Origin of the sequence: Serratia sp. 2880STDY5682894 (assembly GCF_001537385.1) — a bacterium.
Taxonomy (GTDB): Bacteria; Pseudomonadota; Gammaproteobacteria; order Enterobacterales; family Enterobacteriaceae; genus Serratia; species Serratia nevei.
Map to the genome: position 1 here is coordinate 820,378 of NZ_FCJA01000001.1, position 56,871 is coordinate 877,248.

Here is a 56,871-nt window from a genome sequence, read left to right on the forward strand (position 1 = left end):
GCGGCCGTGGACGATCACCGCCGGAATATGGCGGATCAGCGGCACGTTGCGCAGCAGCTGGTCGTCGCTCTCCAGGAAACCCAGATGGGTGAAATAGTGGTTTTCAATGCGGGCGAACGCCAGCGCGAAATCATCCTCGCCGAACGAAGCGGATTCGCGGCTCGGCAACAGCGTCACCGTCTCCCCTTCCCACACGCTCCACAGCTTGGCCGCTTCGAGCTGCACCTGCGGATCGGCCGAAGTCAGCCGCTGCCGGTAGGCGGCGATCACGTCTTTACGCTCGTCATCCGACAGAATGGACAGCACGCGCGCCCATTTGTCCGGGAAGAAGCGTGACGCGCCGTCCTGGTAATACCAATGCAGTTCCTGCTTGCGCAGGGTGAAGATGCCGCGCAACACCATTTCACTGACGCGCTCCGGGTGAGTCTGCGCATAGGCGAGCGCCAGCGTCGATCCCCAGGAACCGCCGAACACCAGCCATTGGTCGACGCCGGCCATGTCGCGCAGCCGCTCGATATCGGCCACCAAATGCCAGGTGGTGTTGTTGTCCAGGCTGGCGTGCGGACGGGAGCGGCCACAACCGCGCTGATCGAACAGCAGCACCTTGTAGCGTTCCGGATCGAACAGCTGACGATGATGCGGGGAGATGCCGCCACCCGGCCCGCCGTGAATGAAGACCGCCGGTTTACCGTTCGGGTTGCCGCTCAGCTCCCAGTAGATCCGGTGGCCATCCCCAGTGTCCAGCCAACCGCTGTCGTATGCTGCTAACGGCGGGTACAAACCTCGTAATTGTTCCATGGCGCTTTCCGTCTCTCTGTGAGTCATGCTTTCATCAAAGCGGAAGCCGCCCGGCAGGTCAACGGTAAAACCCGAAAACTCGAACGCGCACCGAGAACTCGGCGCGCGTTTGCTCAAAATCACAACGACCTGCCTGCAAAATGCCCACAGGTCCGATCGGTTGAGGGGCGAGATCGCCCCCCGGTGGGATTCAATTAGCCACCTTTGCGCATATGCGGCTCACGCATCTCCTGTGCGGTTTTCGCCTCGATGCTCAGCTCCGCCGTCGGGCGCAGCAGCAGACGCGCCAGCCCGATAGGTTCGCCGGTTTCCCGGCAGTAGCCGTACTCGCCGTTCTGCAATCGCGCCAGCGCCGCATCGATTTTCGGCAGCAGGCGGCTTTCGCGATCCAACTGGCGGAACAGCAGGCGCAGATCCTCTTCGCGCGCCGCCTTGTCGGCTTCATCGCCCGTCGCTTCGCCGCCGTCGATCTCTTTTTTCAGCTCATCGATGTGCAGCAGCAGCTTTTGCCGCTCGTCCTGCAACCGTTGGCGGAAAAACGCCCGTTGAACCGAGTTCATATAATCAGAATCCGGCATGGCCAGCAGTTGCTGCGCATCCGGTAACGTCATGACTGTCATTGCGCTCTCCCAACACCAAAAGTGTAACATTATAACATAATATTTATTTTTAGCACCCGGTCATCCAAAAACAAAATTTCATGCACAAACAGCCGGTTAACCTAAACCTGCACTTTGCCGCTTGCATCCTCTTGGCTTTAGGCGGTTAATAGCTGAGCAAGCCACCCAATCATAGGTAACGAGAGGCCATCATGAGTAAGGGAATGGATAGCAAAAAGAATGCGAAGAAGAAGCCGTTGAAAACCCCAGCTGAGAAACGTGCGGAGAAACGCGCCAAAAAAGCGCATCCGTCTGGTGAGTAAGCGTCCTTCCATCCGTCATTAAACCCGCCAAGGCGGGTTTTTTATTGCCTCACTGGAGAGATGGCCGATGTCCTGCATCACCCTTGCCGCCGCCCAATACCCCGCTGCGGCGGCCAATATCGCCTGCAACCTTGAACGTCACCTTGAATTTGTTGCGCAGGCAGCCGATCGGCAGGTGCAGCTGCTGGTTTTTCCCGAGCTGTCGCTGAGCGGCTATGAGCTCGCCTACGCCCCCGAGTTGGCGCTGACTCTGGACGATCCTCGCCTGCTGCCGCTCAGTGCAGTGGCTCAATCACGGCAGATGACGATCATCGTCGGCGCGCCTTTGCGCAGTGGCCCGGCATTGCATATCGCCGCCTTGATCTTTCACCCCAACGGCGCATTGACTACCTATACCAAACAGCATCTGCACGGCGCGGAACAGCAATACTTCTCGCCCGGTGAGGGCGGCTCGTTGCTGGAACTCCATCACCACAACATCGCGCTAGCTATCTGTGCCGATACTTCGGAGCCCGGCCACGCGAGCGCCGCCGCACGGGCGGGTGCGCACATTTATGCCGCCGGCGTCCTGGTATCTGAAGCCGGTTACGCGAAAGACAGCGCCGCGCTGGCAGACTATGCTCGGCGTTACGGTATGGTCACGTTGATGGCCAACCATGCGGCACCGACCGGTGGCTGGATCCCGGCAGGCCGCAGCGCCATCTGGGATAACATGGGAGAGCTCCTGGTTGCCGCGCCGGATGACGCCTCAAGTCTGATCATCGCCGACAAGACTTCCGACGGTTGGCACGGCCGCCTGTGCCGGTTAAGCTGAGGGCTGACGGCAACGTGGAGGAAAACATGACGTTACGCGTAATAGATACCGAGACCTGCGGGCTGGACGGCGGCGTGGTGGAAGTGGCCTCCCTCGATCTGCTCGACGGTCAATTGACCAACCCGATGAGCGATCTGGTCAGCCCGGATCGCCCCATCAGTCTCGACGCGATGGCGATTCATCACATCACCGAGCAAATGGTGGAAGGCAAACCGCGCATCGCGGTGGCGATCGGCCGCTATCAGGGCAGCCCCTACTACGTGGCGCACAACGCCGCTTTCGATCGCGGCGTGCTGCCGGAGATGAACGGCGCCTGGATCTGTACCCTCAAGCTGGCGCGCACGCTGTATCCGGACATCAAGTACGGCAATCAGTATCTGCGCTATGCGCTGAACCTGGACGTGCAGCTACCGGCAGACGCCACGCTGTACCCGCACCGCGCGCTGTATGACTGCTACGTCACCGCCGCGCTGCTGCAACGCATCATCAAGGATTCGGGCTGGACGCCGGAGCAAATGGTGCAGATCACCGAACAACCGGTGCTGCTGAAGAAGTTCAAATTCGGCAAGTATCGCGGGCAGGAGATCGATCGCATCGCCCAGGAAGATCCCGGCTATCTGCGCTGGATGCTGAAATCCATCGACGATCTGAGCCCGGACATGAAGCACACGCTGAAATACTATCTGATTGGCTAACACGGCGGGCGGCGCAGGCCGCCCGCCGAATACCGTTACTCCGCCAGCGCCAGAATAAAGGCGTACTCCAGCGCAATATCCTCATAGGCCTTGAAGCGCCCGGACTTGCCGCCGTGGCCGGCATCCATGTCGGTATACAGCAGCAGCTGCCGATCGTCGGTTTTCAGCTCGCGCAGCTTGGCCACCCACTTGGCCGGCTCCCAATACTGCACCTGCGAATCGTGCAGGCCGGTGGTCACCAGCAGATGCGGGTATGCCTGCGCCTTCACCTGATCGTACGGGCTGTACTGCTTGATGTAGTCGTAATAGGCCTGCTCGTTCGGGTTGCCCCACTCGTCGTATTCGCCGGTGGTCAGCGGGATCGACTCGTCCAACATGGTGGTCACCACGTCGACGAACGGCACCTGCGCCACCACGCCGTGGAACAGCTGCGGCGCCTGGTTGATCACCGCCCCCATCAGCAGGCCGCCGGCGCTGCCGCCCATGGCGAACACCCGCTTGCCGTCGCCGTACCCCTGGGCGACCAGCGTTTCAGTCACGTCGATAAAATCGTTGAAGGTGTTCTGCTTGTTGAACAGCTTGCCGTCTTCATACCACAGCTGCCCCAGCTCGCCGCCGCCGCGAATGTGCGCCAGCACGAACACGAAGCCGCGATCGAGCAGGCTCAGGCGGCTGGCGCTGAACGCCGGATCCATGCTGCTGCCGTAGGAGCCGTAGCCGTACACCATCAGCGGGTTGGCGCCGCGCTGGAAGCGGTCCTGGCGATACACCAGCGAGACCGGCACCTCGACGCCGTCGCGCGCCTTCACCCACACTCGCTCGCTGCGGTAGTTTTCCGGCGTGAAGTTCTTCACTTCCTGCTGTTTGAGCATCGTCCGCTCGCCGCTGTCCATGTTCAGCTCGTACAGCGTGGTCGGGGTGGTCATCGACGAATAGCCGTAGCGCAGCAGCGCGGTCTCCGGATCCGGGTTATACGCCAGCCAGGTGGTGTAGGTCGGATCGTCGAAGGCGATGCGCTTCTCTTCGCCAGTCTGCCAGTGGATCTGGCGCAGCAGCGTCAGGCCGGCGCTGCGCTCCTCCACCACCAGCCAGTCGCGGAACAGGCTGAAGCCCTCCAGCATCACGTCGGCGCGCGGGGCGATCAGCGTCTGCCACTGCGCTTCGTCCGCCTGTTCGCTTTGGTACAGGCCGAAGTTCTTGCCGTCCTTGTTGGAGCGAATGTAGAAATGCTGGTGATAGTGATCGATGGCGTACTCATGATCCTTGCGGCGCGGCACGAACAGCTGCGGCTTGGCGTCCGCACGATCGGCGTCCAGCAGCAGGATCTCCGAGGTGGTGGTGCTGCTCAGGTGGATCAGGATAAAGCGCTCAGAGGTGGTCTTCTCCAGCCCGACGTAGAAAGTATCGTCCCGCTCTTCGTAAATCAGCTCGTCCTGCTGCGGATCGCTGCCCACCACGTGGCGATAGACCTGATACGGCAACAGCGTCTTGGCGTGCTTGCGCACGTAGTACACCGTCGAGGAGTCGTTGGCCCACTCGAAGCTGCCGGAGGTGTTCTCCAGCACTTCGTCCGCCCAGCTGCCGTCGGCCAGGTTCTTGAAGCGAATGTCATACTGGCGGCGCGACAGGAAATCCTCCGCCACCCCCAGCCGCTGGTTGTCGGGGCTGACGTCCAGCCCGCCCAGGGTGTAAAACTCGTGGTTCTCGGCGCGCTGATTGCCGTCGATAAGCACCTCCCAGTGCTCGCTCTCGGCCTGCGGCTGGCGCACGGAAATCGCGTATTCGTTGCCCGGCTCATAGCGCGTCTGATAGCGATAGCCGTGGCGCACGTAAGGCACCGAATGTTCCTGCTGCGGAATGCGCGCCACCATCTCTTCGTACAGAGTTTCGCGCAGCGCCTGCTGCGGTTTCAGCATCGCATCGGTGTAGGCGTTCTCCGCCTGCAGGTAGTCCAGCACCTGGCGGTCTGCGCGCTCGTCGTCGCGCAGCCAGTAATAGTCATCCACGCGCGTGTCGCCGTGGATGGTGATGGGATAAGGGCGTTTTTCCGCTTTCGGTGGGGTCATCATTGCTAAATCATCCGCTTACATAGATTGCGGCAAGAGTGACACGATTCCCCCCGGCTTGCCAAGCGGCGCTATGCCAGCTCGCGTTTTTTCTCGTTGACGTCGCTCTCGATGCCCTGCTTGACGTCCGCCGGGATCTTCAGCGCCTGCGCCAGCGCATCGAGGTAGCCGCGCTCCATAAAGTGGTCGACGTCGATCACCAGGCAGCTCAGATAGTAAACCTCCAGCGCCTCGTCTTCGTTTTGCACGCTGCGGGCGATCAATTCCGGGTTGAGCGGCTGATCGAGCGCTTCCTGCACCCAGCTCTGCGCCTCCTCCCCCACCTGCAGCTGCGCCAGGCTGTGATCGATGGCGCGCTGCTCGTCGGCATCGATATGGCCGTCGCTCTTGGCGGCGAACACCAGCGCCTGCACCAGGCGTTTGGCGCGCAGATCCACCGGGGTGGTTTGCAAACCGAACTGCGGTTCGCCCTGATGGGTCTCCTTCACCCGCTGCTTGTACTTGTTCCACAACACCGCGCCCACCGCCGCGCTGCCGCCGACAATCAGCGCATTCTTGCCGAACTTGCCCACCAGCTTGCGCGAGGATTTGTTGGCCAACAGCACGCCGACCAGGCCGCCCAGCGCCGTGGGCGCCAGCAGCTTGCCGATGCTTTCTGCTCCGCCCATCGCGCCGGCCTTCTGCCCGATCAACGTTTGAATCTGCTGCATCCAGTTACTTTTCATCATCTACCCCTTGCGTGAAAAAGCGCGGCGCGCAGGCGCGGCCGAACCGACGGTAAACCGCCAGATTAGGGGATCTTTTGTCAATTTACGTCTGGGGGATGCAAACCTGTGTTTAGCGGATCGGCGGGCCGGGCGGCCCGCCGGGATGAGCTGCAGCGTTACGCTTCTTCGTCGCCCGCTTCGTCGTCCTGCTCGTACTCCGCCAGTTCGTCGCGCATCGCCTGGATGGCGTCGCGGGTCATCAGCGCCAGCGTGCGGTAGAAAGCGGTGGTGGCGTGCGCTTCCACTTTGCCGAGGAAGCGGCCGCACCATGGCAGCAGGAACTCGTCGAACAGGGCGATCTGCGCCTGCGCTTCATCTTCCTGCGACTGATCTTCCAGCCAGGACGCTGCCAGCAGCAGCTGGCCGAAATGGTCGGCCGGCGCCTCCGCCAGCGGCATGCCGCGCTGCTGCAGGAAGGTGCGTACTTCCGCTTCGCTGGCGCCTTCGACGTAGTCGGAGCGGAACGGCGACACGCTGCATTCGCTGCCGACGAACATCGCGTTGAAGTCGGTCGCCAGCTGGTTGACGTCGCAGCCCTGCTGCAGGCGCTTCAACAGGTCATCCTGCTCCAGCGGCCAATGTTGCTGCAGCTTGCCCTCTTTGATCAGCGCGAACAGCGGCACCAGCAGCGGATCCTGCGGCTGACGGTAGAACAGCGTACCCAGCACGCGGCAGACAATGGAAAACTCATTCATGATAATGCCTTATACAATACGGAAAATTTTGCCGGGACGATGTCACAAATCGGCCAATTCCGCAATCGCCGGCTTGCCGCGCCGCTCGAGAAAGTCCAGCAACCGGCGCGGGCTGACGTTGAGAATGCGCTCCTGCGGGAAGCCCACCTCTTCGATAATGCGCTCGCAGTGCTCAAAGTTACCCAGCGAAAAGGCGACGTGCGAATCCGAGCCCAGCGCCAGCCAGCCGCCGGCATCGCGCACCGCGGCGGCGATCGCCCGGCAGTTGGCCTCGCTGCCCTTACGGGAGTGGGTGAACGACGAGTTATTCAGCTCCAGCGCCACCTCGTATTTAGCCGCCGCCGCCGCGACGGCGGGAATGTCGATCGGGTAGCGCGGGTTGCCGGGGTGGCTGATGATATGCACGTCCCCCTGCGCCATTGCGGCGATCATCGCTTCAGTATTGGACGCTTTATCCTGCGGCGCAAACACCGGCTCATGGAAACCGGCGATGATTACGTCGGTAGCGGTCAACATCGGGCCGGTGCAGTCGATGTCGCCCTGCAGGTTTTTGATGTTGGCTTCGATGCCGCGCAAGATGCCCACGCCGTTCACCAGGCGCGGCCACACGTGCATGTTCATAAAGTGCCAGTAGTGAGGCGCATCGGCCATGTCCGGGCCGTGATCGGTGATGGCGAACAGCTTGATGCCCTTCTGCTGGGCTTCGGCGATGTAATCGTGCAGCGTGCTGTAGGCGTGGGTGCTGGCGACGGTGTGCATATGCAAATCAACGGGGTACATTGTTTCTCCTTCCAGAGGGCCCGCCCGCAAAGGTACGGACAGGCGCGATGACGATAACAGCTTATCAGTTACCGAACGGCGGCTGAAGGATCAGTAACCCCGCTGCCTGTCTACCACGCCGGCCGGGGCATGCCCCGCCTCCAGCGCGCGAATGTTGGCGGCGATCTGATCCATCGCCTGCTGCGGCAACGTGATGGCAGCAATATGCGGGGTAATGGTGACACGCGGATGACGCCAGAACGGGTGATCCTGCGGCAGCGGCTCGCGGGCGAACACGTCCAGCGTGGCGGCGGCCAGTTGCCCCTGCTCCAGCGCTGCCAGCAGATCGGCCTCCACCAGATGCGCGCCGCGCGCGATGTTGATGAGATAGGCGCCCGTGCTCAACTGCGCGAACAGCTCGCGGTTGAGGATGCCGACGGTCTCTGGCGTATTGGGCAGCAGGTTGATCACCAATTTGACGCCGTCGAGGAAGGCCGCGCGCTGCGCCTCCCCGGCGAAGCTTTGCACGCCATCGATCTGTTTGGCGCTGCGGCTCCAGCAGCGCACGCTAAAGCCAAACTCGGTCAGTTTGCGCGCCACGCTCTGCCCCAGCACGCCGGCGCCGAGAATGCCGATGGTGAAATCATCCAGCGAGTGCGGATCGAGCGGCTGCCACTCCTGCCGCTGCTGCAGCGCCTGATACTCGTCGAAACGACGGAAATAGCGCAGCACATAGCTCAACGCATATTCCTGCATCTGCTGCGCCATGCCGGTATCCTCCAGCCGCAGCAGCGGCACGCCGGCGGGCAGCGTGCCGGGGTGTTTGCGCTCCTGATCGAGGATCGCGTCAACGCCGGCGCCGAGGGCGAACACCGCTTTCAGATCGCGGCGGTTGGCCAGCATTTCGTGCGGCGGGCGCCACACCAGCGCGTAATCGGCCGGCCGCTCGTCGCCGCGCTGCCACTCGCGGATCTCGGCCTGCGGCAGGCGCTGCTTGATGCCGGCCAGCCATTCCTGGGCGTTAAACAAGGGGTGGTAATAAATGATGTTCATACTGCGGGCTCCCGTTTGTTTTTATTGGTTTTCCTCCAGCCTTTCGCGATTCGCCGCCGGATGCAAGCGTTAAAGCCCAAAATAAAAACAGCCCCGACCAGTGGGGCTGTTGTGCATGTTAGCGAATCAGGCGGCGGACGGGCCGTCGCGCCGGATAAGGCGCCGCAGCAGCGGAATTAAAATCAGCATCGCTACGCCGACGCCCGTCGCTCCCCAGCCCAGCGCGCTGAAGATTTCGCTGTAGCCGGGGTTGGTTTGCAGCGGCGTGCTGCCGCTGTTTTCCGGCATCAGGCCGGAGACGTAGCCCGCCAGCACCGAGGCGACGCCGGTCACCATCATCCAGCAGCCCATCATCACGCCCTGATAGCGCGGCGGCGCCAGCTTGCCGATCATCGCGTAGCCGATCGGCGAGATCATCAATTCACCGACGCTTTGCAGCACATAGCTGATAACGATCCATTTAAACGCCACCAGCCCGTCGCCGCCCGCCATGCTGATACCCAGCGGCAGCACCAGCATGCCCAAGCCGATGCAGAACAGCGATCCGGAGAACTGCAGCGGAATGTCGATGTTGCAACCGCGAGCGCGCAGGCGGTTGAACCACCAGGCCAGCAGCGGGCCGCCCACCACGATCACCAGCGTGTTGATGTTCTGGATCCACTGCGGCGCCACCTGAATGCCGTAAACGTTCAGGTTGATGTTGTGCTCGGAGAACAGCATCAGCCCCATCGGCGCCAGCTGGTACAGCGCCCAAAACACCAGCGAGCCCAGCGCCAGGATCAGATAGGCCGCCATTCTGCGGCGCTCATCGCGCGGATGGTGGCGCAGGGTCACCACGCACAGCATCAGGAAGATCAGCGCGCCGAGCACGATCACGAAGTGGCCGCTGAACTCGGCATGGGTCAGCATCACGCGGATAATCGGCACCAGCGCCACCAGCACCGCCAGCCCGACCAGCATGCGCCAACGGTATTGGCTGCGGGTGGCGTCGTGCAGCGGGGTATTGAGATCCGCCAGAATGCGCCAGCGGCAGACGGCGACGATGATCGCCGCCGCGTTGCCCAGCGTGGCGAACAGGAACAGCGCGCGGTAGTTTTCCGTCAGTTGGAAATACCCGGCGACGGTAAAGCCGACGAAGAACCCGAGGTTCATACCGGCGTAGTTCCACAGGAACGCCGATTCGCGCCGATCATCGTCCGGCTTGAAACGCTGGGTGAGCATCATATTGATGCAGGTAACGTTGAGGCCGCTGCCGGTCAGGAACATCGCCAGCCCCCAGTACAGCCCCCACACGCCCGCGACGGCAATCAGCGCGCAGCCGATCACCTGCAGCACCATGCCGAGCACGAACAGGTTGCGGTTGCTGAGGAATCGGCCGCCGAGGTAACCGCCGAACATGTGCAGGCCATAGTTGAAGGCGCCGAATACGCCCATCATGGCGTTGGCGCTGCTTTCGTTAAAGCCCAGCCGCTTGGTGGCGTACAGCACCAGCGTAGAGTAAAGCACGGCGAAGCCGAGCGTGGCGAAGATCTGGATGAAGAACAGTGCCCCCGCACCGGGGGGAATGGCATGGCGCGCTTGCGGCGCCGGCATGGCATCTGAAGGAGTCAAAACGAACCTCTACTGCATTATTATGTAATGAGTCTGTCCCTGTCTGCGATATCGCCGGCCTGTCACCCGGCAATCTGCGCGGCGTCGTGATGTTCCTTGCCAAAAACGCCGCGCCGACATGATTCCATTTAGCGACACATCTGACTAATAATCCAGTATTAATGCATATAACAGCAAACAACCCAATCTCATTGGCGACATATTGAGCTAACTGTATAGAAAAAGGTCAAACAATCGTCTTTCATGGATTCCAACCGCTGCCTGCCCTGCCCGCCGGTGGCCGCGAGTGGGAATATCGTTCGGTAAATCAGCAAATTGCTGCAAGTTTGGCTAAACAGTCATGAGAATGAAATAAGAGGGTTGACGCTGAGATCAGATTCTCCTACATTAGCGCCCGTCGACAGCGCAACGCGTTTTCGACAACAAAACGGTGAGGTGTCTGAGTGGCTGAAGGAGCACGCCTGGAAAGTGTGTATACGCGAAAGTGTATCGAGGGTTCGAACCCCTCTCTCACCGCCAAATTTAAAAAGAAAGCCTGGATTCGCGTCCAGGCTTTTTTTTTTGCATGGTGCACCGCCGAGAGGGGCGAGAAGCCTCGACAGGGTTCGACAAAACGCCTGCGTTTTGGACCGCCAACGGCGGCCCGCAGGGTGAGCGCAGCGAATCAAGCCCTCTCTCACCGCCAAATTTAAAAAGAAAGCCTGGATTCGCGTCCAGGCTTTTTTTTGCATGGTGCACCGCCGAGAGGGGCGAGAAGCCTCGACAGGGTTCGACAAAACGCCTGCGTTTTGGACCGCCAACGGCGGCCCGCAGGGTGAGCGCAGCGAATCAAGCCCTCTCTCACCGCCAAATTCAAAGAGAAAGCCTGGATTCACGTCCAGGCTTTTTTTTTGCATGGTGCACCGCCGAGAGGGGCGAGCATCTTTCCCCCTCTGCGACAGTGATCCCCATTTCCGCCGGTTATCCACGAACCTTACCGCTAATTTTCTCGCCCATTCATGACATCTGCCCTGCCGTTCGCCGCAGTTTTCAGCAAAGTGCGCACGGCTTGAGCGGACGAACAAAAACACAGAAATTATTCTTGACCGGATCGGCCCCACTCCCTATAGTAGCGCCCCGTTGCAGCGATGATTTCGCAACAAAAAAATATGGTGAGGTGTCCGAGTGGCTGAAGGAGCACGCCTGGAAAGTGTGTATACGCGAAAGTGTATCGAGGGTTCGAATCCCTCCCTCACCGCCATATTCTAACGAGAAAGCCTGAGCGAAAGTTCGGGCTTTTTTGTTTGCATAGCGCACCGACCGGGAGGGTGAGAACCCTCGACAGGGTTCGACAAAACGCCCGCGTTTTGGACCGCCAACGGCGGCCCGCAGGGTGAGCGCAGCGAATCTATCCCTCCCTCACCGCCATATTCTAACGAGAACGCCTGAGCGAAAGTTCGGGCTTTTTTGTATGCATGGCGCACCGACCGGGAGGGTGAGAACCCTCGACAGGGTTCGACAGAACGCTTGCGTTTTGGACCGCCAACGGCGGCCCGCAGGGTGAGCGCAGCGAATCTATCCCTCCCTCACCGCCATATTCTAACGAGAAAGCCTGAGCGAAAGTTCGGGCTTTTTTGTTTGCATAGCGCACCGACCGGGAGGGTGAGAACCCTCGACAGGGTTCGACAAAACGCCCGCGTTTTGGACCGCCAACGGCGGCCCGCAGGGTGAGCGCAGCGAATCTATCCCTCCCTCACCGCCATATTCTAACGAGAAAGCCTGAGCGAAAGTTCAGGCTTTTTTGTTTGCATAACGCACCGACCGGGAGGGAGCCCCTCGACAGCGGCATAAGCTGTCGACCATAATGCCCTCATAAAGATAGGCCAATGCGTAATGCAAGGGAGAAACGTGGCGCGTAAGAAGAAAGGCAATGCCCCGCGGCCAAAGACAGGCCCCGTTAAAGAAAAATCGAATAACCGTTTGGCGAAAATATCGGCATTTTTGGTAGGATCGGGGATTCTCGTGGCGATATTGGGCGCCGCCTATCAGTACTTCGCCGGCAGCGTTTCATTAGCTTTCGTTCAATCCGTCGGAAGAGCCTATGAGTTCCAACTGACAAACGACACGCCTTCGGATCGTACCGTAAAATCCTTCCGCATCATTCCCCCCGACGTCCAGCAAGTGATCTACAAAGTCACCGAGGATGTGTATGCCACCCGCGATGAAAAAGGGCAGATTACCTTGCCGGGCGGCAACCAGAGCTATGTTCCCGCCGCAGAATTTAAAGAGCTTGATGGCCAACGCCTATCCGCGAACTCCTCATTCAAGTTTCGCGTGCCGCCGCTTTCCAATCGCACCTGGATGGCGCCGGAGGCGGCCATCGTCGATATTCGTTATGAAATCGACTCGTCAAACCCTGTACTTGCCGCTATTGAAGGCATATTTAACGTCCTGGGCCTCCACTCCCGCCAGCATACCGTTCGCTACCTGGTCATTGAAAACTACTGGACGCCTTCTCGTTCAAACTCCCTCAACGAGGCGATTCGCATATTCTGCCGCGACAGCGACACGGTGGCGAAGTCAGGCAGTTGCGACAACTTTTGAATCCCCACGGGTAAAGACAAAAAAGCCCGAACGCAAATTCAGGCTTTTTTATCCTCACTGCCCAACCGCTCAGTGGTGCGTGCGCCCCATGGACGCCGGCTGTGCCAACGCGCGGCGCCAGTCGCCCGGCGTTTGGCCAAACTGGCGTTTGAAGCTGCGGTTGAACGACTGCTGTGAGTCGAAGCCGAGCGAAATCGCCACGCTGACGATAGGCTCGCCGCTGTTGGCCAAGCGCTCCGCCGACACTTTCAGTTTTTGCATGCGGATATACTCCCCCAGCGCGTAGCCGGTCTGGCGTTTGAACATGCGCTGCAGATGCCATTTGGAATAGCCCGCTCGGTCCGCCACGGTGTTGATATCCAGTTTCTCTTCCAGATTGTTGTCGATCCACGCCTTCAAATCGGTAATAAAGCCCGTAGTGTTCATGCTGATGCTCCCATCATTCGGCAGGGTCACCCTCTGCCCGATGCACATACGTTGCAACAGTTTCGCTTTAAATGCAATTTTTATTATTGCATTTACCAGAAAGCCGCCACTATACTCCACCCAATTAATGTAACCGATATTGATACATTAATGTGACACCAATGTGTTTCAAAACCTAACGCTGCGCCGCTGTACGACGCAGCCGCCCCCTCGCCGCACGCCGGCGCAGGGGCGAATCCCGGAGAACAGGGCCGGGTATGGGGCCTGACCGCGCTTACTTATCGGAATAAAAATAATGGCAAATCAACCAAACTCATCGTTCAACGCCGGCGGCCGCACGCGCGCCGTCGCTCTGGGCCAGCGGCTCTCCGGGGTGGCGCTGCTGGCCACCCTGCTCGCCGGGTGCGACAACAGCGTCGCGCACAACGCCCCGCCACCGCCGCCGGTGGTCAGCGCCGCCAGCGTGGTGGTCAAGCCCATCAGCCAATGGGATGCCTTCAACGGCCGGGTCGAAGCGGTGCAAAGCGTGCAGCTGCGCCCACGGGTCTCCGGCTACATCGAGCGGGTCAACTACACCGAAGGCGACGAGGTGAAGAAAGGCCAGGTGCTGTTCACCATCGACGATCGTACCTACCGCGCCGCACGCGAACAGGCGCAGGCGGAGCTGGTGCGGGCTCGCAACCAGGCCGCCCTGGCGCGCAGCGAATCCTCGCGCACCGAGAAACTGATCGGCACTCAGGCCATCTCTCAGGAAGTGTGGGAGCAGCGCCGGTCGTCCGCCGCGCAGGCGCAAAGCAACGTGCTAGCAGCGCAGGCCCAGCTCGACATGGCGCAGCTGAATCTCGACTTTACCCGCGTTACCGCGCCGATTGACGGGCGCGCCAGCCGCGCAATGATCACCGCCGGCAACCTGGTCACCGCCGGCGACAGCGCCAGCGTGCTGACGACGCTGGTGTCGCTCGACAAGGTCTACGTCTATTTCGACGTGGATGAAGCCACCTTCCTGCGCTATCAGCAGCAGGGCCGGCACGACGCGCGCCTGCCGGTGAAAGTCGGCCTGGTGGGCGAAGACGGCACCCCGCATCAGGGGCTGGTGGATTTCACCGATAACCAGCTGAACGCCGGGACCGGCACCATCCGCATGCGCGCCCTGCTCGACAACCGCGAGCGCCGCTTCACGCCGGGGCTATTCGCCCGGGTACAGATGCCCGGCAGCGCCGAGTTCAACGCCATGCTGATCGACGATAAAGCGGTGATGACCGACCAGAACCGCAAGTTCGTTTACATCGTCGATAAAGACGGCAAGGCGCAGCGCCGCGACATCGACGTGGGCCGCATGGCCGAAGGGTTACGCATCGTGCAGAAAGGGTTGGCAAACGGCGATCGGGTGATCGTCGACGGCATGCAGAAAGTGTTTATGCCGGGCATGCCGGTCGACGCGAAAACCGTCGCCATGAACCCTATCGCCTCCGCACTTAACTAAGCTCCCAGCAGAGACTTCTGACCCATGGACTTTTCCCGTTTTTTCATCGACCGGCCGATCTTTGCCGCGGTGCTGTCGATCCTGATTTTTGTCGCCGGGGCGATCGCCATCCCACTGCTGCCGATCAGCGAGTACCCGGACGTGGTGCCGCCCAGCGTGCAGGTGCGCGCCGAATACCCGGGCGCCAACCCGAAAGAGATCGCTGAAACGGTGGCCACGCCGCTGGAAGAAGCGATCAACGGCGTCGAAAACATGATGTACATGAAATCGGTCGCCGGTTCCGACGGCGTGCTGGTGACCACCGTCACCTTCCGCCCCGGCACCGATCCCGATCAGGCGCAGGTACAGGTGCAAAACCGCGTGGCGCAGGCCGAAGCGCGCCTGCCGGAAGACGTGCGCCGCCAGGGCATCACCACTCAGAAGCAGTCCCCGGCGCTGACGCTGGTGGTGCATCTGGTCTCGCCTTCCGGCAAGTACGATTCACTGTACCTGCGTAACTACGCCACCCTGAAGGTCAAGGATGAGCTCGCCCGTCTGCCGGGCGTCGGCCAGGTGCAGATCTTCGGCGCCGGTGAGTACGCGATGCGCATTTGGCTCGATCCGAACAAGGTCGCCGCGCGTGGCCTGACCGCCTCCGACGTGGTGAGCGCCATGCAGGAACAAAACGTGCAGGTCTCCGCCGGCCAGCTCGGCGCGGAGCCGATGCCGACGCGCAGCGACTATCTGCTGTCGATCAACGCCCAGGGCCGCCTGCAAACCGAAGAAGAGTTCGGCAACATCATCCTCAAGAGCGGCGACAACGGCGAGATCGTACGGCTGCGCGACGTGGCGCGCATCGAAATGGGCTCCGGCAGCTACGCGCTGCGCGCCCAGCTCAATAACAAGGATGCGGTCGGTATCGGTATCTTCCAGTCGCCGGGCGCCAACGCCATCGAGCTGTCGGACGCAGTGCGCGGCAAGATGGCCGAGCTGGCGACCCGCTTCCCGGACGGCATGAGCTGGAAATCGCCTTACGATCCGACGGTGTTCGTGCGCGATTCGATCCGCGCGGTGGTGGATACCCTGCTGGAAGCGGTGATCCTGGTGGTGCTGGTGGTCATTCTGTTCCTGCAGACCTGGCGCGCCTCGATCATTCCGCTGCTGGCGGTCCCGATCTCCGTGGTCGGCACCTTTGCCGCGCTGTATATGCTGGGCTTCTCGCTCAATACCCTCAGCCTGTTCGGGCTGGTGCTGGCGATCGGCATCGTGGTGGATGACGCTATCGTGGTGGTGGAAAACGTCGAGCGTAATATCGAAGAGGGGCTGTCGCCGCTGGCGGCGGCGCACCAGGCGATGCGCGAGGTCTCCGGCCCGATCATCGCCATCGCCGTGGTGCTGTGTGCGGTGTTCGTGCCGATGGCGTTCCTCTCCGGCGTTACCGGCCAGTTCTACAAGCAGTTCGCCGTCACCATCGCCATCTCGACAGTGATCTCCGCCATCAACTCGCTGACCCTGTCGCCGGCGCTGGCGGCGCGCTTGCTTAAACCGCACGGCGCGCCGAAAGATCTGCCGTCACGCCTGATTGACCGGCTGTTCGGCTGGCTGTTCCGGCCGTTCAACCGCTTCTTCGCCAGCGGCTCGCAACGCTATCAGCGCGGCGTCTCCCGCGTGCTGGGCCGGCGCGGCGCGGTGTTCGTCGTCTACCTGCTGCTGCTGGCCGCCGCCGGCGTGATGTTCAAGACCGTACCCGGCGGCTTTATCCCGACGCAGGACAAGCTGTACCTGATCGGCGGCGTTAAGATGCCGGAAGGCGCCTCGCTGGAGCGCACCGATGCGGTGATCCGCAAGATGAGCGCCATCGGCCTGAGCGTGGACGGCGTCACCGATGCGGTGGCCTTCCCCGGCCTGAATGCGCTGCAGTTCACCAATACGCCGAATACCGGCACGGTGTTCTTCGCGCTGGAGTCGTTGAGCACCCGTACCCGCACCGCGGCGCAGATCAACGCCGAGATCAACGCGCGCATTTCACAGATTCAGGAAGGCTTCGCCTTCTCAATCATGCCGCCGCCGATCCTCGGCATTGGCCAGGGCTCCGGCTATTCGCTGTACGTGCAGGATCGTGCCGGGCTGGGCTACGGCGCGTTGCAAACGGCGATCAACACCATGTCCGGTGCCATTATGCAAACGCCGGGAATGGGGTTCCCGATCTCCTCGTATCAGGCCAACGTGCCGCAGCTGGACGCCAAAATCGATCGCGACAAGGCCAAGGCGCAAGGGGTACCGCTTAATGCGCTGTTCAGCACGCTGCAGACCTACCTCGGTTCGTCTTACATCAACGACTTCAACCGCTACGGCCGCACCTGGAAGGTGATGGCGCAGGCCGACGGCCAGTTCCGCGACAGCGTGGAGGACATCGCCAACCTGCGCACCCGCAACGACAAGGGCGAAATGGTGCCGATCGGCAGCATGGTCAGCATCGGCACCACCTACGGTCCGGATCCGGTGATCCGTTATAACGGCTTCCCGGCGGCAGACCTGATCGGCGACGCCGATCCGCGCGTGCTCTCTTCAACCCAGGCGATGGGCGCGCTGACGCAGATGGCCGGCAAGCTGCTGCCGAACGGCATGAATATCCAGTGGACCGATCTGAGCTACCAACAATCGACCCAGGGCAACGCCGCGCTGGTGGTGTTCCCGGTAGCGGTGCTGCTGGCGTTCCTCGCGCTGGCGGCGCTGTATGAGAGCTGGACGCTGCCGCTGGCGGTGATCCTGATCGTGCCGATGACCATGCTGTCGGCGCTGTTCGGGGTGTGGCTGACCGGCGGCGACAACAACGTGTTCGTGCAGGTCGGGTTGGTCGTTCTGATGGGGCTGGCCTGCAAGAACGCCATTCTGATCGTCGAGTTCGCCCGCGAGCTGGAAATGCAGGGCAAAGGCATCGTCGAGGCGGCGCTGGAGGCCTGTCGCCTGCGGTTGCGGCCGATCGTGATGACCTCCATCGCCTTCATCGCCGGCACCATCCCGCTGATCCTCGGTCACGGCGCCGGCGCCGAGGTGCGTGGCGTCACCGGCATCACGGTGTTCTCCGGCATGTTAGGGGTCACCCTGTTCGGGCTGTTCCTGACGCCGGTGTTCTACGTCACCCTCCGGCGCCTGGTGGCACGCAAAGCGCAGCCGCAGACGGCGTAATCACCGTCTTAACATGCAAAAAGGTCGGGCATTATTGCCCGACCTTTTTTATGCATGCGAACCGCGATTATTTATCGGCGGCTTCGGCCTCTTGCTCGGCGGCGTATTCCGCGCAGACGCGCTTGTCGCCCCGCTCCAGTTCGGCCAGCGAATCGGCCACGGTGTGGCGGGCCAGCACCGCAAGCGAGGCCTGCTCGGCCTCGTTCACCACCGATTTGAAATACCAACAGGCGTTGGCGCTCACCAGGCAGCGGGCCGGCACTTCAGGGCGGGAAGCCCAGATGCGCTTGTCGTCGATCACCGCCAGATAGATGTCCCGCAGGGTGATCTCTTCCGCCGGGCGGCCAAGGTGGATAGAGCCGTTTCGGCCCAGGGTGGATAGAGCCGTTTCGGCCCAGGGTGGAAACGATGATGCCATCTTTGGTCAGCGGGACCATCAGTTTGCGGATAAAACTGGGGTTGGCTTCCAGAGCGGCGGCGAGGGTGGCGCTCGTCGAACGCATGCCCTGCTTCTCAGCTACGGCGACGCTAAGGACCATTTGCAACGCTGTCGGAAAGCGAAAATCTAACATGTCGTTATCTCTGCGAGACGAAATACTCGGGTTTTACCGGTGCGGCGATTGGCGCCGAACACACCGCTTAATTGCACAATAATATAACAAACGCGGGGGCTTTTTTGAAGTTTTGCCCAGTGATATCGCACGCAGACATTAGAACGATCGCAAATTTTTGGGCAGGCAGAAAACAGAAACCCGCGTCAATGTTAACGCCGCTCGCTTAACCGGGTTAAACGATCAGAACTAACACTGCCCGCGGGCTTAATTCGAATGTGGCGATCAGGCTCTGTTCAGCACCAGCTGGCCGTTTTTATCCAACGGGATTTGCGTGCCCGGATCGTGATCCATGCGGATCTTGCCCTGCTGATTACCGATCTTGTAGGTCACGTCATAACCCAGCATTTTCTGAGACTTGTCGTAGACCGTTTTGCAACGCTGCTGAACGCTGGTGCTGACGTCATTGTTTTGCATCGCCCCTTGCACCTGGTTGCCGGCATAGCCGCCGCCCAGCGCGCCGACCACGGTCGCCACGTCGCGCCCGCGACCGCCGCCGAACTGGTGGCCGATCACGCCGCCCGCCACTGCGCCCAGCACAGAACCGGCGATGCGGTTTTCATCCTGCACCGGCGCACGGTGCGTAACGGTGACGTTGCGGCATTCCTGACGCGGCGTTTTGATGGTTTCTTTAATCGGCGTTGCGGCGAGCACCTGCGCGTACTGCGGACCGGCAGAAAAGACGTCCAGGCTGGCTACCGCGGCAATCCCCAGAGCGGCAGCGATACCAATCCCAACACCGGCTAACATTGACTTGTTCACAGGAAACCTCCTGAAAGTGTTACCACGCATTTTGTCCGGGGTCTGTGACCGGCTGCACCGCGCTTATTATTTTGCGCATGGGCGGCTTGCGGTATCCCGGTTTACGGCGTGCGCGACGCGCCGTCTGTAAACGAGGTAAAGTCTGCACAATGATTTGAGGGCCCGCAATAAGACAAGGGGACCAAAAATGCGGGAAAACGGCCGTTTCGCCGCTGTTTAGGAGGAATCTTAAGAATTTTACCCATGCCGACGACAGCTTATGCTGAAGAATCAAACAACCGCCGCCGTTCGCCTCGCGCCGCCATAAAAAAACCCGCGCGGGCGAACCGGCGCGGGTTGGTCGACGAAGGCAGGATCAGTGCATTTTCAGACGCGGGCGGATCACCCGGTTGATGCCGCCTACCAGCATCATCAGGCCGGTTTTGATGTAGCCGTGCAGCGCCACCTGGTGCATGCGGTACAGCGAGATGTAAACGAAGCGCGCGATGCGCCCTTCCACCATCATCGAACCGCGCATCAGGTTGCCCATCAGGCTGCCGACGGTGCTGAAGCGCGACAGCGACACCAGCGAGCCGTGGTCTTTATACACGTATGGCTTCAGCGTCTGGCCGTTCATCAGCGCCAGGATATTGGTGGCGCAGCGCGAGGCCATCTGGTGCGCCGACTGGGCGCGCGGCGGCACGAAACCGCCGCCCTCTTTCGGGCAGGAGGCGCAGTCGCCGATGGCGAAGATGTTCGGATCGCGCGTGGTCTGCAGCGTCGGCTCCACCACCAGCTGGTTGATGCGGTTGGTTTCCAGGCCGCCGATGTCTTTCATGAAGTCCGGCGCCTTGATGCCGGCCGCCCATACCATCAGATCGGCGTCGATGAACTCGCCACCTTTGGTGTTCAGGCCTTTGGCATCGGCGCTGGTCACCATGGTGTTGGTCAGCACGCGCACGCCCAGTTTGATCAGCTCCTGGTGCGCCGCAGCGGAAATGCGCGGCGGCAGCGCCGGCAGAATGCGCTCGCCGGCTTCCACCAGCGTCACGTTCAATGCGCTGTTGTCCAGGCCTTCGAAACCGTAGCTGTGCAGCTGCTTCACCGCGTTGTGCAGTTCGGCGGACAGCTCAACGCCGGTGGCGCCGCCGCCGACGATGGCGATGTTGACCCGCTCTTTTTGCCCCGGCTGCGCCGAGAACTTCAGGAACAGGTTGAGCATTTCGTTGTGGAAGCGGCGCGCCTGATGCGGGTTATCCAGGAAGATGCAGTGCTCTTTCACGCCCGGCGTACCGAAATCGTTCGAGGTGCTGCCCAGCGCCATCACCAGGATGTCGTACGGCAGTTCGCGCGCCGGCACCAGCTCGCCGCCCTGCTCGTCGCAGATCTGCGCCAGCTGCAGCGTTTGCGTCTCGCGGTTGATGTTGGTCAACGACCCCAGTTGGAAGCTGAAATGGTGGTTGCGCGCGTGCGCCAGGTAGCTGAGCGCATCCACGCCGTCATCGAGGGAACCGGTCGCCACTTCGTGCAGCAGCGGTTTCCACAAATGGCTGTGGTTGCGATCCACCAGCGTGATCTCCGCTTTGTTCTTGCGGCCAAGTTTATGGCCCAGGCTGGTCGCCAGCTCCAAGCCACCGGCGCCGCCGCCAACAATAACGATTTTCTTCTTTGGCGTTGTCAAAATAACCCCCTAAATGTGAACCATTTGTTATTCCAGGGTAAATAAATAATATCCTTAGAATACATAGGGTTCGCTTAAAATAAATCGGCTCTCTAAGGCCAGAATAACATGTGAGGTTATTTGGTCATACCAAAATTGACGTACATCAAATTTTTTTGGTTAAAGGCTGGACGCGGGGATTTTTTGGGGATTGTGATTCAAATAGTTAGCGCTGAGTCACAGTTTTAAATTTTGCCGATTGCCACGAAAAACTTTACCTTGGCGTACAAAAAAGCCGCACTTTCCGTCGGTACAAAACGGTGGGCGCGGCTCGCGGCGGCGTTATGAAACTGTTAACCCAGCGCCTTGAACGCCTTGATCCGCTGCAGATGGGGTGAGATGTTTTTGAACTTGTGCGTCTGCTGTTCATCCCAGACGATTTCGTAGTAGTGATGCAGCAATTCGGCGCTGCGCCGGTTATCCAGCACCTCGTCGTGCCGCGACAGCACCACCAGACAGCGATCGCGATTTTTCTCGCGGAAATCCTCCACGCACTTGGTGGCGATATCGCGATACTCTTCCGGCCGGTCTATCTTGCCGTGCATGTGCTCTTCCGGGTACAGATTGGGGTTGAACATCGCCTGGCGAATGCCGCACAGGAAGCCGATGCGCTCCGCCCAGAAGCCGCCGAGGCCGACCCCGCAGATCAACGGGTGCGCGTCGCCGCCCTGCTGCACCGCCTTGTCCACCTCTTTCAACAGATGCTGCATGTCGTGACGCGGATGCAGCGTGCTGTAGCTGATGAAGCGCACGTCCGGATCGATAAACTGCAGCTGTAACACCTTTTCATGATTGCCGGGACTGGTGGAATCGAAGCCGTGCAAATAGATAATCATGTGGATCCTCGCAACAAGCCAAGGGCCGCGGGCGCGGCCCTCATCATTTCCGCTCTGCGCCGCGATGCGGCGCCTGGATTCACCCTTGCGAACGCTGCTTGTGCTCCTCCCAGCGTTCGCTCAGCGCGCTGAGCGCCTTGTGCGCCTGCTGCCAGCGCTCGGAGTCGCGCAGTTCCTGACGGGTGAACTGACCGCGATGATATAACCGCTTCACCTTCTCTGCTTTGACCGGGGACAGGTTATCCAGCACGCTGACCGCACCTTCGCGGTGGTTGCACACCAGGATCATGTCGCAACCGGCATCGAGCGCCGCCTGACCGCGCTCGGCGTAGCTGCCCATAATGGCGGCGCCTTCCATCGACAGATCGTCGGAGAAAATTACGCCGTCGAAGCCCAGCTCCTGACGCAGGATCTGCTGCAGCCAGTAAGGCGAGCCGCTGGCCGGACGCGGGTCCGCTTCAGTATAGATGACGTGGGCCGGCATGACGGCGTCCAACAGCTGGCGGTTGATCAGCTCGCGGAAGATCGCCATGTCGTGCTCGCGGATCTGCGCCAGCGGCCGCGGATCGCGCGGGGTTTCCTTGTGCGAATCGGCGCTGACGGCGCCGTGCCCCGGGAAGTGTTTGCCGGTGGTTTTCATGCCGGCGCTGTGCATGCCGAGGATAAAGCGTTCCGCCATCGCCAGCGCCTGCTGCGGATCGCTGTGGAACGAACGCTCGCCGATCGCCGCGCTGCCGTGGCCGATGTCCAGCACCGGCGCAAAACTGATGTCGATATCCTGTGCGATCATTTCCGCCGCCATCAGCCAGCCGGCCTCCTGCGCCAGCCGGCCGCCTTCCTGCGCATCGTGCAACGCGGCGAACGACTGCGCCGCCGGCAGGCGGGTGAAGCCCTCGCGGAAGCGCTGTACGCGCCCGCCCTCCTGATCCACCGCCACCACCAGCCGATCGTGCGAGGCGGCGCGGATCTGGCGCACCAGCTCACGCAGCTGCTCCGCATCGTGGAAGTTGCGGGTAAACAGGATCAATCCGCCAACCAGCGGGTGTTTCAAAATTTCGCGTTCTTCTGCATCCAGCTCGTAGCCGGCGACATCTAGCATTACTGGGCCCACGGGCACCTCACTTCATTATTGTTCGTTCAGAATTCGGATGGTGATAAACAAAGCCGCCGGCGCACCGCCGCGCCCCAGCGCAAAAATTCGGCGTCGCCGCTCTGCTGCCAGCGCACTTCGAACCACAGCAGCATCAGATAATCGACCCACGGCAGCCAGCGGTGCACCTGCGCCTGCAGCCGGGCGACGTCGTGATAGCCCTGGCGCGCGTAGTACTGCAAAAAGCGCTGCTGCTGGCCGGCCGACCAACCGTTGCCGCGAAACAGCGCGGCGATATCCAGCGCCACGTCGCCGTCGGCGGCATATTCCCAGTCGATCAGCCGCAGCCCTTCGCCGGTGGCGAGCAGATTGCCCGGATGGATGTCCATGTGCAGCGGCGCCAGGCGCAGCGGCCGTGGCGAGGCGCTGCGTAAAAAATGACGCTGCAGGCGCAGCCAGTCAGGGGTTAAACGCCGCCTATCCAGCTGCTGCCAGTAGCGGCGGAACTGCCGTCGCAGATCCAGTCGGTAACCGCTGAGCGGCCGCCGGTGCAGTTCCGCCGCCATCGCCGCCAGCTCGCCACGCTGATTCAGCGCCGCAAACTCGGCATCTGTGACGACGTCACCTTCGAGCCATTCAAGGATAAGCCACTGATTATTCTGTGCGAAAACCCGTGGCCCCAGCCCCGGCGCGCAGCGGCGCAAGACCCGCGCTTCCCGCCGGCGGCTCACGCCCAGCGCGCGTTTTTCCACACTGTGCTGCCGCGCCAACAGCGTGATGCCCGCGCCGTCGATGCGCCAGCTCTCGCCGGTCAGCCCCTGCACCGGGCTGAAATGACAACCGGCGGTATTCACCGCCGGCAGTCTGGTTTCCATCAATCGTCGCAGCGCGGCCTCAGCGTTTAACGGCGCCATTGCCCGACCAGACGATCTCGCCGGTTTGCACCAGCATCAGCTGCATATCCAACGCCGGCGACTTCACGTCGCCGCTGACGTCGCTGTACAGCACGTACTGCGCGCCGACGATGCGCGCCAGGCCAATCGCCTTGCTGCGCGAACCGAAGCTGTCATCCGCCGACAGGCCCAGCGTTTGTCGGGCGCTGGTCAGCTTCGCTTCCGGCACCACGCTGAAGGTGGAATTCGACGCCAGCGCCTTGTACAGCGCCGCGGTGGCTTTGCCCATCTGCAGCGAACCGTTGGTATTGTTCTTGACGCTGTCCAGCAGCAGCACGCTGCCGGCCGTGACGCCATCGGCCTTCAGCATCTGCCCCACCAGCGGCTGAACGCTGCCCAGCCAGTCAAGCTGCTGGATTTTCGGCGGCTGCGGCACCGGCTCGGTGGTTGGCGGCTGTGGCTGCTCGACCGGCGGCTTCGGTTGATCCGGCTCAACGGTGACCGGCGGCAGCGGCTGATCCGGCTCAGGCGGACGCGACAGACAGCCGCTCAGGGTTAATGCGGCCAGCGCCACTAAGACGTACTTTTTCATGCTTTTTCTCCAAACCTGGCAAGCGCTTACAGGTACAGATACAGACGCGCGCTTTTGGCGTCCAGGTTGCCGTTAATCGAGTAGATTTTGGCGTCCGAGTCGGGCGCCACGACGATCTCGCGCGGTTTCTCGAAGGGGCGAATATCCAGCCCCTGCGCGTCGTACCAATAGAAACGATAATGCACGGTGACCGGCGTCGATTGGCTGTTGTTGAGCACCGAGGTCGCCATCACCCGCCCGGAGGCGTTCGAAATCGAGGGCGTATCGGCCAAAATGCCGGCGGTCAGCACCGAAGGATCCATCACCACCGTTTGGCGTTGATTGACCGCGATGCCGGACGGCGAGCTGCACCCCATCAGCAACGCGGCGGGCAACGCCAACGCCACCAGACCACGCAGAGTTTTTTTACCGCGCATGATTTCCTCGCTTAACGTGACAACAGCGGCCCCAGCGAGCGGCCACCGACCAGGTGCATATGAATATGATAGACCTCCTGACCGGCGTGGCGGTTGCAGTTGACGATCAGACGATAGCCGTCTTCGGCGATGCCTTCCTGTTCGGCGATCTTCGCCGCGGCGGTGATCATGCGGCCCAGCGCGGCTTCGTGCTCCACGGTCACGTCGTTGACGGTTGGGATCAGCACGTTGGGAACGATCAGCACATGGGTGGGTGCCTGAGGGGAGATGTCACGGAAAGCGGTGACCAGTTCATCCTGATAAACCACATCAGCAGGGATTTCGCGTCGGATAATTTTACTGAAAATCGTTTCTTCGGCCATCTGGCGTTCCTTTTTACACAATTAGCTGTACGCAGTATGAGTGACAAATTCTACTGCTTTCAACCTGATTGCGCACTTTCCGCGTCGAGTGCTGCAGATTCGCGCAGGCCGGCGCCCCGCTTGTGCATCTTTTCACTTTGGTTATTCACTATTGTTGCTTTACTTGCCCCGTGCCGCCGCCAATAGTAACCCCATGATTAGCAAAGAGTAGAGGGTGTTATGCCACTGAGGATTTCGGCGCTGTGCGCGCTGTTGCTGAGCGCCGCCGTTCAGGCGGCCACGGCGGGCGGTATCGATCTGCAGGCTAACCGAGAGCCGATACGCGCAGAGCCGAACCCGGCCGCTATCGCACTGATTCCGGCGAGTTTTCACTTTGCGGTGCCCGGCAAGCTGACGGTGGCGGTCGCGTTCGAGAACTCCCCGCCGCTGGCGCTGTTCGCCGAAGACAATAAAACGCTGATCGGCAGCGATCCGGACATCGCCCGCCTGGTGGCCGACAGCCTCGGGCTGGCGCTGAATCTGGTGCCCACCTCCTGGGAAGATTGGCCGCTGGGCATCAGCGCCGGCAAATACGATGCGGCGATCTTCAACATCGCCGTCACCAAACAGCGCAAGACCAAATTCGATTTCGCCACCTATCGGGTGGACACGCTGGGCTTTTACGTCAAATCCACCAGCCACATCACCTCGATCAACCGGCCGCAGGACGTCGCCGGGCTGCGGATCATCGTCGGATCCGGCACCAATCAGGAAAACATTCTGCTGGGATGGGATAAACAGAACCGCGCCGCCGGGCTGCCGCCGGTGCAGCCGATCTATGTGACCGACGACGCCGCCACCAACCTGAGCATTCAGTCCGGGCGCGCCGACGCGTTCTTCGGCCCCCACTCCACCGGCGCCTACAAGGCGGCGCTGACCGGCAAGACCAAAATGGTCGGCATCGGCCCCAGCGTGGCCTACGTGGCGGTTACCAGCAAGAAAGGCAACGGGTTGGTGAACGCCATCAACGCCGCCATCAACGGCGTCATCGTCAGCGGCGAATACGCGCAGGTGCTGGAGCGCTGGGGCGAAGGCGACGAAAAGGTCGAGCGCTCCGCCATCAACCCGCCGGGCATCGGCGACTAGCCGCCGATCAGCTGCGGCGCGTGCCGACGCATCCACTCGGCCAACGAGTCCAACGTCGGCCGCAGCGACTTACCGAGCGCGGTGACCTGATACTCCACCCGCGGCGGCACTTCGGGAAACACCTGCCGCGTCACCAGGCCGCGCTGCTCAAACAGCCGCAGCTGGCGCGTCAGCTCTTTTTGCGCAATGGGCGCCACCGCCCGCTGCAGTTCGCTGAATCGTACCGGGCTGTCGATCACGATCAGCCGGTACAGGATCGGTATCGCCCACTTGCCCGATACCAGATTGACGAAGTCCACCATCGGGCAAGGTTCGCCCGCCGTCGGCAACGCCGCCAAATTATTTTCCGCCGCTAATGGCGCTTGCGCCGTCATTTCATCCCACCTCGCCCTTTAGTATCCAAAAGGTGCCTACTATGCAAAAGGAACTATAGCGCAAATAATGCCGCAACTGACGCTAAAGAGGAATCGGTTATGTCACGACTGCAAGGCAAATACGCATTGATTACCGGCGGCACCAGCGGCATCGGGCTGGAAACCGCCCGCCAGTTCATCGCCGAGGGCGCGACGGTGGCGATCACCGGGCGCAGCCAAAGCGCCCTGGACGCGGCGGGCCAGGCATTGGCGGGCAAGGCGCTGTTGCTGCTGAGCGACGCCGGCGATATCCCGCAGCAGCGCGACCTGGCGCAGCGGCTGGGGCAACGGTGGCCGCGGCTGGACGTGCTGTACATCAACGCCGGCGACGTTACGCATCGCCCGCTGCAGGAGTGGGATGAGCAGAGCTATCAGCGGCTGATGGACATCAACCTGAAGGGGCCGTTTTTTCTGATCCAGGCGTTGCTGCCGCTGCTGGCCAACCCGTCTTCGGTGATCCTGTGCGGTTCGGTCAGCGCCCATATCGGCCTGCCGCAGAGCAGCGCCTATGCCGCCAGCAAAGCCGGCTTGCTGTCGCTGGCCAGAACGCTGTCCGGCGAGCTGCACGCGCGCGGCATTCGCGTCAACGGCCTCAGCCCCGGCCCGACCGAAACCCCGGCGTTGGGTAAGCTGGGGTTGGCGGAAGCGGATGAGCAGGCATTGCGCGACGATATCCGCGCGCTGGTGCCGATCGGCCGCATGGGCAGCGCACTGGAGCTGGCCAAAGCGGCGGTGTTTCTGGCGGCGGACGAGTCGGCATTTATGGTCGGCGCCGAGCTGCAGATGGACGGTGGCGTGGGGAATTTATAATTTAATTTAGCGACGCGGCCGCACCCCGCGCGGCCCATAAGATCACCCCAGCCCAGGGATCTCGACGCCGAAGGTCTGCAACAGCAGCACCACGTTGAGCAGCACGATCACCACCGTGCCGACCACCGCCGCCAGGCTGGTCCAGCGGCCGTTGGCGAACTCGCCCATGATGTCGCGGCGGCGGGTAAACATCACCAGCGCGATCATCGGGGCCGGCAGCGCCAGGCTCAGCACCACCTGGCTGTAGACCAGCGCGTCGGTGGCGTTGACGCCCATCGCCACCACGATAAACGCCGGCACCATGGTGACCAGGCGGCGCACCCACACCGGAATGCGGAAGCCAACGAAGCCCTGCATGATCATTTGCCCGGCCATGGTGCCCACCACCGAGCTGGAAATGCCGGAGGCGATCAGCGAAGCGAGGAAGATGCCGGCGGCCGCCGCACCGAACAGCGGCGTCAGCGTATGATAGGCGGTGCCAATTTCGGCCACGTCGCTGTTACCGGCGTGGAAGGCACTCGAGGCCATGATGACCATCGCGATATTCACCAACCCGGCGAGCGCCAGCGCGATCACCACCTCAATATTGGAGAAACGCAGCAGCTTGCGCCGTTCGCCGTTATCGCTGGCCGGGCTGCGGTGCTGGGTCAGCCCCGAATGCAGAAAAATGGCGTGCGGCATCACGGTGGCACCGATAATGCCAACGGCGATGGTCAACGCCTGCGCGTCCGGCAGCTGCGGCGTCACCATGCCGATCCCGGCCGCCTGCCAGTCCACCGGTACGATGAACATCTCGACCAGGTAACACAGCGCGATGATCCCCACCAGGCCGCCGATCATCAGCTCGACCGGGCGGAAACCTTTTTTTTCCACCATCAACAGCGCATAGGTGATCACCGCCGTCACCCCCATTCCCGCCAGCAGCGGCATATGGAACAGCAGCGCCAGCGCGATCGCCCCGCCGAGAAACTCCGCCAGATCGGTGGCCATCGCCGCCACTTCGCTGAGCAGCCACATGCCGATCACTACCGGCCGTGAAAACTGGTCGCGGCACATCTCCGCCAGATTGCGGTTGGTGACGATGCCCAGCTTGGCCGACAGCGCCTGGAACAGCATGGCGATCAGGTTGGCCATCACCACCACCCACAGCAGGCTGTAGCCGTATTTCGCCCCGGCCTGAATGTTGGTGGCGAAGTTGCCGGGATCCATATAGGCAATAGAGGCAATCACCGCCGGGCCGGCGAACAGCAACGGCGTAAAGGCGCCGCGCTTGCGTCCGGCAAGGGCGGCGCCAATCGCAATGTTGGTCCGTTCGGTTAACGATGGAGTGGTTGCCGCATCACGCATGAAGTACCCTCAATCTTTCACTGGTTATTTTTCCACCTATCATGCTGACAATGTAGCATCGGCTACACTTTATGCAACAGGCGAAATTCATTGGCTTTGTGTAGAGATATTTCTAACTACCACAATGCGTGGCATCGAATTGATAATGTGTGCTATTTGGACTAACTTAGGGCAACCCTCCCCGTATTGCCGGGAGATGCCATTTTTATGCTTACAGGACGCCCCACGCTATGGTTACCCGCGCGCCAGATAACGCCGACCGCCACGCCCAGACCGACATGCCGGACGAGGCCGAGCACGCCCTGCGTTTTAGCCGCGCCCGCGAAGCGCAGTCCAATGCGCTGATCGAAGATTACGTTGAGCTGATCGCCGATTTGCTGCAAAGCACCCGCGAAGCCAGAACCACCGACATCGCGCGCCGCTTCGGCGTGTCTCACCCGACGGCGATCAAAAATATCGCGCGGCTGAAAAGCGCCGGGCTGGTGGAATCGCGCCCTTATCGCGGGGTGTTTTTAACGGAAGAAGGCGAGCAGCTGGCGCAGAAGGTGCGCCGCCGTCACCGCATCGTGGTCGATCTGCTGATGTGCGTCGGGGTGCCGAGCGAAACCGCCGAGCTGGACAGCGAAGGGATTGAACACCATATCTCGGACGAAACGCTGGCGGTGTTCGAGCATTACCTGCAAAAGCACGCCAAACCCTGACTCCCGGAGCGCCGATGAGCTACGCCGTGCGGCAAATCCATGATCGGCGCCTGGTGGTTTTCGCCGAAGCCGGGCCGCCGTTGAAAGACGAAAACGACGTCAGCCTGTTTATCGCGCCCGCCTTTGAACACGATGCCGGGATGATTGCCCTCCCCGTCAACCGCCTCGACGCCACCTTCTTCCAGCTCAGAAGCGGCATGGCCGGCGCCATATTGCAGAAATTCATCAACTACCGCCTGCGCGTGGCGCTGCTGGGCGATATCACCCCCTGGCTGGCGCAAAGCAACGCGCTGCAAGATTTTGTGCGCGAAGCCAATCGCGGCGAACAGGTCTGGTTCCTCCCTTCTCTCGTCGAACTCGAACAGCGGCTTGGTGCCTGACGGCAGGCAATAAAAAAAGGGAGGCTTTCGCCGCCATTTAGAGGGTAAGGGAAACAAGCAGTTACAGGATTATCATGGATTTAGATACCTGTAACTGCGTGCTTAAAATGGGTGCTGCGTGGGCGTTTGGGTCAATTTGTGGATCATGCTTTAGCTGTATTAGCTCAAACTTGAACTGACATTATCACAATACAGAGCCTAAGCTAACAAGGCCGTCCTGTGCCACAAACGGATCTAGCCCACCTTTTTTAGATGATAAAATTTACTATGCCACTACAGTCTTTCGTTGAGCTGTCTGGCAACACTGCTTAAAAAACAGGCTTAATGTAGTTTATCTTCCGTTTTCCAAGTGAACCCCATTAAGCACTTCCTGCTCCATAGATTTCCCAACGATTATAGAGGTTTTCAGCCTTGAGGGGATTACGTGTTACAACTTTGCGCCGGTGGAGAGGGCGAAGGTCAGGGTCGCTTGCAAGTACAGCATCACAAAAGATCATTTCCATCGTGACTGGGTCGATAGCACAAAGATTATCATCGAACAATTTATGAAGATCACGGCGCAGGAAAATACCATTGAGATAGCTGGCTCCGCCTTTGCGCGCATGGGGAACCAGATGCGCGGCTTCGCAACGAAGAGCGCTGGCCCCAGTCAATACACAGATCCCATAACAGTTATAAGCCACATCGTCCCTGAACTCGTCTTGATTTTTACGATTACGAGTCTGGGTTATTGGGCCATCTTCATGGGCGCGCTCCTGAACCAACTCACGCTCAGTTTTACGCGGATATTTGAGCAGGAATTCCCATTCGGGATTAGTCGGCGGCCAAAAAGCACGGTCTTCTTGCTTCAGAACGCGTCGGAATTTTCGTGCTTCAGCATCGACGCCAATCCTCAGTGTTTCGAATGCATTCCGGACACTACCAAAGGGCTGGAAATCTGCACCGGAATATAACCGGCGAACCAATACAGGATCGATCTGATGCTTCGGATCTGGATTTTTATGAACATAACCAGCTATCTGCCCTGCGGCATTTTCAGAGGGCTTCGGGGCAAACTTGGCCAACATTTCCTCATGGCTGAAGGCGACTTTCCCTACTCCCCCCATTCTAATACGTGATAAAAGGAATTTGCCATCAACGATAAAGAAGCTCCAAAAGGGTGGGGCTTTAATGCCATCGGGTTCTGAATAGTGATAGTTAGTCATGCCGGATTGGCTATGCGCTTTATGTGCAACGACAATCGGCCAGCGGCCACGATAACGCTGCCACATATAAACCATCGCCTGTTCAATTTCTTGTTGCCTAGAATTACTTTGCATGATGCGGACTTCTTCAGCTCTATCCGCAACCAAGAACATGGTTTCTTCTTCAGTTTTTCCCATCTTCAGATGAAAACTCATCAGTTCACGAAGTTTTTGCGAACCCATGCCACCATACTCAACTTCCATTTTCTCCATCATTTTGACGATGCGCATACCCAATCCCCCTATCCTCTACCACGTTTACATAAACAACAACCAAACGTTCTCCACCCGGGATTGTGGATACATACAAGCCTTCTTTGGGCAATTCAATATTATCAGGCATGGGTAACGCACTCCTTTACGTTTACAAGTGGGTTAAACCTTACCGCGTCTTCCAGATAATCCGGCGCAAAATGCGCATAACCCATTGTTTGCAAAATGCTTGAATGCCCTAAAATCCGCTGCAGCGCCAGAATGTTTCCCCCGTTCATCATGAAGTGACTGGCAAAAGTATGGCGCAGAACATGCACCGCCTGCCCCGCCGGCAGGCCAGGAGCAACTTCCTTTACGCATAGTCGGACGTAGGGATAATTCAGATCCTTGAACAGCGACCCTGACTTAACACCGTTGGTGATCTCTTTGCAGAGTTCGGGCGAGATAGGCACCATCCTGTTCTTGTTGTTCTTGTTGTTCTTGTTGTTCTTGTTGTTCTTGGTGTTCAGGTAGGTGACCTTGTTACCGATCACCTCTTCCTTTCGCAGCTTGGCCACTTCACCCCAGCGGGCACCCGTCGCCAAGCAAAGACGGACAGCTTTCAGATGATCACCGTCGAGCCCTTCCTGCAGTGCCACGATCTCGGCTTGGGTAAGAAAGCCCATTTCCTGCGCCGGCAATTTCATTTTCTTCATGGCCTTGAGCGGGTGCTCGCCGTGGTAATGCCCCAGCTCGATGAGAACGGAAAACACACCGCCCAGCATTTCCTGGTCAAGGTTGACCGTCTTGGCCTTCTTGCCTTCAGCAAATCACAGCGCCCGGTAGTCGGCGAAGAAAGTGCGGGTGATCTGGCTCGCTTTGGGTAGCCCCATTTTCTCCGCCATGACACGCAACTTCTGCGCCCTCTTCACTCCGTCTTTCAGGTGCTGGCCATGATGGCTCCACCACAGGTCGATCAGATCGGTTAATGGTCGATGATCAGCAGGCTTATCAAGCCACTCTTTGTTGTTCTGCGTCGCGATAATCCAACGCTCGAACTGCTGCGCTTCAGATTTCGTCTTAAATTTTTTTGCGAACACGCTTCCCTTCTCTTCCTTGAGGGCGCACATCTACCATGTAGCCCTCAGCACCAAGAGATTTAATGCTCATTCGTTGCCCTTACCACTTACAGGCTTCACGTAACGGCTTGATAGCTGTCGACAAACCAGACAAATCAAAAGTAGTCTGTGCAGGATTTTCTCCATAAGGTGTTATTTGCACAAACATTTTTTTACTTTTCATCAGTTCTTTGATGAAAGAGATTGTCTGTCCGCTATAGAAGGTGGCCTTATTGTCAGTGGAGATCTGCCAGGTGCGATTGACTGCTTTTTGGGCATCAATACGAGTAAGAACACGCGTACCATCAATCCCCAGGAATGTCTCCCAATTGATAAAAAGCTCAGTTTTTTTCTCTCGGCATGTGATGAACAAGAAAGGAGTAATTGCCCCACCAAATTGTCCTCGAATCTGACTTTCCGCGGACAAAAAGACGAACTCATTGCTTGAATCATCGATTGGCGATTTTTCGCTTCTTGTCTCCCATTTACCCGTTGACTGAGGTTCTGAGCTTTCTGTTTTGTCCTCAGCCTTTAACTTTCCGAGTTTATCAAAGCACTGAAGGCGTTCACTGTCACCAGTAACTTTCTGGCACTGTGCCAGTTGCTCTGAAATGTTCGTTCCTGCATGTGAAAAGCCAACAAAAGAACTAAATAAGACCAGAGATATTATTTTTTTCATTTTAACTATCACTTAATGTAATTATTCAATTGGTAATTGCTGTGCAGACTGACTGTTATGTACCCAACCAGTTTTTTCCACACAAATCCCCCCATCGCCCAAGAATACATAATATTCCATGTAATTAGCCAGCTTTATGGCTTTTTCGGTTATTGGATCTACTTTCATACCCATCAGGGGAGAAAACAGGAGAAATCTGGCCAAATTCCGGTGCAATATCTCTCTGTAATTAGCCGCGATGAATATTTTTTGAACGTCGTATGTCATGTTGATAAAGCACCAGTCCACCATGCATTGCTAGAAATTCCGGTTGCCGCCACGCTTCCACCCCACCGCTGCCATACTCTGGTAGCGGCTCGCCTGCTTTTGAATGGGCATTCTCATGGAATGCACCGCTCCCGGTTATCGATCCATCGCTGAACCGAGCGCCCGAAATCGATAAACAGACCGAAGAGCAGATCGCCACCAATCTCAACGCTTATCTCCTACTTGAACAGCAACCACATCTGATCCAACGCGATGTGCGCTACCACATCAACAAACTGGAAGAATCCCAGGGCATCCACCGGGGCAATGCATACTTGACGAAAAACTTTGTTGAGCGCGTATTGCCACGGCTTGATCTCGTCAGTGATAAATACCGTGCCTCCGATAACAACAGCGATGCCACCCTGTGCCACCGCTTTAACCATTTGCCAGACGCAGGGCGATCTGATATTGAACTGCTGGCGAAAGATATCGCCGCTGTCATCAAGCAAGAACTGAGCGTAGTCGATGAAGAGACTGGCCGGTCTTCTGAATTATTGAACGTTATGGCGCTATATAAAGGGGCTGCCGCGCTCACCCGCAGGTTTAAGCAAAAGCCGCCACTGTGGAAAACCTACCAGGTAGCCCGCTGGAAAATGATAGTGGAGAACACCACGCCAGCAGTCATGCGTATGATGTCAGAGGGTTGGTGGCTGCGCCGTTTACGACGCCATTCTGACCGCTGGAAAGAGCACTTGCATATTGCCATCGGTCACGTCAGCAAAAAAGCGACGCCCTATGCCAGCCGGCCAACCGTCAGCGATTGGCGAGAGCAGAAACGCCGCACCCGTGAATTCTTAAAATCGATGGAGCTGGAAGACGACGAAGGCAACCGCATATCGCTGATCGACAAATACGATCACAGCGTTGCAAATCCAGCCATTCGCCGGTGCGAGCTGATGAACCGCATTCGTGGTTTTGAGGATATCTGCAACGAGATGGGCTTCGTGGGGGAGTTTTACACCCTGACAGCCCCTTCCCGCTTCCATGCCACCAACAGACATGGCCACCGCAATCGGAAATGGTGTGGGGCCAGCCCGGACAAAACGCAGCACTACCTGCGTAATGTGTGGGAACGCGCACGCGCCAAGCTACATCGTAAAGGATTCCGTATCTTCGGGATCCGTGTAGCTGAGCCACACGGTGACGGTACGCCTCACTGGCATATGCTGCTATTCATGCGGCCCGAGGTAGTTGGCAAAGTACGCGATATCCTGCGCGCTTATGCCTGTGCGGAAGACACTGGCGAGCTTTACAGCGAACGCTCAAGAAAAGCCCGCTTCCATGCCGAAACTATTGATCCTGAAAAAGGCAGCGCCACCGGGTACATCGCCAAATACATCTCAAAGAATATCGACGGTTACGCGCTTGATGGCGAACTGGACGACGACAGCGGCAAAGAGCTGAAAGAGGTTGCCCCGGCAGTATCCGCCTGGGCCGCCCGCTGGCACATCCGCCAGTTTCAGTTTATTGGCGGTGCACCGGTGACGGTCTACCGCGAATTGCGTCGCATGGCCGATCATGAAACCGCAGTTGGCCTGAGTGTCGAATTTGCCCGTGCATGATGCTGCCGATTATGGCCGCTGGGCTGAATACGTTAACGCCCAGGGCGGCCCCTTTGTCCGACGTGATGATCTCATTGTCCGCACCTATTACGAGCAGGCAGAAGCCACCAACGACTATGGCGAAGACGTGATCCGGATCCGTGGTGTATTTTCTCCCCCGGTTGGTATCGATACCCCGATCATCACCCGCATAAAGGAATGGAAGTTTGTTCCTGCCCATTCCGTTGTCCTGGCCGTTGACCTTAAGGGCACCCTGCGCCCTCTCGGAGTTCTGTCAATAACTGTACGGTGCAGCCGGAAAGGCTAAAAACCAAGCAGGTGCAGGAACCTCCAGCACCGCTTGAAAACCTCGATTTTGAGCGACTAACCGATAAAGAACGACGGTTATTGCTCCGGCGAATACGCAGCACACCGCCAGAATCAGTGAAAAATCCATTTATGGCCGTCGCCGAGGGCTTTGCATTGCCAAACGAGGGGCTAAATCTGCCACCAATAAGGTCGGTACTGCCAGACCTGGCCAGCAATAAGCGCTGGCGGGAACAAATACGCCACGAACAAGAGCAACGCGCCCTGGCTTATTTCAGTTTGGATGATGGACAGGAGGCTGAAAATCACCGGCCACCTACGGCCAGCGCTGGCATTAACACAATCAAGCGGCCACTCAGCAAGCTGGAACGCCAGATCGGGAGCTTCGCCGAGTCCATCGGATTCAGTCTGGATGCCTGTATTCTGAAATCGGTGGCCAAGGGCGCAACGGTCACTATCGACGGTCAGCGCTACCGGGCGCGGGCAGATGGTTGTCTTTATCAGCAATCAACGCCAGCAGCCACCACCGCGCTGACGCGGCTCACTGCGCTAGGGCATCAGCAGATACCAGAGCAAACTCGCCTTGTTGGCGAGCACCAGAGAAAAGAAGCCATAAAGCAGCAATCGGAGGAATAGCATGACCACATCGACAGAACGTAAACGCGCCCAGCGACAGCGTGACAAGGCGAACGGCATCACCACGATCACCCTGCGCGTTGATAGTCAGGAAATGGCGATGATTTTGGAGGCTTGCCAGCAACGTCGGATAGCTAGGGAACCTTACGAGGTAACCGAATACTTGATTGGCCTTATTCGCCAGGACAATAGAATACTGTACAAACAGATGGCTGAACTGCGGAAGAGCAATTGCGGGAAATGTGGGGATGCGTTGCCAGGTGATCCAGATGGTTGTTGTATGCAAGGTGATTCACAGTGTTGGCAGACAGCTGGTTACAAAAAGCTGATGCTCACAACACTATGAGAAACGCTGGCTTTCAGATTATGACTTAAAGGACTAAAGAGGTTTGAGGGCATACCGTTATGGCATGAAACAAGATTATAGAAAAAACCGTTATTAATGTTAAAAATGTCAATTATTTTTTTGGTTTTATGGGGTTTTTAAATATTGACATTAGAGGGAAGAAGTGTTTTATTGAAAATAAGATTGCTCTTGTATAAGGACTTTGAAAAACGTGTCTATGCCTCAGCCAAATGAAATTGATTTCATACTTAGAGTTGAATCAGGCAAGGAGCTAGTTGATATGAACTATGCTCTTGATACGATGAAAGGCTTCTCATCGACTATTAGTGCCGTAACAGAAGGGGCGTTGTCTGATAGTTTCAAGTCTAGAAGTAGCGTTGCGGACGATATTCGTACAGAATTGCTTGAAGGGTTTCTAGGCTCTTATGTGCAAAAATTCCGCCTTAGGATTAGTGATCCACTAAAAGAAGTAAAGCTTAGAAGGATGAGTAATGCGGTCTTAAGTGAATTAATAACTTATTATGTCAATGAAGTATTACACGCCGAGCAACCAAATCTTACAATAAAAGCAGAAAAATGCATTAAAAAACTCCAACCCATCGAAAGTCGGATAATTGACAGGATATATTCTTGGGTAGAAGACATGCATACATTATCTGTACGAAAGAACTATACTGTAAAACTTTACAGATTAACGCCTTTAAAAAAATATAGTCTTTTTGAAGTAAACAAGGACACATATGGTAATGCATTTGAGCTTACCGAAGATGCGAACTTTTCAGATATAGATGCTGTAATTTCAAGATTCAATATTTTTACAGGAAATGGTAGGCTTCTTCTTTCTGATGGAAATTATACAATCCCTTTCAGTTTTTCGGGGGCTTACAGTAGAGTAAGAAACTCTTACAAACAGAAAGTATCCACAAACTTACTGGCTAATACTGCCGTTCCAGATGAAGAAAGAGTAAATATCCGCCTCAAAGTAAAACCAAAGAGAAACAAATCTAATGAAGTAGTTAAATATGTTATTTATGAAGTTGATCCCGAATGAAGAAAGGGTTTTGGCTTTATATTTCAATAACAGCTGCCTGCTGCATTTTATTAATTTTATCATGCTATGTAGGCTGGTTTTTCTTTTATCTCAATCGAGGTTTTTCTGAAAGCAGTGAGCAATGGGGCCAGTTTGGGGATTTTTTTGGGGGGATCTTGAATCCTTTCCTTAGCTTCATAACTATATGTATTTTAATAAAAAGCTCACTTTACCAAGAAAAGCAAAACTCACTAATGGAAAAACGTGAAAGGAATAAACGTTTTGACGACCGTTTCTACGCAATGATTACTCAATTAAAGTTTAGCTTCGAGAGCTTAACATTTAACTTTGGAGAAACATTAAATTGGAATGGTGAGCAACTGTTAAAACATATGGAGCATGAATTATTTGACAGCGATGATGCATCAGAATTGGAATCCACACGGTTCAAAGAAACTATATTCCCAGTTCTAAGGCAATTTTACCTTTTATTAAAAATGATCAGATCTGAATTTGACAGAGGTGATATTAGTGAAGTTGAACTTAAAGAGTATCACACATGGTTGATTAATTGCACTGATTACAACGTACTCAGATTTGTAGTCTTTAGTGTATTTTTTTATGAGACAGTTAGCGCATCAAAATACATTTCCAATGACGCGAGCTTTATTATTGAAATCAAAAACCTCGGATTCTCTACTTACATTAGCAAAGTCCAAGAGTACAAAATTAAAAAATCCCCCCCACCTATTCCTTCATGACCTGCTGGATTTTTAATTTCTCATCTATTTTTTAACTGCTCATATATTTCAACCCTACAGCCATTTCTCATCCTTGAATACTGACTGAAAGATCACGAAAATTTAATTTATGTCAGAATGGATGATTACACCCAAGAGCCAAGAGCCAAAGGCCAAAAGCCAAAAGCCAAAAGCCAAAAGCCAAAAGCCAAAAGCCAAAAGCCAAAAGCCAAAAGCCAAAAGCCAAAAGCCAAAAGATTATGGTAATGCTAGTGTTGAAATTACTAGTTTTCATCGACAGGCTAGAGAGCAGTGAGAAAGAATCGTAACTATATGAACAATTGCCTCTGATGTATCAGCGGTTCAATATGACACGCCTGTATCAATCAAAGGGTAGCAGGTCAGCATCTAGAATCTGATTGCTTCACAGCGATCCACTGATGAAACGTTGCTGCGACTGCGGAGAAGGGGTAGAAAAAATAATCCCCATCGCTCCCCCTGCTCCGTGCCGTCCCCCCGCCCCCGCACTGCATACCTAAGAATTCACTTTTTATGCAGTACGTAACACGCGTCAAACCTTGTTGGCTATAGCTTGAAAGGATGATTAGGAATGCAAGAAAATATGCGGATTGTTGCACTTAGGATATGCAGTGCTTTTTTATTTAAAACCCGGGTCGATCCCGATAAAAAACACGCTTTATAGAAGAGTGACAGCGTAAAGCATGCCGGGTAACGTTAAACGATCCTGCCACGTCACATTTTTATTTTCAACAGTCATGTGACGTGTCATTTTCATAAGGTAACTCGCTTGTGACATGTCACAGAGATACACAAAGAGGCATCTGTATATGAATAAGATGCTGCCGGCAAGTTCCTCACTAACGAATCAATCTAATGAACAAGGCCGCTAATGCGGCCTCTTTCTTAATTTTTTTGCCAACTGAAACCTTGGCTATTTTGTCCAATTTATTGGCACCGAATAGTGATTAAAACTGGGCTATTACCACACGTACTTTACCTTCTGAGTTAGCTGCTTCCAGGTCAGTGATAAGTCCAGAAGGGTTACTCACCCACCCTTCTGGGTCGTAAACGAAGCAAACAAGCGTTTCACAGTCTGGGTGTACACGGTAACGTGTCATGTCTGTAATGAGCTCCTCACCAATTTGTCTTGCGCCTAGCGTCTTACGTGTTTTCTTTACTTCGATAACTATCTTTTCTTTCTTCAAAAGAAAATCCTGCCTTGAGGAGGCGCCAGCAAAACTGGGGGTATATTCTTCCGGTCGGATATCATCAAAATGAATGGTCAAAAGCGCATGAACAAGATCCTGAACATCATACTCATCTTTTATTTCTATTGTTGCTCTGTCACTATATCGCTGCTTTAACTTTCGGCAAAATGCAGGGAATTTTTTGAGAATACTGATGATTAACTCTAGATCCTTATCACCACTGGGGGCAATAACCTCTGGCTGGGAGTAAGCTAAATCCGCTTTTGCGGCATCAAAAACTGGCTTTAACTGTTTACTCAGAATTTCATAATTTGTAGCATAGTAACCTTTCTGTTCTTTAACGAAAGAGTTGTAAGTATCAGACTCTTTACCATATGAATCTGCAATTAACTTCTGGGTTCTTGTTACCCATACCTTGTATTTTTCTGAATCTACGTATTCCTGATTTATATTTAACATACTACTGTACTTCATAGTTTTAGTAGCCAATACAACTTGTAATTCTTTATCTAACTGCTCATACCGAGTTTGATATAATGAATTTGACATAACTGTCTTCCTAAAAATGGGAGTCAAAGTAACGTTACGCTCCCACTCAATATACCATAAAATTGTACTTATTCCCTTACTCTAAATACTCAAGTGATTCTGTCCAGCCTCATCAATTCTACACCTGTAGTTGCATGGCCACGCTCAAAACGGCTGGAAAGCCGGAACGTCAATCAGCCACGATACTGCGGTATTAAACCTTCGACGAATTCTTCTGAAACATTTAAACAATATGTTATATAATACCATTGCCAGACACGAAGTCTCGGTAACATCTACTCAAAATAAGGAAATAGTTCAATGAGTAAACAAAAAAAAATCGCAGCTCTTTTTGCTGCACAGGCATTATACAGCAATGCACTCGCGGCTCATGCTACGGTACGCGAACCAACCGATTTTCAGCAATCCTTACAAGATCGCTTGTTTGCTGGCTACAACCGTGTTACGGCATGGATTGACGCTCTACTAAAGGCGTAATCGGTACAAATCAGAGTTAATACTCTTGCCAAAGGTCGCTTTCGCGGCCTTTTTTAATACCCTAAGTGAAACGTCATGTGTTTAAAAGACACATTTGATTGTTCCTTGGAGCTCCCCAACCATTTTATTGAGACCCTGTCGTATAAATGACTACTCTTGATAAAACTTGCTGATAGCTAATATTTTTCTCAGGCAATAAAAAACTCCACGCTAGGTATAATCTTGTATGTTTATTATGCTAATAACTTAAACATCTGATTTCAGCAGTTCATAGGGTTTAAAGCTGATCACGTCTTCCCCTGCCCACTCGTTTAACTCGCACAGCCGTTCTTGCAACGGAGCCAGCTCGTTAATGGCAAACACCCGCGCCGCTTTCTCTACATCACCAAAACCACCGGTATTGTTTGGTAAAATCCCCATCAGTTGCGGTGGCGTACGCTGGGCAGCAAGTTGATCATCGCGGGTCACGTTCTTGATGTTCAAAAACTCGTCCTTTGCCGCAACCTCGGCCAGAGGGATCAGTTGTAACCTGTCCGGCTTACCTCCAGGGGCATACATGAACAGGTTTCGGAAGTTACCCGGCCCTTTTGACTCTTTCAGCGCTTTCGCAGGTTGTCGATATCCTCCTGCTTGTGCGCCGCATCGTTCATGTACAGGATAAGTCCGGCATGGCTGCCGTTGAGGTAGTATTTCCGTCGAAACAGCATAGCGGCTTCGTTCAGCCAAATGGAGTTAAGCGAGGAAAGGTATTCAGGAACGCCGTAAATCTCCTGGTTAATGTCAGAATCCAACAGGTGAAAAATAGAACCCTCCGCAAACTGATGCGGCTCCATCCACGATTGCACAAACCAGAAAGAATCCGTTTCTACCCCACGGCGGGTATATTTCGCCAGACTGGGTGCCAGCTTCATCAGACCACCCAACCGGTTATAGCGCCCCTCAATAAAGCTGTTGCCGAATACCATAAAATCTTGCGCATAGCGGCTAAAATCCTGCTTTGACAGCAGCCGGTGAGGCTTGAACATGCTCACTAAAATATTGCGCTTCATGGTGATCGGTGAACTGTGATGCACGGCCGCACGGAACGTCTTCGCTAGGCCACTGAAAGAGATCGGCGGCTCATACCAACGGTCAACAATGCTGCACTCCAGATAATCCAGGATTTCACGCCGATCCAGCATCGGGATCGGGTCGCCGAAGGTGAACGCCTCCACATGCTGCGCGCCGCTTTGTTTCTGCGTGATCGGCTGGGTGTTTTTGTGGCCCCGGGTGCGTTTGCTCATTTAAAAAATCTCCATAAAACCTGTATTGCTACCGGTTGCCCCTTCGAGCGGTTCATTGAATAAGGCGTGCATGACGGCCCAGGCCACATCGCCGTGGCTGACGCCTTCGGCGCGGCTGGTGACATAGGTTGCCCGGCGGCCGGTGGCCGGTGGCCGTCATTTGCTTGCGGATGGACATAAACGCCTAGGCGATATCCAGCGCGCCGGCATCAAACTCCAGGCGGCCGGAGCGGATCACGTCGCGGGCCTTCAGTACGAGGTCGGTTTTCATTTCCAGGCTGTAGTTGATGGCGTTCACCGCCGGGAAGAATTGGCGCACCAGTTGCGACACCGCGCGGCCAAGGCCGGTGTTGTCGATGCCGATATAGCTCACGTTGTAACGTTCGGTCAGCGCCTTGATGTTGCGAGCCTGCGCCGCAAAATCCATCCCGCGCCACTGATGGCGCTCCAGCACACGGAATTTTCCGCCGGCAACCAGCGGCAGCAGGATGACCGCGCACCCGGCGCTGTCGCCATCTTCAGAACTGGCAGGGTCATAACCGATCCAGACTTCGCGCGACGCTACCGGGCACAACGCGAACGGCTTGACGTCCGTCCAGTGGTCCCAGCTGTCCACCATGCAGCGCTGCATTTCGCCCATCGGGAAGACGGACGATGTATCGTCGATGAAGTTGCACATAAACAGGTTGTCAAAATCTTCATCGCTGTTCTCCTCTCGCAGCTCGTCGAGGTCGAACAGGTCGCAGCCACCGCGCAACGCATCTTCAATGGTGAGGATCTGGCGGAATTGCTTGTCCTCGCAGAGCACGCCGCCGGCCAGGCGTTCATAGCTAACGTCAATTCCCCTGCGTCTGTCCTTCGATTTCCCCTTGTTAAACAGCGTGCCATTCCAGAATGAATAGGCTTCATGGTTCATGCTGGACGGGATTGAAAAATACGTTGAGCGGTAGCACGTTTGCTACGCCATACCCGATGCAGCCCGGCGAACTTCTTAAAGCCCGGGATCCAGAAATATTCATCCAGATACAGGTTGCCCGCTCGCCCCTAGGCGGTGTTGGAGTTGATATCTAAGAAGTGTGTCCTGTCCAGTCGCCCCCAAAAGCAGCGGACAAACCTCATTGATCTTTGGCTAATTAGACGGCCCGCAGAAGTGGGCGGTTGCACAGTATCGCTTATCTCTCGGTCTAAATGTGGATATGTAAAATAAAAAACACTTATAAATCAATCAAAAACCAATAAAAAAAGGAGGCTTTCGCCTCCCTTGGTAACTCCCCTGCCTGAATCAATGATTACGGATGTATTCGTCCATATCGGTTTTCAGGTTGTCGGACTTGGTGCCGAAGATGGCCTGCACGCCGGAGCCAGCGACGACTACGCCGGCTGCGCCCAGTTTCTTCAGGCCCGCCTGGTCAACTTTGGACACGTCGGCCACGCTGACGCGCAGACGGGTGATGCAAGCATCCAGGTTAGTGATGTTTTCTTTACCGCCGAAGGCCTGAACCAGCGCCGCGGACATTTCGGAACCGCCCTGCGCAGTCTGCTCGGCAGCGGTGTCTTCACGGCCCGGGGTTTTCAGATCCAGCTTGGCGATCAGCACGCGGAAGATAGTGTAGTACACCAGACCGTAGATGATGCCGACGATCGGGAACAGCCAGATTTTGCTGCTGTTGCCGCTCAGTACGATAAAGTCGATCAGGCCGTGCGAGAAGCTGGTGCCGTCACGCATGCCCAACAGGATACAGATTGGGAACGCCAGACCGGCCAGGATAGCGTGGATCACGTACAGGATCGGCGCGACGAACATGAAGGAGAACTCGATCGGCTCGGTGATACCGGTCAGGAACGAGGTCAGCGCGGCAGAGATCATGATGCCGCCGACTTTCGCGCGGTTTTCCGGCTTGGCCGAGTGCCAGATGGCGATGGCCGCAGCAGGCAGACCGTACATTTTGAACAGGAAGCCGCCGGACAGTTTGCCCGCGGTTGGGTCACCCGCCATGTAGCGAGGGATGTCGCCGTGGAATACCTGGCCCGCCGCGTTGGTGAATTCACCAATTTGCATTTGGAACGGTACGTTCCAGATGTGGTGCAGACCGAATGGCACCAGAGCACGCTCAACCACGCCGTAAATGCCGAAGGCCACGACCGGGTTCTGATAAGCCGCCCACTGCGAGAAGGTCTGGATAGCCGTACCGATCGGCGGCCAGATGAAGGACAGCACTACGCCCAGAACGATCGCCGCCAGACCGGAAATGATCGGCACGAAGCGCTTACCGGCAAAGAAGCCCAGGTATTCCGGCAGTTGAATGCGGAAGAAGCGGTTGAACATATAGGCCGCGATGGCACCGGAGATAATCCCCCCGAGCACACCGGTATCCGCCAGGTGTTTGGCCGCAATCTCTTCAGCCGGCAGGTGCAGCACCAGCGGCGCAACCACCGCCATGGTTTTCACCATGATGCCGTAGGCCACCACCGCCGCCAGCGCAGAAACGCCGTCGTTGTTGGTGAAGCCCAGGGCAACGCCGATGGCGAAAATCAGCGGCATGTTGGCGAAGACCGAACCGCCCGCTTCCGCCATCACGTGGGAGACTACCGCAGGTAGCCAGCTAAAGTTGGCGGAGCCGACGCCCAGCAGGATACCTGCGATAGGCAACACGGACACCGGCAGCATGAGCGATTTACCTACTTTTTGCAGGTTTGCAAATGCGTTCTTGAACATAGTTGAGTGTGCTCCTGAGTAATAATGCTTTGCTACTTCTTGTCGCGATAATTCGCGCTGCAAGGGGGGGAGAAAAACCCCTGCAATTCAGGGTGTCTGAGCACCCCTTGAATTTATTACGCAGAGTAAAATAAATAGCCTGCGCAATGTTTGATGACAATCACGTTTCGATGATCGAGCCGCGGTAACTTTGCATAAACCGGCTATTTTTTGGCAAAACGGGCCAAAAAACACGCATCAATCACCCTGAAACGGGAGGGAACCTTACCCGTTTCAGTGATTAATTACGAGCTTAAAAAAAATTACGCAGACAATGACCTACAGCTATAGCCTAGGTCAAAGATCACAGATCGAGGTGAAATAAGCGTGAAAAGTTGGCGGTGGTCGCTTCGGCCAGTTGTTCCAGGCTGACGCCCTTCAATACCGCCATGTATTCAGCCACATCGCGCACATAGGCGGGTTGGTTTTCTTTGCCGCGATGCGGCACCGGCGCCAGATAAGGTGAATCGGTTTCCACCAGAATGCGGTCCAGCGGCACATAGCGGGCCACCTCACGCAGTTGTTCAGCGTTGCGGAAGGTCACGATGCCCGAGAAGGAAATGTAGAAGCCCAGATCCAGCAGCGTTTCGGCCGTGGCCAGATCTTCGGTGAAGCAGTGAAGTACGCCGCCGCAGTCCTGTGCGTTCTCTTCACGCAGGATCGCCAGCGTGTCCGCACGCGCATCGCGGGTGTGGACGATCACCGGTTTGTTCAGATCCCGGCCGATGCGGATATGTTCGCGGAAAGAGTCCTGCTGCAGCTCGAGATTGTCTTTCTGGTAGAAGTAATCGAGCCCGGTTTCCCCCAGCGCTACCACCTGTTCCGCCGCCGCCAGGCGGCGCAGCTCGGCGTAATCATACCCCTCTTCCAGATTGAGCGGATGCACCCCGCAGGAGAAGGCCACGTCGTTGCGCTTGCCGATCAGCTCGGTCATGGAACGGTAGCCCGGCAGCGTGGTGGCGACCGCCAGCACATAGCCGACGTCGCGCGCTTTGGCCTTGGCCAGCGCATCGTCCACATTCTGGTGCAGCGTTTGATAATCCAGACTGTCAAGGTGGCAATGAGAATCGACTAACAACATAATGTTTAACTCTTTTACTTTACAGCGAATGAGGGTGGGAATAGCCGGCGGCGCCGAGCATCTGTTCCCAGCGAAGTAACTGTTCGGTCAGCAGCAGCTCGCGATTGACGCCCACCACGCTGAGCAGCTGATGGCGACAGTTCAGCCACTGCTGCACGATCTGCTGCAGCGAGGCGCTGCTCAGCAGGCTGGCCAGCTGATGCACCAACGGCTGCTGATCCTGATTCAATACATACTGATGCGCGCCCTGCTGCCACTTCATCGCGTCCACCAGCAGCGCGCACAGCCAGTGCAGGCGCTCGGCGACGTCTTCATGGTTCAACACCGGCAGCAGCGACAGCATATCGCGCTGCGGCAGCGCGGCGCTCAACGCGGCGCACAGGGCGCTGCGCTGTTGCCACTGCTGCGGCTGCAACAGCTGTTCGGCGGCCAGCGGCGCGCCGTCGTGCAGGCGCAGCGCCGTGAGGCGGTCCGTCTGAGATCCGGCCGCCTGTCGGCCCAGCCACTGCAGGCTGAGCTGCTCATCCGGGCTCGCCAAATGCCAATACAGGCAACGGCTGCGCAGCGTCGCCATCAGCCGCGACGGCTCACGGCAACCCAGCAGAAAATAGGTTTTCTCCGGCGGCTCTTCCAGCGTTTTAAGCAGCGCGTTGGCCGCCGCCTCGGTCAGCTGTTCCGCCTGCGGCAGCCAAATCACTTTAGCGCCGCCCTGCTGGGCGTGGGCGTACAGCGTTTCAATCACTTGGCGGATCGGCTCGATTCCCAGGCTGCTCTTGCCCTTTTCCGGCGCCAGCACGTGATAATCCGGGTGGTTGCCCGCCAGCATCAGCCGGCAGCTGTGGCACTCGCCGCAGCTTTTTTCACCGTTGCGCTGCTGGCAGATCAACCAGCGGCTCAGGCCGTAGGCCAGCGCGTCGTCACCGTTGCCCGGCGCCGCGTGCAGCAGCAGCGCATGATGGCCGCGGCCGTCGGCGTACTGCCCAACCAGCTGGCGATAAGGGCCGTTCAGCCACGGGTACCAGTTCATTATGCGCCTTCCTGCTGCCGCAGCCAGTGGCCGACGCAGTCGCGGATCGCCGCGGTCACCTGCTCCAGCGGCTGGGCGGCGTCGACGGTGACGATGGTTTTATCCTGCGCCGCCAGCTCGAGATAGCGAGCGCGGGTGCGCTCGAAGAACGGCAGCGCTTCCTGTTCGATGCGATCCAACTGACCGCGCGCCTGTGCGCGTTGCAGGCCGACCAGCGGCGGCAGATCGAGATAGACCGTCAAGTCCGGGCGAAAATCCCCCAGCACAGTGTCGCGCAGCGAGCTCATCAGCTGCGGATCCACGCCGCGGCCGCCACCCTGGTAAGCCTGTGAAGAGAGATCGTGGCGATCGCCCACCACCCAGGCGCCGCGCGCCAGGGCCGGTTTAATCACGGTTTCCACCAGCTGCACACGCGCGGCGTACAGCATCAATACTTCGGCCTTGATGGTCGGCAATTCGCCGTCAATGCCGCGCTTGAACAGATCGCGCAGCTTCTCCGCCAGCGGCGTGCCGCCCGGCTCGCGGGTGAAGACGATGTCGCTGACACCGTGTTCGCGCAGCACATTGACCACCGTATCGCGCGCGGTGGTTTTGCCCGCGCCTTCCAGCCCTTCGATAACAACGAATTTACTTTTCATTCTTTTCCTTTAACGCCTGACGGTACACGCGCACCGCCTGGTTATGGCTCGCCAGATTGGTGGTGAAGGTATGCCCACCCTTGCCGTCGGCGACAAAATAGAGATAAGGCGTTTTGGCCGGATTGGCGGCCGCCTGCAGCGAGGCCTCCCCCGGCATGGCGATCGGCGTTGGCGGCAGGCCGGCGATCACATAGGTGTTGTACGGCGTCGGCGTCTCCAGATCCTTGCGCGTGATGTTGCCATTATAGCTTTCGCCCATGCCGTAGATCACCGTCGGATCGGTCTGCAGGCGCATGCCGATGCGCAAGCGGTTGACGAACACCGACGCGACCTTGCTGCGCTCTTCCGGCACCGCGGTCTCTTTCTCGACGATCGAGGCCATGGTCAGCAGATCTTCCGGCGTTTTATACGGCAGGCTGGTATCGCGGCCGGCCCAGGCGGCCTGCAGCGCTTTGTTCATGCGCACGTGTGCGCGTTTGAGCAGCGCGATGTCGCTCATGCCGGCGGTATACTGATAGGTATCCGGATACAAATGCCCTTCCGGCGTTTCTCCCGCAGGAATGCCGAGCGCTGCGGCAATCTCCGCTTCGCTCTTGCCCGCCAGGGTGTGTTTCAGGTATTTGGACTGCTGCAGCACCTGCTGCCAATCACGCAGGCGTGAGCCTTCGATAAAGCGTGCGGTGAACTGCGCCTCTTTGCCGCTGGCCAACAGTTTCAGCATCTGGCGCACCGTCATGCCCGGCGTGAACCGGTAGGTACCGGCTTTAAACTCCGCCAACTCCGGCTCCAGCTTCAGCAGCCACTGGAACCAGCGCCCGTTGTGCACCAGCTTATCGCGTACCAGTAGCCCTTCCAGCGCTACCCGGCCGGTGCCGGCCGGCAGTTTGAAGATGGTTTCTTGCTGGATAGCCAGCGGCGTATCGGCAAAGCGTTCGATCTTCTGGTAGCCCCAAAACAGCAGCGCCAATACCAGAACAACAATAACAGACAGGACCTTCAGCTTTCTTTTCTTCATCAATCAGCCATGGTTAACAGTGTGGACGCAAAAAATCATACAGCTGGCGCGAAGCATAACGCCATGATTGCGCAGCGTTTACCGGCAGCAGCGGCATCAGCGCATTGCTCACCAGCACTTCGTCGGCATCGGCCAGCGTCTCCAGCGGTTCACTGACGCACTGCAGACGGTATTCCGAACCCGCCAGCAGCGCGATCACCCGCCGCCGCATCAGGCCCGCGACGCCGGCCTGGCTCAGATCCGGGGTAAATACCGCTTTTCCCTTACGCCAGAACAAATTAGCCGCACAGCATTCCACCAGCATACCGGCAGTGTCAAGCACCAGCGCCTCGTCGGCGGCCGTCTGGTCAAGATGCGCGCGGATCAGCACCTGCTCCAGGCGGTTCAAATGCTTCAACCCCGCCAGCAACGGATTGCGCGCCAGCGCCACCGGGCTGAGCGCAAGCGTGATGCCCTGCTCGCGCCACTGCAAATAGTGCGCAGGGTAGCTGCTGCGGGCGACGATACGCGTCGGGTTTTCGCACCCCGTCGGGCTGTAACCCCGCCCGCCGCTGCCGCGCGTCAGTATCGCTTTGACCACGCCGAGCGGAATTGATTCGGCCGCCAGCGCCATCTCCCGCTCGAAAGCCAGCCAATCGGTGGCAGGCAGCATCAGCCGCTGCGCCGCTTGCTGCAGCCGCTCCAGATGCCAGGGCAGCAGCTCGATGTTACCGTCGATAACCCGGGCGGTAGTAAAGCAGCCATCGCCGAACTGCAGGCCACGATCGCTCGGCGCCAGCGCATCGTGGCGTTGTCCGTTAATCCAGTACATGCTTCCTCCTGTTGCCGGGCTATTTCATTACGCTCGCAGGATAGCAGGCGGCGAGACGATACGCAGCCCCGCCGGCGGCCAAACGGCGGGCGTAAAAAAGCCCGGTTAAAAAACCGGGCTTTCGTCAGCTATCCGCAGCGCGAGTTACACTCGGCGGAAGATCAGCGAGCCGTTGGTGCCGCCGAAGCCGAAGGAGTTACACAGGGTGAACTCCATATCGCTGACCTGGCGCGCTTCATGAGGCACGAAGTCCAGATCGCAACCTTCATCCGGGTTATCCAGGTTGATGGTTGGCGGTACCGCCTGATCGCGCAGCGCCAGCACGGTGAAGATAGACTCGATCGCGCCTGCCGCACCCAACAGGTGGCCAGTCATCGATTTGGTCGAACTCACCAGCACGCGGTGGGCATCGGCGCCGAAGACGGATTTCACCGCCTGCGCTTCCGCCTGGTCACCCGCCGGCGTAGAGGTGCCGTGCGCATTGATGTAGCCGATTTGTGACGGGGTCACACCGGCGTCAAGCAGGGCATTTTCCATCGCCAGCGCAGCGCCTGCGCCGGTTTCCGGCGGCGACGTCATGTGATAAGCATCGCTGCTCATCCCAAAGCCCACCACTTCGGCGTAGATTTTCGCGCCGCGTTTTTTCGCGTGCTCGTACTCTTCCAGCACCATCATGCCGGCGCCGTCGCCCAGCACGAAGCCGTCGCGGTCTTTATCCCACGGACGGCTCGCCGCCTGCGGGTTGTCATTACGGGTGGACAGGGCGCGCGCTGCGCCAAAGCCGCCGACGCCCAATGGGGTGCTGGCTTTCTCTGCCCCACCGGCCAGCATCACGTCAGCATCATTGTAAGCAATGATACGCGCCGCATGGCCGATGTTGTGCACACCTGAAGTACAGGCGGTGGCGATGGAAATGCTTGGGCCACGCATGCCGTACATGATTGTCAGGTGGCCTGCAATCATATTCACGATGGTGGATGGCACGAAGAACGGACTGATTTTCCGTGGGCCACCGTTAACCAGTGAACTGTGGTTTTCTTCGATCAAACCCAGGCCGCCGATGCCGGAACCGATCGCGGCTCCAATGCGGGTGGCGTTAGCCTCGGTGATGTCCAGACCTGCATCCTGCATGGCTTGCATGCCGGCAGCGATACCGTACTGGATAAAGGCGTCCATCTTGCGCGCATCTTTGCGAGAGATGAAATCCTCAGAATTAAAATTCTTTACCAGGCCAGCAAACTTGGTCGCATAGGCAGTGGTATCGAAATGGTCGATCAGGCTGATGCCACTCTGACCGGCAAGAAGAGCGTTCCACGTGGACTCTACCGTATTGCCGACAGGAGACAACATGCCCAGTCCGGTCACAACTACTCGACGCTTAGACACGTTTGTCCTCCAGGGAGGGAAAAATATGACACTAGGGATAGAAAAAACTTAGGCGGTCGAACGACCGCCTAGATATGTTCTCTTACTGCTGGCTAGCGTTGATGAAATCAATAGCTGCCTGAACAGTAGTGATCTTCTCAGCTTCTTCGTCTGGAATCTCGGTGTCGAATTCTTCTTCCAGTGCCATTACCAGCTCAACGGTGTCAAGAGAATCAGCGCCCAGATCTTCAACGAAAGAAGCGTTGTTCAAAACTTCTTCCTGTTTAACACCCAGTTGCTCAACAATGATTTTCTTAACGCGTTCTTCGATAGTGCTCATACTCTTAAATTTCCTATCAAAACTCGCTTTCGCGATGGTTTTCGTAGTGTATAAAATGCTGAAAAAGATGCAACTAAATCCCGGCTGGTCAAACCACGATTTTACGCTATTTTGCGGTTTTTGCCTCAAATAACGCAAATGGTTTTCACATTTTTTAAATCATGTACATGCCGCCATTGACATGTAACGTTTCACCGGTGATATAGCCGGCCTCATCAGAGGCCAAAAATGCAACAGCGCTGGCGATTTCTTTAGCATCGCCCAGCCGGTTGGCTGGAACTGATGACAAAATGCCTGCGCGTTGATCATCTGTCAACGCCCGTGTCATGTCCGTCTCAATAAAGCCAGGTGCCACGACGTTGACCGTAATGCCACGCGAAGCAACTTCACGTGCCAAAGATTTGCTAAAACCAATCAAACCGGCTTTAGCCGCCGCGTAGTTCGCCTGCCCTGCGTTCCCCATGGTGCCGACAACGGAACCGATGGTGATGATACGGCCAAACCGCTTTTTCATCATAGCGCGCATTACCGCTTTTGACAGGCGGAATACGGAAGTCAGGTTGGTGTCGAGGATATCCTCCCACTCGTCATCCTTCATACGCATCAGCAGGTTATCACGCGTGATGCCGGCATTATTCACTAAAATGTCGATTTCGCCAAATTCGGCGCGAATCGATGCCAGCACGCTGTCGATAGATTGCGCATCAACAACGTTCAACATAAACCCTTTACCGTTTGCGCCCAGGTAGCTGCTGATCGCTTCAGCGCCGCTCTCGCTGGTTGCGGTGCCGATCACTTTGGCGCCGCGTGCCACAAACGTTTCTGCAATAGCTCGGCCAATACCGCGGCTCGCGCCGGTGACCAGAACGATTTTACCTTCGAAGCTCATCATTTTCCTCTTTATTGTTCAAGCGCCGCCGACAGGCTGGCGGTGTCGTTCACCGCCGCAGCCGTCAGGGTGTCAACAATACGTTTAGTCAGGCCGGTCAGCACTTTGCCCGGCCCCACTTCCAGCAGCGACGTCACTCCCTGTGCTGCGATAAATTCTACGCTCTCGGTCCAACGTACCGGGCTGTACAGCTGACGCACCAGCGCGCTGCGGATCGCTTCCGGATCGTTTTCGGTACGCACGTCGACGTTGTTCACCACCGGCACCTGCGGCGCGTTGAAGGTGATGTCCTGCAGCGCCACGGCCAGCTTGTCGGCGGCCGGCTTCATCAGCGCGCAGTGCGAAGGCACGCTCACCGGCAGCGGCAGCGCACGCTTGGCGCCGGCGGCTTTGCAGGCGGCGCCTGCGCGCTCAACCGCTTCTTTGTTGCCGGCGATGACCACCTGGCCCGGCGAGTTGAAGTTGACCGGAGAAACCACCTGCCCTTGCGCAGACTCTTCACACGCCTTGGCGATCGCGTCGTTGTCCAGACCGATGATGGCGTACATCGCGCCGGTGCCTTCCGGCACCGCTTCCTGCATCAGCTTGCCGCGCAGCTCGACCAGACGGATCGCCGCCTTGAAGTCCAGCACGCCAGCGCAGACCAGCGCCGAGTATTCGCCCAGGCTGTGACCCGCCATCAGCGCAGGCGCTTTACCGCCCTGCTGCTGCCAAACGCGGAAAATCGCCACCGAGGCGGCCAGCAGAGCCGGTTGGGTCTGCCAGGTTTTGTTCAGCTCTTCCGCCGGGCCTTGCTGCACCAGCTGCCACAGGTCGTAACCCAGGGCGGAAGAGGCCTCGCCGAAGGTTTCTTCGACGATCGGGAACTGTGCGGCCAATTCGGCCAGCATGCCAACGGTCTGTGACCCCTGGCCCGGGAAAACAAAAGCAAATTGCGTCATTTTTTCTTCCTGTCCAAATCAGAAACGAACCAGCGCCGAGCCCCAGGTAAAGCCGCCGCCGAAGGCCTCCAGCAGCACCAGTTGGCCACGCTGAATTCGCCCGTCGCGCACGGCTTCGTCCAGCGCGGAAGGCACCGAGGCGGCAGAGGTGTTGCCGTGACGATCGAGCGTCACCACCACTTTGTCCATTCCCATGCCCAATTTTTTCGCCGTTGCGCTGATGATGCGCAGGTTGGCCTGGTGCGGTACCAGCCAATCCAGCTCGCTGCGGTCCATGTTGTTGGCCTGCAACGTCTCATCGACGATGCGCGCCAGCTCGGTAACCGCAACCTTGAAGACTTCGTTGCCCGCCATGGTGACATAGGCCGGCTTGTCTTGATTCTGACGATCCTTGTACGGCAGCGTCAGCAGGTTGCCGTAGCTGCCGTCGGCATGCAGATGGGTAGACAGAATGCCCGGCGCTTCAGAAGCCCCCAGCACCACCGCCCCTGCGCCATCGCCAAACAGAATGATGGTGCCGCGATCTTCAGGATCCAGCGTGCGCGACAAGACGTCCGCGCCGATAACCAGCGCATGTTTGACCGCGCCGTTTTTCACGTACTGATCGGCCACGCTGAGCGCGTAAGTGAAGCCGGCGCAGGCCGCAGCCAGATCGAACGCCGCGCAGTCTTTGATGCCCAGCATTTGCTGCACCAGGCACGCCGCGCTCGGGAACGCGTGAGTGGTCGAGGTGGTCGCCACGACGATCAGCCCAATGTCTTCTTTAGCCACACCTGCCATTTCCAGCGCTTTCTCAGCGGCCTGGAAGCTCATCGTCGCAACGGTTTCATCCGCAGCGGCGATGCGACGTTCGCGGATACCGGTACGCGTGACGATCCACTCGTCAGAGGTATCCACCATTTTTTCCAAATCAGCATTGGTGCGCACTTGTACGGGCAAATAACTCCCCGTACCGAGAATCTTTGTATACATGTACGATCAGTCACTCTTAGGTAATACAGCCTCAAGGCGCGCAGCAATCCTTTCCGGGACTTGCCGCTGCACCGCCTGCACAGCCTGTTCGATTGCGACTGCAAACGCGTGAGGGTTCGCAGCGCCGTGGCTCTTGACTACGGTGCTGCGCAATCCTAACAGACATGCGCCATTATACTGGTCGGGGTTCAGGTGGCCGAACCGCTTAACCACCCGTTTTTGCAACCAACGGCCCAACAATTTCAGCCACCACGCTTGCTTGTTTCCGTCGCCGGACGATTTCAGCAGCGATAAGAACACCCTGACCACCCCTTCCATGGTTTTCAGGGTGACGTTGCCCACGAAGCCATCGCAAACCAACACGTCGGTCTTGCCGGTGAGCAGTTCGTTTCCTTCCAGGTAACCAATATAGTTGATTGCCGGAGTATTTTTTAGCACAGCGGCCGCTTCGCGGATATTATCCAGGCCTTTGGTCTCTTCTTCGCCAATATTCAGCAGCGCCACCCGCGGTTGCGCAATGCCGATCACATCTTCCGCCATCACCGCGCCCATCACGGCAAACTGCACCAGCATGGTGCTGTCGCACTCGACGTTGGCGCCCAGATCCAGCACCACGGTTTTACTGCGTTGCTGATTCGGGATAGCCGTCATCAGCGCCGGGCGTTCGATGCCCTCCAGCGGCTTGACCAACAGCTTCGCCAATCCCATCAGCGCACCGGTATTGCCGGCGCTGACGCAGCCCTGCGCTTTGCCACTGCTGAGCTGCTCGAGCGCAATGCGCATCGACGTGCCGCGGCTGGCGCGTATCGCTTGTGAAGGTTTGGCGTCGCCGGCGATCACGGACTCGGCGGGCACGACTTGCAGACGCTCCAGAAGAACCGGATCGGCGTGGGCAAGCAAAGGGGAGATGACGTCGGGATTGCCGACCAGCAGGAGATGAAGCTGTAAATTAGAGGCCAGTGCCTGCAACGAAGCAGGCACTGTGACGCAGGGACCGAAGTCCCCGCCCATTGCATCTAACGCCAGGGTTAGACGAGTCAAGGTATCGCTACTTAGCCGATAACCTTGCGACCGCGGTAGAAACCGTCGGCAGTGATGTGGTGACGACGGTGAGTTTCACCGGATACTTTGTCTACAGACAGAGTAGTCGTGGTCAGAGCATCGTGAGAACGACGCATGCCACGCTTGGAACGGGTTGGTTTATTCTGTTGTACGGCCATGGACCTTACTCCTCAATTACTTACGCTTTAAACTGGCTAATACGGCAAACGGATTCGGTTTCTCCGCCTCGGGAGGCAGTTGGCCGAATACCATGTCCGCTTCGGACACTTCACAGTGTTCAGATTCATGTACCGGAACGACAGGCAGTGAAAGAATAATTTCGTCTTCAATCATTGCCAACAGATCGACTTCTCCAAACTCGTCAACTTCGATCGGTTCGTACGCTTCCGGTAATGCCTCAGCCTGCTCATCATTGACGACCGGGCTAAAACAATATGTTGTGTGAACCTGATGTTCGAACGGGACTCCACAGCGTTGGCACATCAACGTTACCGTGACGTCCGCATGCCCTGTTATCACCGCGAGGCGCTGATTGTCGATATTGAACGACAACGACACCTCGACATCACTGTCCACACTGACCACGGAGTCGGCAACACGAGTAACCTGCTCAGGCGCATAGACACCAGCATAGTCCAGGCGTTTCTGAGCGGTACGTACCGCATCAATGGTCAAGGGTAATTTTACCTTTTGCATAGGGCGCGCATATTAACTTTGTAACGACATAGAGTCAAAGAAAAAGGCCGTAAAACGGCTCCTTTCACCAATATTCGCTTCCACAGCGGCCGACAGTTTAAAATGCCGTACCCATTTACGCTACGGTTTGCGAAAAAAATTATGCAGAGATTGCTTTTAGCCTCCACCTCCCCCTATCGAAAAATGCTGCTGGAGAAGCTGCAGCTGCCCTTCGACTGCGCTGCACCCGAGGTGGATGAAACCCCACTGCCGGGTGAAAGCGCCGAAGCGCTGGTGCTGCGCCTGGCGGCGGCGAAGGCTCAGGCGCTGGCCCTCGCCTATCCCGAGCATCTGATCATCGGCTCCGATCAGGTCTGCGTGATCGATGGCAACATCACCGGCAAGCCCCATACCGAGGAGAACGCCCGGGCGCAGCTGCGCCAGGCCAGCGGCCAGGCCGTGACTTTTTATACCGGCCTGGCGCTGTACAACGGCCGTAGCAAGCAGCTGCAGGCCCTGTGCGAGCCGTTCCACGTGCATTTTCGCGCGCTGAGCGAAACGGAGATCGCTGCCTATGTTCGCCTGGAGCAACCGCTGAACTGCGCAGGCAGTTTTAAGAGTGAAGGATTGGGGATCGCACTGTTCGACAGGCTGGAAGGCCGGGACCCGAACGCCCTGATCGGCCTGCCGTTGATCGCGCTGTTGGAGATGTTGCGGGCTGAGGGCATCAACCCGCTGGTCTGACGCGGATTACTTGGCCGCCTGCCGGCGCAGCACCTGCAGGCAGTGGCGCAGCTCTTCGTCCATCGGCGCTTCGATGCGCATCGTTTCGCCGGTGGATGGATGCTCAAAGCGCAGCGCCGCGGCATGCAGGAACAGCCGCTTCAGGCCGGTACCCGCCAGCTGGCGATCGAACTCGCGGTCGCCATAGCGATCGTCAAAGGCGATCGGGTGCCCGGCATGCAGCGTGTGCACGCGGATCTGGTGAGTGCGCCCGGTGATCGGGCTGGCCTTCACCAGGGTGGCGAATTCGTAACGCTCTTCCACCTTGAAGCGGGTTTCCGAAGGCTTGCCTTCGCTACTGACGCGCACGATGCGCTCACCGCTTTGCAGAATGTTTTTCAGCAGCGGCGCCTGTACGGCCTTGCAGTGGGACTGCCACTGGCCGCGCACCAGCGCCAGATAATCCTTCTGCATCCCCTTCAGCCGCAGCTGTTCGTGCAGCGAGCGCAGCGCGGAGCGCTTCTTGGCCACCAGCAGCACACCGGAGGTGTCGCGATCCAGACGGTGCACCAGCTCGAGGAAACGGGCTTCCGGGCGCAGCGCGCGCAGCCCTTCGATCACGCCGAAGCTCAGGCCGCTGCCGCCATGCACCGCGGTGCCGGAGGGCTTGTTGAGGATCAGCAGGTGGTCGTCTTCATAAAGGATGCAGTCTGCCAGTGCGGCTACCTTATCCAGCTTGGCCGACACCGGCGTTTCTTCGCGCTCGGCTACCCGCACCGGCGGCACGCGCACCACGTCGCCGGCCGCCAATTTGTATTCGACCTTGATGCGTCCTTTATTGACCCGCACCTCGCCCTTACGCACGATGCGATAAATCATGCTCTTCGGCACGCCTTTCAGGCGAGCGAGCAGAAAGTTGTCGATTCTCTGACCGGCTTCGTCGTCGGAAATCGTGATGAATTGTACTGCTGGATTGTTCGTTTTCATGGTGCGGGATTCT

At 57.6% G+C, this 56,871-nt stretch carries 54 protein-coding genes, 2 tRNA genes, 3 other RNA genes and 5 pseudogenes; 21 read left to right on the top strand and 43 right to left on the bottom strand.

Features of this window, described 5'->3' with window-relative positions:
• On the bottom strand, nt 1-798 hold a 798-nt coding region (pip, locus tag AWX27_RS03870; RefSeq protein WP_060419768.1), incomplete at its 3' end, for a prolyl aminopeptidase.
• Nucleotides 799-992: 194 nt separating this feature from the next.
• Nucleotides 993-1,418, bottom strand: a complete 426-nt coding sequence (dksA, locus tag AWX27_RS03875) for an RNA polymerase-binding protein DksA (protein ID WP_049270193.1) — start codon at nt 1,416-1,418, stop codon at nt 993-995.
• Between the two features lie 369 nt (nt 1,419-1,787).
• Between dksA and AWX27_RS03880 the strand changes: the two genes are divergently transcribed.
• Together AWX27_RS03880 and exoX are read left to right on the top strand one after the other, a co-directional pair.
• Complete coding sequence (locus AWX27_RS03880) at nt 1,788-2,534, top strand: carbon-nitrogen hydrolase family protein (protein WP_060419485.1); 747 nt, start codon at nt 1,788-1,790, stop codon at nt 2,532-2,534.
• A 26-nt stretch (nt 2,535-2,560) separates the two neighbouring features.
• Nucleotides 2,561-3,229, top strand: a complete 669-nt coding sequence (exoX, locus tag AWX27_RS03885; protein ID WP_004928833.1) for an exodeoxyribonuclease X — start codon at nt 2,561-2,563, stop codon at nt 3,227-3,229.
• A 35-nt stretch (nt 3,230-3,264) separates the two neighbouring features.
• Here exoX and AWX27_RS03890 read toward each other — a convergent pair whose 3' ends face one another.
• The 6 genes from AWX27_RS03890 to AWX27_RS03915 form a co-directional block, all read right to left on the bottom strand.
• Nucleotides 3,265-5,298 (bottom strand): S9 family peptidase, encoded by a 2,034-nt coding sequence (locus AWX27_RS03890; protein WP_060419487.1) that lies wholly within the window; start codon nt 5,296-5,298, stop codon nt 3,265-3,267.
• A gap of 68 nt (nt 5,299-5,366) precedes the next feature.
• Nucleotides 5,367-6,020: a tellurite resistance TerB family protein gene (locus tag AWX27_RS03895; protein WP_060419772.1), complete on the bottom strand. Its 654-nt coding sequence runs from the start codon at nt 6,018-6,020 to the stop codon at nt 5,367-5,369.
• Between the two features lie 158 nt (nt 6,021-6,178).
• Nucleotides 6,179-6,757: a TorD/DmsD family molecular chaperone gene (locus AWX27_RS03900; protein WP_038875853.1), complete on the bottom strand. Its 579-nt coding sequence runs from the start codon at nt 6,755-6,757 to the stop codon at nt 6,179-6,181.
• 42 nt (nt 6,758-6,799) lie between these two features.
• The gene (locus tag AWX27_RS03905) at nt 6,800-7,537 is read right to left on the bottom strand and encodes a phosphatase (protein ID WP_049202798.1); all 738 of its coding nucleotides are present in this window, start codon (nt 7,535-7,537) and stop codon (nt 6,800-6,802) included.
• 90 nt (nt 7,538-7,627) lie between these two features.
• Nucleotides 7,628-8,569, bottom strand: a complete 942-nt coding sequence (ghrA, locus tag AWX27_RS03910) for a glyoxylate/hydroxypyruvate reductase GhrA (protein WP_060419491.1) — start codon at nt 8,567-8,569, stop codon at nt 7,628-7,630.
• Nucleotides 8,570-8,695: 126 nt separating this feature from the next.
• Nucleotides 8,696-10,162: a peptide MFS transporter gene (locus AWX27_RS03915; RefSeq protein WP_060419493.1), complete on the bottom strand. Its 1,467-nt coding sequence runs from the start codon at nt 10,160-10,162 to the stop codon at nt 8,696-8,698.
• A gap of 447 nt (nt 10,163-10,609) precedes the next feature.
• Here AWX27_RS03915 and AWX27_RS03920 point away from each other — a divergent pair.
• From AWX27_RS03920 to AWX27_RS03945, 6 genes are all read left to right on the top strand, one after another.
• Nucleotides 10,610-10,699, top strand: a tRNA-Ser gene (locus tag AWX27_RS03920).
• A 631-nt stretch (nt 10,700-11,330) separates the two neighbouring features.
• Nucleotides 11,331-11,420: transfer RNA gene (locus AWX27_RS03925), tRNA-Ser, on the top strand.
• 47 nt (nt 11,421-11,467) lie between these two features.
• Nucleotides 11,468-11,587, top strand: a non-coding RNA gene (locus AWX27_RS03930) — RtT sRNA.
• Between the two features lie 47 nt (nt 11,588-11,634).
• Nucleotides 11,635-11,754, top strand: a non-coding RNA gene (locus AWX27_RS03935) — RtT sRNA.
• A gap of 47 nt (nt 11,755-11,801) precedes the next feature.
• Nucleotides 11,802-11,921, top strand: a non-coding RNA gene (locus AWX27_RS03940) — RtT sRNA.
• A 146-nt stretch (nt 11,922-12,067) separates the two neighbouring features.
• A complete protein-coding gene (locus AWX27_RS03945; protein WP_139159341.1) occupies nt 12,068-12,763 on the top strand; it encodes a hypothetical protein in 696 nt (231 codons plus the stop codon).
• Nucleotides 12,764-12,832: 69 nt separating this feature from the next.
• Here the strand turns inward: AWX27_RS03945 and AWX27_RS03950 are convergent, their stop codons facing one another.
• On the bottom strand, nt 12,833-13,189 hold the full coding sequence (locus tag AWX27_RS03950; RefSeq protein ID WP_004928813.1) for a helix-turn-helix domain-containing protein: 357 nt from the start codon (nt 13,187-13,189) through the stop codon (nt 12,833-12,835).
• A 295-nt stretch (nt 13,190-13,484) separates the two neighbouring features.
• On the opposite strand from AWX27_RS03950, the gene sdeA reads away from it, so the two are divergent.
• Entirely contained in the window at nt 13,485-14,672 is a 1,188-nt protein-coding gene (sdeA, locus tag AWX27_RS03955; RefSeq protein ID WP_060419499.1) for a multidrug efflux RND transporter periplasmic adaptor subunit SdeA, read from the top strand.
• Nucleotides 14,673-14,696: 24 nt separating this feature from the next.
• A complete protein-coding gene (gene sdeB, locus AWX27_RS03960) occupies nt 14,697-17,840 on the top strand; it encodes a multidrug efflux RND transporter permease subunit SdeB (RefSeq protein WP_060419502.1) in 3,144 nt (1,047 codons plus the stop codon).
• Between the two features lie 67 nt (nt 17,841-17,907).
• On the opposite strand, the pseudogene AWX27_RS03965 reads toward sdeB, so the two are convergent.
• From AWX27_RS03965 to hinT, 9 genes and pseudogenes are all read right to left on the bottom strand, one after another.
• Nucleotides 17,908-18,412 (bottom strand): annotated as a pseudogene (locus AWX27_RS03965) (Rrf2 family transcriptional regulator).
• A gap of 264 nt (nt 18,413-18,676) precedes the next feature.
• Nucleotides 18,677-19,213: a glycine zipper 2TM domain-containing protein gene (locus tag AWX27_RS03970; RefSeq protein WP_168166356.1), complete on the bottom strand. Its 537-nt coding sequence runs from the start codon at nt 19,211-19,213 to the stop codon at nt 18,677-18,679.
• Nucleotides 19,214-19,568: 355 nt separating this feature from the next.
• Nucleotides 19,569-20,873 (bottom strand): NAD(P)/FAD-dependent oxidoreductase, encoded by a 1,305-nt coding sequence (locus AWX27_RS03975; RefSeq protein WP_004928794.1) that lies wholly within the window; start codon nt 20,871-20,873, stop codon nt 19,569-19,571.
• Nucleotides 20,874-21,205: 332 nt separating this feature from the next.
• A complete protein-coding gene (gene ycfP, locus AWX27_RS03980) occupies nt 21,206-21,748 on the bottom strand; it encodes an alpha/beta hydrolase YcfP (protein WP_033638056.1) in 543 nt (180 codons plus the stop codon).
• 79 nt (nt 21,749-21,827) lie between these two features.
• On the bottom strand, nt 21,828-22,847 hold the full coding sequence (gene nagZ, locus AWX27_RS03985; protein WP_033646434.1) for a beta-N-acetylhexosaminidase: 1,020 nt from the start codon (nt 22,845-22,847) through the stop codon (nt 21,828-21,830).
• A 38-nt stretch (nt 22,848-22,885) separates the two neighbouring features.
• Complete coding sequence (gene thiK / locus AWX27_RS03990) at nt 22,886-23,752, bottom strand: thiamine kinase (RefSeq protein WP_060419504.1); 867 nt, start codon at nt 23,750-23,752, stop codon at nt 22,886-22,888.
• A complete protein-coding gene (lpoB, locus tag AWX27_RS03995) occupies nt 23,733-24,323 on the bottom strand; it encodes a penicillin-binding protein activator LpoB (RefSeq protein WP_049202785.1) in 591 nt (196 codons plus the stop codon). Before lpoB ends, thiK begins: the two co-directional genes overlap by 20 nt.
• Nucleotides 24,324-24,349: 26 nt before the next feature.
• Nucleotides 24,350-24,739, bottom strand: a complete 390-nt coding sequence (locus AWX27_RS04000) for a YcfL family putative periplasmic lipoprotein (RefSeq protein WP_060419506.1) — start codon at nt 24,737-24,739, stop codon at nt 24,350-24,352.
• An 11-nt stretch (nt 24,740-24,750) separates the two neighbouring features.
• On the bottom strand, nt 24,751-25,101 hold the full coding sequence (gene hinT, locus AWX27_RS04005; protein WP_004928776.1) for a purine nucleoside phosphoramidase: 351 nt from the start codon (nt 25,099-25,101) through the stop codon (nt 24,751-24,753).
• Nucleotides 25,102-25,320: 219 nt separating this feature from the next.
• Here hinT and AWX27_RS04010 point away from each other — a divergent pair, with 219 nt between their 5' ends.
• A complete protein-coding gene (locus AWX27_RS04010) occupies nt 25,321-26,226 on the top strand; it encodes a transporter substrate-binding domain-containing protein (RefSeq protein WP_060419508.1) in 906 nt (301 codons plus the stop codon).
• On the opposite strand, the gene AWX27_RS04015 is transcribed toward AWX27_RS04010, so the two are convergent.
• Nucleotides 26,223-26,600 carry a winged helix-turn-helix transcriptional regulator gene (locus AWX27_RS04015; protein WP_072265396.1) on the bottom strand — a complete coding sequence of 126 codons (378 nt, stop codon included), beginning with the start codon at nt 26,598-26,600 and terminating at the stop codon, nt 26,223-26,225. The genes AWX27_RS04010 and AWX27_RS04015 overlap by 4 nt on opposite strands.
• 99 nt (nt 26,601-26,699) lie before the next feature.
• On the opposite strand from AWX27_RS04015, the gene AWX27_RS04020 reads away from it, so the two are divergent.
• Nucleotides 26,700-27,449: an SDR family oxidoreductase gene (locus AWX27_RS04020; RefSeq protein ID WP_060419510.1), complete on the top strand. Its 750-nt coding sequence runs from the start codon at nt 26,700-26,702 to the stop codon at nt 27,447-27,449.
• Nucleotides 27,450-27,491: 42 nt separating this feature from the next.
• Here the strand turns inward: AWX27_RS04020 and AWX27_RS04025 are convergent, their stop codons facing one another.
• Nucleotides 27,492-28,796 (bottom strand): Nramp family divalent metal transporter, encoded by a 1,305-nt coding sequence (locus AWX27_RS04025; RefSeq protein ID WP_049271379.1) that lies wholly within the window; start codon nt 28,794-28,796, stop codon nt 27,492-27,494.
• A 230-nt stretch (nt 28,797-29,026) separates the two neighbouring features.
• Between AWX27_RS04025 and mntR the strand changes: the two genes are divergently transcribed.
• A complete protein-coding gene (gene mntR / locus AWX27_RS04030) occupies nt 29,027-29,497 on the top strand; it encodes a manganese-binding transcriptional regulator MntR (RefSeq protein WP_038875534.1) in 471 nt (156 codons plus the stop codon).
• Between the two features lie 14 nt (nt 29,498-29,511).
• Entirely contained in the window at nt 29,512-29,877 is a 366-nt protein-coding gene (locus tag AWX27_RS04035) for a DUF4180 domain-containing protein (protein WP_060419511.1), read from the top strand.
• A gap of 359 nt (nt 29,878-30,236) precedes the next feature.
• Here the strand turns inward: AWX27_RS04035 and AWX27_RS24345 are convergent, their stop codons facing one another.
• The 5 genes and pseudogenes from AWX27_RS24345 to AWX27_RS04055 form a co-directional block, all read right to left on the bottom strand.
• Entirely contained in the window at nt 30,237-31,352 is a 1,116-nt protein-coding gene (locus AWX27_RS24345; protein ID WP_072265397.1) for an HNH endonuclease signature motif containing protein, read from the bottom strand.
• The gene (locus AWX27_RS25255; protein ID WP_154631643.1) at nt 31,315-31,464 is read right to left on the bottom strand and encodes a hypothetical protein; all 150 of its coding nucleotides are present in this window, start codon (nt 31,462-31,464) and stop codon (nt 31,315-31,317) included. Before AWX27_RS25255 ends, AWX27_RS24345 begins: the two co-directional genes overlap by 38 nt.
• A pseudogene (locus AWX27_RS04045) lies at nt 31,457-32,483 on the bottom strand (tyrosine-type recombinase/integrase). The gene AWX27_RS25255 and the pseudogene AWX27_RS04045 overlap by 8 nt, the downstream one beginning before the upstream one ends.
• A gap of 9 nt (nt 32,484-32,492) precedes the next feature.
• On the bottom strand, nt 32,493-33,110 hold the full coding sequence (locus AWX27_RS04050) for a type VI secretion system-associated protein TagO (protein WP_060419515.1): 618 nt from the start codon (nt 33,108-33,110) through the stop codon (nt 32,493-32,495).
• A 21-nt stretch (nt 33,111-33,131) separates the two neighbouring features.
• Nucleotides 33,132-33,377 (bottom strand): hypothetical protein, encoded by a 246-nt coding sequence (locus AWX27_RS04055; RefSeq protein ID WP_148045837.1) that lies wholly within the window; start codon nt 33,375-33,377, stop codon nt 33,132-33,134.
• Between the two features lie 242 nt (nt 33,378-33,619).
• Here AWX27_RS04055 and AWX27_RS24860 point away from each other — a divergent pair.
• The 5 genes and pseudogenes from AWX27_RS24860 to AWX27_RS24970 all read left to right on the top strand — a co-directional run.
• Nucleotides 33,620-35,398 (top strand): annotated as a pseudogene (locus AWX27_RS24860) (replication endonuclease); the annotation flags it as partial.
• Between the two features lie 526 nt (nt 35,399-35,924).
• Nucleotides 35,925-36,269, top strand: coding sequence for a hypothetical protein (locus AWX27_RS04080; protein WP_060419527.1), 345 nt, complete (start codon nt 35,925-35,927; stop codon nt 36,267-36,269).
• A gap of 211 nt (nt 36,270-36,480) precedes the next feature.
• The gene (locus AWX27_RS24965) at nt 36,481-37,320 is read left to right on the top strand and encodes a hypothetical protein (protein ID WP_154618167.1); all 840 of its coding nucleotides are present in this window, start codon (nt 36,481-36,483) and stop codon (nt 37,318-37,320) included.
• Nucleotides 37,317-38,060, top strand: a complete 744-nt coding sequence (locus AWX27_RS04090) for a hypothetical protein (RefSeq protein WP_072265399.1) — start codon at nt 37,317-37,319, stop codon at nt 38,058-38,060. Before AWX27_RS24965 ends, AWX27_RS04090 begins: the two co-directional genes overlap by 4 nt.
• A 109-nt stretch (nt 38,061-38,169) precedes the next feature.
• Nucleotides 38,170-38,355: a hypothetical protein gene (locus tag AWX27_RS24970; RefSeq protein WP_154641023.1), complete on the top strand. Its 186-nt coding sequence runs from the start codon at nt 38,170-38,172 to the stop codon at nt 38,353-38,355.
• A gap of 670 nt (nt 38,356-39,025) precedes the next feature.
• Here the strand turns inward: AWX27_RS24970 and AWX27_RS04095 are convergent.
• Nucleotides 39,026-39,817 carry a PD-(D/E)XK nuclease domain-containing protein gene (locus AWX27_RS04095; protein ID WP_060419533.1) on the bottom strand — a complete coding sequence of 264 codons (792 nt, stop codon included), beginning with the start codon at nt 39,815-39,817 and terminating at the stop codon, nt 39,026-39,028.
• Nucleotides 39,818-40,117: 300 nt separating this feature from the next.
• On the opposite strand from AWX27_RS04095, the gene AWX27_RS25260 reads away from it, so the two are divergent.
• On the top strand, nt 40,118-40,294 hold the full coding sequence (locus AWX27_RS25260; RefSeq protein ID WP_195892962.1) for a hypothetical protein: 177 nt from the start codon (nt 40,118-40,120) through the stop codon (nt 40,292-40,294).
• Nucleotides 40,295-40,540: 246 nt separating this feature from the next.
• On the opposite strand, the pseudogene AWX27_RS04100 reads toward AWX27_RS25260, so the two are convergent.
• The 16 genes and pseudogenes from AWX27_RS04100 to yceD form a co-directional block, all read right to left on the bottom strand.
• Nucleotides 40,541-41,577, bottom strand: a pseudogene (locus tag AWX27_RS04100) (phage portal protein).
• Nucleotides 41,578-42,612: pseudogene (locus tag AWX27_RS04105) on the bottom strand (terminase large subunit domain-containing protein); the annotation flags it as partial.
• Nucleotides 42,613-42,859: 247 nt separating this feature from the next.
• Nucleotides 42,860-44,293, bottom strand: a complete 1,434-nt coding sequence (gene ptsG, locus AWX27_RS04110) for a PTS glucose transporter subunit IIBC (RefSeq protein ID WP_019455831.1) — start codon at nt 44,291-44,293, stop codon at nt 42,860-42,862.
• A gap of 343 nt (nt 44,294-44,636) precedes the next feature.
• Nucleotides 44,637-45,413, bottom strand: a complete 777-nt coding sequence (locus AWX27_RS04115) for a metal-dependent hydrolase (RefSeq protein ID WP_060419534.1) — start codon at nt 45,411-45,413, stop codon at nt 44,637-44,639.
• Between the two features lie 19 nt (nt 45,414-45,432).
• Complete coding sequence (gene holB / locus AWX27_RS04120) at nt 45,433-46,440, bottom strand: DNA polymerase III subunit delta' (protein WP_060419535.1); 1,008 nt, start codon at nt 46,438-46,440, stop codon at nt 45,433-45,435.
• The gene (tmk, locus tag AWX27_RS04125) at nt 46,440-47,078 is read right to left on the bottom strand and encodes a dTMP kinase (protein WP_033646442.1); all 639 of its coding nucleotides are present in this window, start codon (nt 47,076-47,078) and stop codon (nt 46,440-46,442) included. The genes holB and tmk overlap by 1 nt, the downstream gene beginning before the upstream one ends.
• The gene (mltG, locus tag AWX27_RS04130; RefSeq protein WP_049197996.1) at nt 47,068-48,093 is read right to left on the bottom strand and encodes an endolytic transglycosylase MltG; all 1,026 of its coding nucleotides are present in this window, start codon (nt 48,091-48,093) and stop codon (nt 47,068-47,070) included. The genes tmk and mltG overlap by 11 nt, the downstream gene beginning before the upstream one ends.
• 13 nt (nt 48,094-48,106) lie before the next feature.
• A complete protein-coding gene (gene pabC / locus AWX27_RS04135) occupies nt 48,107-48,904 on the bottom strand; it encodes an aminodeoxychorismate lyase (RefSeq protein WP_060419536.1) in 798 nt (265 codons plus the stop codon).
• 144 nt (nt 48,905-49,048) lie between these two features.
• Nucleotides 49,049-50,290, bottom strand: coding sequence for a beta-ketoacyl-ACP synthase II (gene fabF / locus AWX27_RS04140; RefSeq protein ID WP_060419537.1), 1,242 nt, complete (start codon nt 50,288-50,290; stop codon nt 49,049-49,051).
• An 82-nt stretch (nt 50,291-50,372) separates the two neighbouring features.
• Complete coding sequence (gene acpP / locus AWX27_RS04145) at nt 50,373-50,609, bottom strand: acyl carrier protein (RefSeq protein WP_004719003.1); 237 nt, start codon at nt 50,607-50,609, stop codon at nt 50,373-50,375.
• A gap of 154 nt (nt 50,610-50,763) precedes the next feature.
• The gene (fabG, locus tag AWX27_RS04150) at nt 50,764-51,498 is read right to left on the bottom strand and encodes a 3-oxoacyl-ACP reductase FabG (protein ID WP_016928193.1); all 735 of its coding nucleotides are present in this window, start codon (nt 51,496-51,498) and stop codon (nt 50,764-50,766) included.
• Between the two features lie 11 nt (nt 51,499-51,509).
• Nucleotides 51,510-52,439: an ACP S-malonyltransferase gene (gene fabD, locus AWX27_RS04155; protein WP_015377451.1), complete on the bottom strand. Its 930-nt coding sequence runs from the start codon at nt 52,437-52,439 to the stop codon at nt 51,510-51,512.
• Nucleotides 52,440-52,457: 18 nt separating this feature from the next.
• The gene (locus AWX27_RS04160) at nt 52,458-53,411 is read right to left on the bottom strand and encodes a beta-ketoacyl-ACP synthase III (RefSeq protein ID WP_060419538.1); all 954 of its coding nucleotides are present in this window, start codon (nt 53,409-53,411) and stop codon (nt 52,458-52,460) included.
• A gap of 6 nt (nt 53,412-53,417) precedes the next feature.
• Nucleotides 53,418-54,452 carry a phosphate acyltransferase PlsX gene (gene plsX, locus AWX27_RS04165; RefSeq protein WP_072265400.1) on the bottom strand — a complete coding sequence of 345 codons (1,035 nt, stop codon included), beginning with the start codon at nt 54,450-54,452 and terminating at the stop codon, nt 53,418-53,420.
• A gap of 11 nt (nt 54,453-54,463) precedes the next feature.
• Complete coding sequence (gene rpmF / locus AWX27_RS24355) at nt 54,464-54,631, bottom strand: 50S ribosomal protein L32 (RefSeq protein ID WP_004927778.1); 168 nt, start codon at nt 54,629-54,631, stop codon at nt 54,464-54,466.
• 16 nt (nt 54,632-54,647) lie between these two features.
• Nucleotides 54,648-55,169: a 23S rRNA accumulation protein YceD gene (gene yceD, locus AWX27_RS04170; protein ID WP_004927780.1), complete on the bottom strand. Its 522-nt coding sequence runs from the start codon at nt 55,167-55,169 to the stop codon at nt 54,648-54,650.
• A 141-nt stretch (nt 55,170-55,310) separates the two neighbouring features.
• Here yceD and AWX27_RS04175 point away from each other — a divergent pair, with 141 nt between their 5' ends.
• Nucleotides 55,311-55,892, top strand: a complete 582-nt coding sequence (locus tag AWX27_RS04175; protein WP_060419540.1) for a Maf family protein — start codon at nt 55,311-55,313, stop codon at nt 55,890-55,892.
• A 6-nt stretch (nt 55,893-55,898) separates the two neighbouring features.
• Here AWX27_RS04175 and rluC read toward each other — a convergent pair whose 3' ends face one another.
• Nucleotides 55,899-56,858 (bottom strand): 23S rRNA pseudouridine(955/2504/2580) synthase RluC, encoded by a 960-nt coding sequence (gene rluC, locus AWX27_RS04180; RefSeq protein ID WP_038875510.1) that lies wholly within the window; start codon nt 56,856-56,858, stop codon nt 55,899-55,901.
• Nucleotides 56,859-56,871: the final 13 nt, after the last annotated feature.

Coding starts and splice junctions, on each gene's coding strand:
- dksA (WP_049270193.1), bottom strand. CDS start 1,418: ATGACAGTCATGACGTTACCGGATGCGCAGCAACTGCTGGCCATGCCG.
- AWX27_RS03880 (WP_060419485.1), top strand. CDS start 1,788: ATGTCCTGCATCACCCTTGCCGCCGCCCAATACCCCGCTGCGGCGGCC.
- exoX (WP_004928833.1), top strand. CDS start 2,561: ATGACGTTACGCGTAATAGATACCGAGACCTGCGGGCTGGACGGCGGC.
- AWX27_RS03890 (WP_060419487.1), bottom strand. CDS start 5,298: ATGATGACCCCACCGAAAGCGGAAAAACGCCCTTATCCCATCACCATC.
- AWX27_RS03895 (WP_060419772.1), bottom strand. CDS start 6,020: ATGAAAAGTAACTGGATGCAGCAGATTCAAACGTTGATCGGGCAGAAG.
- AWX27_RS03900 (WP_038875853.1), bottom strand. CDS start 6,757: ATGAATGAGTTTTCCATTGTCTGCCGCGTGCTGGGTACGCTGTTCTAC.
- AWX27_RS03905 (WP_049202798.1), bottom strand. CDS start 7,537: ATGTACCCCGTTGATTTGCATATGCACACCGTCGCCAGCACCCACGCC.
- ghrA (WP_060419491.1), bottom strand. CDS start 8,569: ATGAACATCATTTATTACCACCCCTTGTTTAACGCCCAGGAATGGCTG.
- AWX27_RS03915 (WP_060419493.1), bottom strand. CDS start 10,162: ATGCCGGCGCCGCAAGCGCGCCATGCCATTCCCCCCGGTGCGGGGGCA.
- AWX27_RS03950 (WP_004928813.1), bottom strand. CDS start 13,189: ATGAACACTACGGGCTTTATTACCGATTTGAAGGCGTGGATCGACAAC.
- sdeA (WP_060419499.1), top strand. CDS start 13,485: ATGGCAAATCAACCAAACTCATCGTTCAACGCCGGCGGCCGCACGCGC.
- sdeB (WP_060419502.1), top strand. CDS start 14,697: ATGGACTTTTCCCGTTTTTTCATCGACCGGCCGATCTTTGCCGCGGTG.
- ycfP (WP_033638056.1), bottom strand. CDS start 21,748: ATGATTATCTATTTGCACGGCTTCGATTCCACCAGTCCCGGCAATCAT.
- nagZ (WP_033646434.1), bottom strand. CDS start 22,847: ATGCTAGATGTCGCCGGCTACGAGCTGGATGCAGAAGAACGCGAAATT.
- thiK (WP_060419504.1), bottom strand. CDS start 23,752: ATGGCGCCGTTAAACGCTGAGGCCGCGCTGCGACGATTGATGGAAACC.
- lpoB (WP_049202785.1), bottom strand. CDS start 24,323: ATGAAAAAGTACGTCTTAGTGGCGCTGGCCGCATTAACCCTGAGCGGC.
- AWX27_RS04000 (WP_060419506.1), bottom strand. CDS start 24,739: ATGCGCGGTAAAAAAACTCTGCGTGGTCTGGTGGCGTTGGCGTTGCCC.
- hinT (WP_004928776.1), bottom strand. CDS start 25,101: ATGGCCGAAGAAACGATTTTCAGTAAAATTATCCGACGCGAAATCCCT.
- AWX27_RS04010 (WP_060419508.1), top strand. CDS start 25,321: ATGCCACTGAGGATTTCGGCGCTGTGCGCGCTGTTGCTGAGCGCCGCC.
- AWX27_RS04015 (WP_072265396.1), bottom strand. CDS start 26,600: ATGACGGCGCAAGCGCCATTAGCGGCGGAAAATAATTTGGCGGCGTTG.
- AWX27_RS04020 (WP_060419510.1), top strand. CDS start 26,700: ATGTCACGACTGCAAGGCAAATACGCATTGATTACCGGCGGCACCAGC.
- AWX27_RS04025 (WP_049271379.1), bottom strand. CDS start 28,796: ATGCGTGATGCGGCAACCACTCCATCGTTAACCGAACGGACCAACATT.
- mntR (WP_038875534.1), top strand. CDS start 29,027: ATGGTTACCCGCGCGCCAGATAACGCCGACCGCCACGCCCAGACCGAC.
- AWX27_RS04035 (WP_060419511.1), top strand. CDS start 29,512: ATGAGCTACGCCGTGCGGCAAATCCATGATCGGCGCCTGGTGGTTTTC.
- AWX27_RS24345 (WP_072265397.1), bottom strand. CDS start 31,352: ATGCGCATCGTCAAAATGATGGAGAAAATGGAAGTTGAGTATGGTGGC.
- AWX27_RS25255 (WP_154631643.1), bottom strand. CDS start 31,464: ATGCCTGATAATATTGAATTGCCCAAAGAAGGCTTGTATGTATCCACA.
- AWX27_RS04050 (WP_060419515.1), bottom strand. CDS start 33,110: ATGAAAAAAATAATATCTCTGGTCTTATTTAGTTCTTTTGTTGGCTTT.
- AWX27_RS04055 (WP_148045837.1), bottom strand. CDS start 33,377: ATGACATACGACGTTCAAAAAATATTCATCGCGGCTAATTACAGAGAG.
- AWX27_RS04080 (WP_060419527.1), top strand. CDS start 35,925: ATGACCACATCGACAGAACGTAAACGCGCCCAGCGACAGCGTGACAAG.
- AWX27_RS04090 (WP_072265399.1), top strand. CDS start 37,317: ATGAAGAAAGGGTTTTGGCTTTATATTTCAATAACAGCTGCCTGCTGC.
- AWX27_RS24970 (WP_154641023.1), top strand. CDS start 38,170: ATGTCAGAATGGATGATTACACCCAAGAGCCAAGAGCCAAAGGCCAAA.
- AWX27_RS04095 (WP_060419533.1), bottom strand. CDS start 39,817: ATGTCAAATTCATTATATCAAACTCGGTATGAGCAGTTAGATAAAGAA.
- AWX27_RS25260 (WP_195892962.1), top strand. CDS start 40,118: ATGAGTAAACAAAAAAAAATCGCAGCTCTTTTTGCTGCACAGGCATTA.
- ptsG (WP_019455831.1), bottom strand. CDS start 44,293: ATGTTCAAGAACGCATTTGCAAACCTGCAAAAAGTAGGTAAATCGCTC.
- AWX27_RS04115 (WP_060419534.1), bottom strand. CDS start 45,413: ATGTTGTTAGTCGATTCTCATTGCCACCTTGACAGTCTGGATTATCAA.
- holB (WP_060419535.1), bottom strand. CDS start 46,440: ATGAACTGGTACCCGTGGCTGAACGGCCCTTATCGCCAGCTGGTTGGG.
- tmk (WP_033646442.1), bottom strand. CDS start 47,078: ATGAAAAGTAAATTCGTTGTTATCGAAGGGCTGGAAGGCGCGGGCAAA.
- mltG (WP_049197996.1), bottom strand. CDS start 48,093: ATGAAGAAAAGAAAGCTGAAGGTCCTGTCTGTTATTGTTGTTCTGGTA.
- pabC (WP_060419536.1), bottom strand. CDS start 48,904: ATGTACTGGATTAACGGACAACGCCACGATGCGCTGGCGCCGAGCGAT.
- acpP (WP_004719003.1), bottom strand. CDS start 50,609: ATGAGCACTATCGAAGAACGCGTTAAGAAAATCATTGTTGAGCAACTG.
- fabG (WP_016928193.1), bottom strand. CDS start 51,498: ATGAGCTTCGAAGGTAAAATCGTTCTGGTCACCGGCGCGAGCCGCGGT.
- fabD (WP_015377451.1), bottom strand. CDS start 52,439: ATGACGCAATTTGCTTTTGTTTTCCCGGGCCAGGGGTCACAGACCGTT.
- AWX27_RS04160 (WP_060419538.1), bottom strand. CDS start 53,411: ATGTATACAAAGATTCTCGGTACGGGGAGTTATTTGCCCGTACAAGTG.
- rpmF (WP_004927778.1), bottom strand. CDS start 54,631: ATGGCCGTACAACAGAATAAACCAACCCGTTCCAAGCGTGGCATGCGT.
- yceD (WP_004927780.1), bottom strand. CDS start 55,169: ATGCAAAAGGTAAAATTACCCTTGACCATTGATGCGGTACGTACCGCT.
- AWX27_RS04175 (WP_060419540.1), top strand. CDS start 55,311: ATGCAGAGATTGCTTTTAGCCTCCACCTCCCCCTATCGAAAAATGCTG.
- rluC (WP_038875510.1), bottom strand. CDS start 56,858: ATGAAAACGAACAATCCAGCAGTACAATTCATCACGATTTCCGACGAC.